Annotated in this window: 42 protein-coding genes; 23 read left to right on the top strand and 19 right to left on the bottom strand. The window is 42.6% G+C overall.

The window, feature by feature from the left end; all coding sequences use genetic code 11:
- The coding region (locus R8N46_RS21630) for a VWA domain-containing protein (protein ID WP_318189667.1) at positions 1 to 3,357 on the top strand (3,357 nt) is incomplete at its 5' end.
- A 52-nt stretch (positions 3,358 to 3,409) separates the two neighbouring features.
- Here the strand turns inward: R8N46_RS21630 and R8N46_RS21625 are convergent.
- Together R8N46_RS21625 and R8N46_RS21620 are read right to left on the bottom strand one after the other, a co-directional pair.
- Positions 3,410 to 4,603, bottom strand: a complete 1,194-nt coding sequence (locus R8N46_RS21625) for a class I SAM-dependent methyltransferase (protein ID WP_054579311.1) — start codon at positions 4,601 to 4,603, stop codon at positions 3,410 to 3,412.
- Positions 4,604 to 4,763: 160 nt separating this feature from the next.
- Complete coding sequence (locus R8N46_RS21620; protein ID WP_064353947.1) at positions 4,764 to 6,167, bottom strand: methyl-accepting chemotaxis protein; 1,404 nt, start codon at positions 6,165 to 6,167, stop codon at positions 4,764 to 4,766.
- A gap of 90 nt (positions 6,168 to 6,257) precedes the next feature.
- On the opposite strand from R8N46_RS21620, the gene yccX reads away from it, so the two are divergent.
- Entirely contained in the window at positions 6,258 to 6,530 is a 273-nt protein-coding gene (gene yccX / locus R8N46_RS21615) for an acylphosphatase (RefSeq protein ID WP_213972553.1), read from the top strand.
- A 2-nt stretch (positions 6,531 to 6,532) separates the two neighbouring features.
- Here the strand turns inward: yccX and R8N46_RS21610 are convergent, their stop codons facing one another.
- On the bottom strand, positions 6,533 to 6,862 hold the full coding sequence (locus R8N46_RS21610) for a TusE/DsrC/DsvC family sulfur relay protein (RefSeq protein WP_005377396.1): 330 nt from the start codon (positions 6,860 to 6,862) through the stop codon (positions 6,533 to 6,535).
- Between the two features lie 908 nt (positions 6,863 to 7,770).
- Between R8N46_RS21610 and R8N46_RS21605 the strand changes: the two genes are divergently transcribed.
- Complete coding sequence (locus R8N46_RS21605) at positions 7,771 to 8,145, top strand: chromosome partitioning protein ParB (protein WP_047102337.1); 375 nt, start codon at positions 7,771 to 7,773, stop codon at positions 8,143 to 8,145.
- Positions 8,146 to 8,221: 76 nt separating this feature from the next.
- On the opposite strand, the gene R8N46_RS21600 is transcribed toward R8N46_RS21605, so the two are convergent.
- The 5 genes from R8N46_RS21600 to R8N46_RS21580 all read right to left on the bottom strand — a co-directional run bounded on the left by R8N46_RS21600 (position 8,222) and on the right by R8N46_RS21580 (position 13,458).
- Complete coding sequence (locus tag R8N46_RS21600; protein ID WP_025766607.1) at positions 8,222 to 8,884, bottom strand: Bax inhibitor-1/YccA family protein; 663 nt, start codon at positions 8,882 to 8,884, stop codon at positions 8,222 to 8,224.
- A 249-nt stretch (positions 8,885 to 9,133) separates the two neighbouring features.
- Positions 9,134 to 9,883, bottom strand: a complete 750-nt coding sequence (locus tag R8N46_RS21595; RefSeq protein WP_005377400.1) for an amino acid ABC transporter ATP-binding protein — start codon at positions 9,881 to 9,883, stop codon at positions 9,134 to 9,136.
- 23 nt (positions 9,884 to 9,906) lie between these two features.
- Entirely contained in the window at positions 9,907 to 11,004 is a 1,098-nt protein-coding gene (locus R8N46_RS21590) for an amino acid ABC transporter permease (protein ID WP_005389988.1), read from the bottom strand.
- Between the two features lies 1 nt (position 11,005).
- Positions 11,006 to 12,211 carry an amino acid ABC transporter permease gene (locus tag R8N46_RS21585; protein WP_005377402.1) on the bottom strand — a complete coding sequence of 402 codons (1,206 nt, stop codon included), beginning with the start codon at positions 12,209 to 12,211 and terminating at the stop codon, positions 11,006 to 11,008.
- 218 nt (positions 12,212 to 12,429) lie between these two features.
- Complete coding sequence (locus R8N46_RS21580) at positions 12,430 to 13,458, bottom strand: amino acid ABC transporter substrate-binding protein (protein WP_005377403.1); 1,029 nt, start codon at positions 13,456 to 13,458, stop codon at positions 12,430 to 12,432.
- A 460-nt stretch (positions 13,459 to 13,918) separates the two neighbouring features.
- Between R8N46_RS21580 and R8N46_RS21575 the strand changes: the two genes are divergently transcribed.
- Entirely contained in the window at positions 13,919 to 14,839 is a 921-nt protein-coding gene (locus tag R8N46_RS21575) for a bifunctional precorrin-2 dehydrogenase/sirohydrochlorin ferrochelatase (RefSeq protein ID WP_005390199.1), read from the top strand.
- 102 nt (positions 14,840 to 14,941) lie between these two features.
- Here R8N46_RS21575 and R8N46_RS21570 read toward each other — a convergent pair whose 3' ends face one another.
- Both R8N46_RS21570 and R8N46_RS21565 read right to left on the bottom strand, forming a co-directional pair.
- Positions 14,942 to 15,424: a YajQ family cyclic di-GMP-binding protein gene (locus R8N46_RS21570; protein ID WP_005377415.1), complete on the bottom strand. Its 483-nt coding sequence runs from the start codon at positions 15,422 to 15,424 to the stop codon at positions 14,942 to 14,944.
- Positions 15,425 to 15,445: 21 nt separating this feature from the next.
- The gene (locus R8N46_RS21565; RefSeq protein ID WP_064368433.1) at positions 15,446 to 16,504 is read right to left on the bottom strand and encodes a 3-deoxy-7-phosphoheptulonate synthase; all 1,059 of its coding nucleotides are present in this window, start codon (positions 16,502 to 16,504) and stop codon (positions 15,446 to 15,448) included.
- Positions 16,505 to 16,876: 372 nt separating this feature from the next.
- Here R8N46_RS21565 and R8N46_RS21560 point away from each other — a divergent pair, with 372 nt between their 5' ends.
- The gene (locus R8N46_RS21560) at positions 16,877 to 17,374 is read left to right on the top strand and encodes a DUF4442 domain-containing protein (RefSeq protein ID WP_005377418.1); all 498 of its coding nucleotides are present in this window, start codon (positions 16,877 to 16,879) and stop codon (positions 17,372 to 17,374) included.
- Positions 17,375 to 17,407: 33 nt separating this feature from the next.
- Here the strand turns inward: R8N46_RS21560 and R8N46_RS21555 are convergent, their stop codons facing one another.
- Positions 17,408 to 18,760: a hypothetical protein gene (locus tag R8N46_RS21555; RefSeq protein ID WP_005377421.1), complete on the bottom strand. Its 1,353-nt coding sequence runs from the start codon at positions 18,758 to 18,760 to the stop codon at positions 17,408 to 17,410.
- A 192-nt stretch (positions 18,761 to 18,952) separates the two neighbouring features.
- Between R8N46_RS21555 and R8N46_RS21550 the strand changes: the two genes are divergently transcribed.
- A complete protein-coding gene (locus R8N46_RS21550) occupies positions 18,953 to 19,786 on the top strand; it encodes a S1 RNA-binding domain-containing protein (protein ID WP_054576876.1) in 834 nt (277 codons plus the stop codon).
- Between the two features lie 283 nt (positions 19,787 to 20,069).
- Here R8N46_RS21550 and rsmF read toward each other — a convergent pair whose 3' ends face one another.
- The 4 genes from rsmF to R8N46_RS21530 all read right to left on the bottom strand — a co-directional run bounded on the left by rsmF (position 20,070) and on the right by R8N46_RS21530 (position 27,369).
- On the bottom strand, positions 20,070 to 21,506 hold the full coding sequence (gene rsmF / locus R8N46_RS21545) for a 16S rRNA (cytosine(1407)-C(5))-methyltransferase RsmF (protein ID WP_115386004.1): 1,437 nt from the start codon (positions 21,504 to 21,506) through the stop codon (positions 20,070 to 20,072).
- A 150-nt stretch (positions 21,507 to 21,656) separates the two neighbouring features.
- Positions 21,657 to 24,305, bottom strand: coding sequence for an MlaD family protein (locus tag R8N46_RS21540; RefSeq protein ID WP_318098542.1), 2,649 nt, complete (start codon positions 24,303 to 24,305; stop codon positions 21,657 to 21,659).
- Positions 24,298 to 25,548, bottom strand: coding sequence for a paraquat-inducible protein A (locus R8N46_RS21535; RefSeq protein WP_005377429.1), 1,251 nt, complete (start codon positions 25,546 to 25,548; stop codon positions 24,298 to 24,300). Before R8N46_RS21535 ends, R8N46_RS21540 begins: the two co-directional genes overlap by 8 nt.
- Positions 25,549 to 25,572: 24 nt before the next feature.
- Complete coding sequence (locus R8N46_RS21530; protein ID WP_033905326.1) at positions 25,573 to 27,369, bottom strand: ABC transporter ATP-binding protein; 1,797 nt, start codon at positions 27,367 to 27,369, stop codon at positions 25,573 to 25,575.
- 92 nt (positions 27,370 to 27,461) lie between these two features.
- Here R8N46_RS21530 and R8N46_RS21525 point away from each other — a divergent pair, with 92 nt between their 5' ends.
- From R8N46_RS21525 to rmf, 14 genes are all read left to right on the top strand, one after another.
- The gene (locus R8N46_RS21525; RefSeq protein WP_005377433.1) at positions 27,462 to 27,935 is read left to right on the top strand and encodes a GAF domain-containing protein; all 474 of its coding nucleotides are present in this window, start codon (positions 27,462 to 27,464) and stop codon (positions 27,933 to 27,935) included.
- A 97-nt stretch (positions 27,936 to 28,032) separates the two neighbouring features.
- Positions 28,033 to 28,659 carry an RNA chaperone ProQ gene (proQ, locus tag R8N46_RS21520; RefSeq protein WP_005377435.1) on the top strand — a complete coding sequence of 209 codons (627 nt, stop codon included), beginning with the start codon at positions 28,033 to 28,035 and terminating at the stop codon, positions 28,657 to 28,659.
- Positions 28,660 to 28,676: 17 nt separating this feature from the next.
- The gene (gene prc, locus R8N46_RS21515; RefSeq protein WP_017634279.1) at positions 28,677 to 30,683 is read left to right on the top strand and encodes a carboxy terminal-processing peptidase; all 2,007 of its coding nucleotides are present in this window, start codon (positions 28,677 to 28,679) and stop codon (positions 30,681 to 30,683) included.
- Between the two features lie 194 nt (positions 30,684 to 30,877).
- Positions 30,878 to 31,543, top strand: a complete 666-nt coding sequence (locus R8N46_RS21510; RefSeq protein WP_005377438.1) for a hypothetical protein — start codon at positions 30,878 to 30,880, stop codon at positions 31,541 to 31,543.
- A 226-nt stretch (positions 31,544 to 31,769) separates the two neighbouring features.
- The gene (gene pepN, locus R8N46_RS21505; protein ID WP_318098541.1) at positions 31,770 to 34,376 is read left to right on the top strand and encodes an aminopeptidase N; all 2,607 of its coding nucleotides are present in this window, start codon (positions 31,770 to 31,772) and stop codon (positions 34,374 to 34,376) included.
- A gap of 65 nt (positions 34,377 to 34,441) precedes the next feature.
- On the top strand, positions 34,442 to 34,660 hold the full coding sequence (locus tag R8N46_RS21500) for a DUF2835 domain-containing protein (protein WP_005377440.1): 219 nt from the start codon (positions 34,442 to 34,444) through the stop codon (positions 34,658 to 34,660).
- Positions 34,661 to 34,861: 201 nt separating this feature from the next.
- Positions 34,862 to 39,703, top strand: coding sequence for an NAD-glutamate dehydrogenase (locus R8N46_RS21495; protein ID WP_115386001.1), 4,842 nt, complete (start codon positions 34,862 to 34,864; stop codon positions 39,701 to 39,703).
- Positions 39,704 to 40,014: 311 nt separating this feature from the next.
- The gene (gene pyrD / locus R8N46_RS21490) at positions 40,015 to 41,025 is read left to right on the top strand and encodes a quinone-dependent dihydroorotate dehydrogenase (RefSeq protein WP_017634281.1); all 1,011 of its coding nucleotides are present in this window, start codon (positions 40,015 to 40,017) and stop codon (positions 41,023 to 41,025) included.
- Between the two features lie 168 nt (positions 41,026 to 41,193).
- The gene (locus tag R8N46_RS21485; protein ID WP_005377444.1) at positions 41,194 to 41,736 is read left to right on the top strand and encodes a cell division protein ZapC; all 543 of its coding nucleotides are present in this window, start codon (positions 41,194 to 41,196) and stop codon (positions 41,734 to 41,736) included.
- Positions 41,737 to 42,222: 486 nt separating this feature from the next.
- Entirely contained in the window at positions 42,223 to 44,343 is a 2,121-nt protein-coding gene (gene rlmKL, locus R8N46_RS21480; RefSeq protein ID WP_053350765.1) for a bifunctional 23S rRNA (guanine(2069)-N(7))-methyltransferase RlmK/23S rRNA (guanine(2445)-N(2))-methyltransferase RlmL, read from the top strand.
- A 21-nt stretch (positions 44,344 to 44,364) separates the two neighbouring features.
- Positions 44,365 to 44,607 (top strand): glutaredoxin family protein, encoded by a 243-nt coding sequence (locus R8N46_RS21475; protein ID WP_017821808.1) that lies wholly within the window; start codon positions 44,365 to 44,367, stop codon positions 44,605 to 44,607.
- Positions 44,585 to 46,504 (top strand): ABC transporter ATP-binding protein, encoded by a 1,920-nt coding sequence (locus R8N46_RS21470; RefSeq protein WP_213972554.1) that lies wholly within the window; start codon positions 44,585 to 44,587, stop codon positions 46,502 to 46,504. Before R8N46_RS21475 ends, R8N46_RS21470 begins: the two co-directional genes overlap by 23 nt.
- A 7-nt stretch (positions 46,505 to 46,511) precedes the next feature.
- Positions 46,512 to 48,245, top strand: a complete 1,734-nt coding sequence (locus tag R8N46_RS21465) for a DUF3466 family protein (protein ID WP_104975327.1) — start codon at positions 46,512 to 46,514, stop codon at positions 48,243 to 48,245.
- A 181-nt stretch (positions 48,246 to 48,426) separates the two neighbouring features.
- Positions 48,427 to 48,600, top strand: coding sequence for a ribosome modulation factor (gene rmf, locus R8N46_RS21460; RefSeq protein ID WP_005377453.1), 174 nt, complete (start codon positions 48,427 to 48,429; stop codon positions 48,598 to 48,600).
- Between the two features lie 140 nt (positions 48,601 to 48,740).
- On the opposite strand, the gene fabA is transcribed toward rmf, so the two are convergent.
- Both fabA and R8N46_RS21450 read right to left on the bottom strand, forming a co-directional pair.
- A complete protein-coding gene (gene fabA, locus R8N46_RS21455; RefSeq protein WP_005390081.1) occupies positions 48,741 to 49,259 on the bottom strand; it encodes a bifunctional 3-hydroxydecanoyl-ACP dehydratase/trans-2-decenoyl-ACP isomerase in 519 nt (172 codons plus the stop codon).
- 70 nt (positions 49,260 to 49,329) lie between these two features.
- Positions 49,330 to 50,970 (bottom strand): AAA family ATPase, encoded by a 1,641-nt coding sequence (locus tag R8N46_RS21450; protein ID WP_213972555.1) that lies wholly within the window; start codon positions 50,968 to 50,970, stop codon positions 49,330 to 49,332.
- Positions 50,971 to 51,180: 210 nt separating this feature from the next.
- Between R8N46_RS21450 and matP the strand changes: the two genes are divergently transcribed.
- The 3 genes from matP to R8N46_RS21435 all read left to right on the top strand — a co-directional run bounded on the left by matP (position 51,181) and on the right by R8N46_RS21435 (position 52,395).
- Positions 51,181 to 51,630, top strand: a complete 450-nt coding sequence (gene matP, locus R8N46_RS21445; protein WP_005396497.1) for a macrodomain Ter protein MatP — start codon at positions 51,181 to 51,183, stop codon at positions 51,628 to 51,630.
- A gap of 15 nt (positions 51,631 to 51,645) precedes the next feature.
- Positions 51,646 to 51,957, top strand: a complete 312-nt coding sequence (locus R8N46_RS21440; RefSeq protein ID WP_213972556.1) for a DUF3634 family protein — start codon at positions 51,646 to 51,648, stop codon at positions 51,955 to 51,957.
- Between the two features lie 114 nt (positions 51,958 to 52,071).
- On the top strand, positions 52,072 to 52,395 hold the full coding sequence (locus R8N46_RS21435; protein ID WP_250156749.1) for a hypothetical protein: 324 nt from the start codon (positions 52,072 to 52,074) through the stop codon (positions 52,393 to 52,395).
- Between the two features lie 420 nt (positions 52,396 to 52,815).
- Here R8N46_RS21435 and R8N46_RS21430 read toward each other — a convergent pair whose 3' ends face one another.
- Positions 52,816 to 53,391, bottom strand: a complete 576-nt coding sequence (locus tag R8N46_RS21430; RefSeq protein ID WP_064353938.1) for a hypothetical protein — start codon at positions 53,389 to 53,391, stop codon at positions 52,816 to 52,818.
- Between the two features lie 97 nt (positions 53,392 to 53,488).
- Positions 53,489 to 53,911 carry an AHH domain-containing protein gene (locus R8N46_RS21425; protein WP_115385998.1) on the bottom strand — a complete coding sequence of 141 codons (423 nt, stop codon included), beginning with the start codon at positions 53,909 to 53,911 and terminating at the stop codon, positions 53,489 to 53,491.
- Positions 53,912 to 54,267: the final 356 nt, after the last annotated feature.

Genomic DNA, 54,267 nt, shown 5'->3' with positions numbered 1-54,267 from the left:
GCGGGGCAAACCGAATTTGATGTGCGCATTGCTTCCATTGATGACGCCGTTTATGAAGGCCCAGAAGATTTCAGTGTCACGGTGACCGGCATTGGCGCAGTACAAGGCAGCGATACCGGTACGGCAACGATTATTGATAATGATGCTCCTCCTTCTATTTCAAATGTTGTGAATGCAGTTGTTTCGGAAGAAGGTTTAGCTAATGGTATCCCTGATAATACAGGATCACCTTCAGACACCACTAACTCCGCAAGTTTCTCAGGAACATTCACAGTTGCCGATCCAGACACGGCGAATGTTTCAGTGGTATTGGCAGGCCCTAACAACCTAACATCAGGAGGGGAGCCTATATCGTGGACGTGGGACAACAGTACTCAAACGCTGACTGCGAAAACTGCTCACCTGAGCGTTGTTGCTACTGTTGTGCTGAGCGAGCCTTCAGCTTCAGGTCAAGGCTCTTGGGACTATACTATTACTCTGTTTGAGCCACTTGATCATCCTGTTAATGATGTGGAAGACATCATCAACTTTGATTTACAGATTTCTGTAAGTGATGGACAAACAACAACATCTCAAAGCTTAAATGTGGCCGTTGAAGATGATTGCCCATACGTGCCTGTTGTTGTTCAACCCGTCGATGTGTCGCTTACTGGTGCACCTAACGTTCTGACAGGGCGCATAGATTTTGCAGGAAGTGAGGCAGACGCAACCAGTCGAACATTTGGGGATGTTGTTGTGACTGCAAACGGTTTTGTGTCTGACGAATCTGTGATGCTGGGAACTGCTGAAATCAATCAATCATCAGAAGGGATTGGCGTTAAAAGTTCTGGTAACAACGGCTTCCAATTAGAAAACGAAGTCGATTATCGATTCGCGGGTAATGAGGGTGTATCAGAGCAGTTAATCATAGACTTAGGCAATAAAGTTGCTTACGGAGCAGAAATAGAATTTGAGAAAATGTTTGGTGGTGAACTTGAGAAAGGAATCGCATCTTTTTATAGAGATGGTGTATTAATTGCTCAGCAATCGTTCAGCTCTGACGCAAGCAGTGGTGATTACGCGGCAAATTTCAATGTTCAACAGGGAGGCTTTGATAAAATCATCCTCGAGGCGACCAGTAATGGCAATGGCCCGGATACTGAAGACAACAGTGACTTTACCGTTAAATCAATAACCTTTACAGGTGCGTACTCTGGCGTGCCAATTGCTAGTGCGGATGGGAACCTCGGTGCTGTATATGGAGCTGATGGCCCTGGTTCTATAGTCTTAAATGGAGGTGAGGCTGGTTTAGAGACTCTAGATGGTAAAGACGTGTTGATATACGTCGATCCACAAAACTCTAATAGACTGATTGCAGAGGCTGATGGAGAGCTTGCATTCGAAGTTCAACTTACACCTAGCACTGGAAAATGGGAGTTCTTCCAATACTTACCTTTGACCTCACCTTATGGCGATGGGGATATCGATTTTAACTACACGATTACTGATAATGATGGAGACAGTAAAACGGGGTACTTTTCTGTCAACCCTTACGCCCCACCAATCGTAGAAGGTGTAACTCTAAACGTTTCTGAGGAAGGCTTAAGCAACGCCATTGCTGATGACTCTGCTCTAAACGGCTTTGATGACACAACTGACTCGAGTACTGATGTAGAACAATTGACGCTGGGTCAAACCGTTGATTCTGTTACGCTCAGTGAACCATCTACAGCTCTTACTAGTAACGGTATCTCTGTAACGTGGACGTTATCAAATAACGACCAAATGCTTATCGGTTCAGCGAACGGTGAAGAGGTTATCAAAATATCAGTCAATGATACTGGAGTGGTATCTACGGAGCTTCTTGGTCCGATTGATCACTCCAACCCATCTGGAGAAGACACCTTAAATATTGAGGTGCCTGTGCTTGTCTCGAATGCTCGTGGTCTTACTAACTCCACAACGGTCAACGTTATTGTGGAAGATGACTCACCAGATTCTGCATCTATTATTCACGATGTAGTTGCAGAAACTAAAGAAAGTGCCAACGTTCAGCTCATAATGGATGTCTCGGGTTCTATGCGAACGGATAATCGCTTGCAGATAATGAAAGATTCGGCAACTCAGTTATTGAATCAATATGAGTCTATCGGTCAAACGCGAGTTCAAATTATTACTTATAGCAGTACAGCATCCACTTACGCTATAGGTGCTGCGACGTGGCTGACGGTCGAGGAGGCCAAAGCGTATATTGAGACGCTAACTGCGGGTGGCGCGACTAACTATAACAACGCGCTAAATGAAGCAAAACAGTCATGGGATGATGTAGGTAAGTTAACCAGTGCGTCGAATGTTAGTTACTTCTTGTCAGATGGTCAGCCAAACCCTGCGTCATCATTTATAAACGACGCTCGCGAGCAGAGTTGGATTGATCACCTAACCGATCCTGATAATCAGATAACAGCCCTAGCGTATGGTATGGGCGTTAATCTTATGCCGGAGCAATTAGATCGCGTAGCATATGATGGCTTTTTGAATCAAGACCTTGATGGTGTTGTGGTTCCTGACGTAACTCAATTACCTCCGGTTATGTTGCAGTCAGTGATTCAACCTGTTGGGGGGAACTTGATGTATACCACTTCTCCAGATACAGGTATTGGTGCAGATGGTGGTTATATTAGCGAAATAGAACATGACGGTGTCACTTATTCGTTTGATGGTACAGACCTAATAGTAACTGACAATAACGATGGTATTTCGCATGCATTTGACGACACAACGATGCAGCTTACTATCTATATCGACAGCAAACATACTCTGGAAATCGACCTAAACGATGGTGCGTATGCATTTTATGGTGCGGTGGGTGATACAGTTGAAACGTTAGACTTCGATTATGTATTGACGGATAACGATGGCGATCAAAGTGAGAATACCCTGCAATTCGTTATTGATGAAAACGGAGGAGTAAATGCTTCAAGTAATGGCTCTGCAAATATTATTGAAGCTGAAGTAGACGTAAGTCATGACATCTTGATCGGTAATGATAACGAGGCAGATGTCTTTAAATGGGTCAACGACTCCTTGGATACAGGAACAGATCTAATTAGAGGTTTTGAGAGAGATTTGGACACCTTAGATCTGAGTGAAGTCGTTGAAGATGCAGGGCACAATACGATAGAAGAACTTCTTAATAGTATTGACTTGAACATTGATGGCGATGACTTATCTCTAGAAATAACCCATAACGATGGAAACTCAATTCAAACTATCGTAATAGAAAACGGGGCGACAGAGTTTAGTGATTTAATCGTGGGAAATGCGGACTTTGAGAGAGATGTGTTATCCGCACTAACTAAGGTTAACTTAGAGCCATAATGAAAAGGGCCAGTAGGCCCTTTTCTTCTGCTTTGTCTTACTTATTCGTAGCCTAAAGCACTTTACATGCAAAACCTTTTAAGTAGAAGCCTTCTGGATATGCTGTATCGGTTGGGTGGTCAGCGGCTTGCTCAAAACGCTCCACAAACTTTACTTGGCGGTTAGCGTCTACGGCTGCATCAGCGATGATTTTCTGGAACAGAACTTGATCCATCAAGCCAGAGCACGAGTAGGTCAGTAGAGTGCCGCCCGGTTTTAGAATTTGCATTGCTAGCATGTTGATGTCTTTGTAACCACGACATGCACCGTTTAGTTGTGCTTTGCTCTCTGCGAACTTCGGTGGGTCCATAATAACCACATCGAACTGAGTTCCTTGATCACGATACTCACGAAGCAGCTTAAACACGTCTGCATTTAGGAACACGGCACGCTTCTTCGAAATATCAAAATCGTTTAGCTCTGCGTTGAATTTTGCGGTATCTAAAGCAGGTTGCGACACGTCAGCGTTAATCACACGCTTTGCATCACCTTTTAGAGCGTAAAGTCCGAAGCCACCTGTGTAAGAGAAGCAGTTAAGAACTTCTTTGCCTTTCATATATTTCATCGCTTGCTGGCGACTATCACGTTGATCTAGGTAGAAACCTGTTTTGTGTCCGCCAACGATATCTACACTAATCTTTACGCCATTTTCTTCGATGACGACCGATTTAGGTGGCTCTTCGCCGTGCAAAACGCCCGTGCTCTCTTTTAAACCTTCTTTTTTACGAACGGCCACGTCAGAGCGCTCGTACACATTACAATCAGGGAAGCACTCAACCAGAGCGTCAACAATAGCCTGCTTATTGTGTTCTGCGCCAGCACTGAGAAGTTGGCACACAAAGAAATTTTGGTAACGGTCGATCGTAACGCCAGGTAAGCCGTCAGACTCTGCTGCGATAAGGCGATAACCCGTAAGGCCATCACGTTTGATAATGTCTTCACGAAGAAGTTGTGCGTCTTTAAGTCGTTTAACGAAAAACGCGGTGTCGATTTCTTCTTTATCAAAACTCCAAATACGAGCACGAATTTGTGAAGCTGGCGAATATGCCGCCTTAGCTAGCCATTTACCGTCGTGAGTGAATACATCAACCGTTTCGCCAAGAGCAGGTTCGCCCTCAACTTTGTTGATGCCTCGAGAGAAGATCCAAGGGTGCTTGCGCTTGACCGATTTCTCACGACCTTTAACCAAATAGATAGCAGCTGTCATTTCATTAGCTCTTGTTGAATTTTGAAAGGGGCGTATTGTCCGGGATGTAAATGGTAAAAGCAATATCCCTCGGCAATCCAGTACATTGTAGTGACTTTTAAATACAAAAAAGGTCACTAAAGTGACCCTTTTATTGAATTTGCTGTAATAGATTCCGTTGCTATGCTTTAAGTCCAGTAAGTAGTGCTTCCATTGTGTCGCTTTGCTTACGCAGTTGATCAACGTTTTGTGAAGTCGTGCTTATCATATTGCACACGTTATCTGCTTGAACTCGAATTTCTTCAACGCTTGAGGCGATATTGTCCGCGACTACACCTTGCTCTTCAGCTGCTGTTGCAATTTGAATGCTACTGTCGGAGATAGTTTGATTTTTATCTGCCAAAGAGCCGATTTCGTGATTCACTTCCGTCATGAGGTTTTGTCCCTCATTTGCGTTATTAACTGTCACTTCCATCAGCTTAGTAAGCGACTGACTGTTACGCTGTAACGATTCAATCATCGTTTGGATTTCCACTGTCGCTTGCTGAGTGCGTCCCGCAAGAGCGCGAACCTCATCCGCAACGACCGCAAATCCACGACCTTGTTCTCCAGCACGTGCAGCTTCAATAGCCGCGTTCAGAGCAAGTAGGTTGGTTTGCTCGGAGATCCCATTGATGGTTGTCACGACTTCATCAATTTGTGCTGCATTGGCATCTAACTCGGCAACGGCTTGAGACGCAGATTGAATCTCATTAGAAAGGTTCGAAATCGAGTGAAGCGTATTCTCAACTTTCACTTGTCCAGACTGAGCCACGTTACGTGCATCATCGGTTTGCGTGCTTGAATCGTGAGCTAGTGTCGCGACTTCTCGAATCGTTGATGCCATCTGTTCAGTTGCACTCGCAAGAGAGTTGAGGTGTTCCTGCTGAGTCGCTGAAATATCTGAACTGTGATGAATCGATTGATTCAGATCTGAGCTAATTTGTTGCATTAAAGCCACAGACTCTTGAATCGACAGCACCATTTGTTGCTCTCGTTCTGCAACTTTGTCTATCGTAATAGCAATTTCACTAAACTCGTCGCGAACAGGGAAGAAGTTCATTCTCGCAGTTAAGTCGCCACCCGCAAGAGTGTTTAATGCTTTGTTCATCGTGAACATCGCGCCGCCAATAAACGTCATGATGTAGTAAACGCCAAGAGCGAGAATAAACAAGCTCACACAGATAATGCTCACTTGAGTCGTTGATAGGGCAGCCCATAAAGAAAGTTCATGGTTCGCAACCAAACTGTACGTACCATTTAAAACAGACACGGATTGCGGACCAGAGCCAATAGAAACGGTTTCTGAACCCGCTATGAGGCTTGCTACTTGAGATTGAGAAAGGTTGCCTGCCTCTATCAGGCCTTTCATAAGCATGAGCTCTTCTTGGTACATACTTGAGATCAGTGTATTAGCCGCGCTATTAAGGACGAGAGTGAGAATAACTAAAGCAAGAAGAGGGAGAACGAAGAGCAAATAGAACTTTTCTTGAATCTTTAAGTGAATGAGATACTTATCAATCCAGCGGAATGGAATTTCTTTCATAATTATAATAACCGTGCAAAAACCCACTATCCTTAGTGGGGTGAATAGACGAAAAGAATATATCACTCAGAAAAAAGAAGCGGTACAAAGATGAACGTAAAGTGTGAGAGATTTATAGTAAAAGGTCACGTTCAAGGCGTCGGCTTTCGTTACCATACTTCCCATCAAGGATTGAAGCTAGGGTTAACAGGTTATGCGAAGAACCTAAACAATGGCGATGTTGAAGTGATGGCGTGTGGAACAGACGCGCAAATAGTTGCGTTTTCGGAATGGTTACAAGAAGGACCGCGAACTGCAAGAGTAGAGCATGTGATGCAGGAGCCTGCGTCGTATAAGCCGTTACGCGGTTTTAAAATTTTATGAATCTACAAGCATTTAGCTGGCTTTGGTAGGCCGGCTAATTTGGTTGCTTGTTTGGCTGGTCCCTTTTTAAACAGCTTGAATAGATACTTACTGTTACCTTTTTCTGGGCCGTGCGCTTTTTCCATCGCTTTCACAAGCATACGCACTGCAGGGGAGGTATTAAACTCTTCATAAAAGTCTCGCACAAAATGCACAACTTCCAAATGAGCATCCGTAAGCTCGATGTCTTCTTCTTTTGCTAAAAGCTCAATCATACCTTCTTCCCATTGAGTATGATCCAATAAGTAGCCTTGAGCATCCGTTTCAATTTCTTTGCCGTTGTAAACGAACATAACGTTTTATCCGTTAAGTAAACATGGATGTTTATAGATTAGCGACAGCCGAGAATGTTCTCAACAAAAGAATCTCGAAGTCGTATCGAGCGAAGCAAAAGCGTACAAAGTAGTGGCCTATAACTGAATACTCTTAAATTATATTTTAAGCATAAATTTGTTTTTTTATTCGTGTTGTTAGAAAATTTTCGGGGTTGATATCGGTGGTTTTGCATTGTTATGCAATTCGCTTGGTGTGATTGATTTGTCAGTTATATTTATTGTTTTAGATAACTCGATCACAACGAATATAAACTAGTTTTAAATCAAAAGAATAAATTGAAAAAAATCGTTATGTTCACCCATGCTTAACAACAACACGGAGCAATTCAGGAGTGTATGGAGTGGTCGAATCTTTTCGTTTCCATTGGATGGGCGGTACTGCAAGCATGCTTTAGCATTTTCTCTTTTCTATGTCTGACGGGATTTGTAAAACATAATCCTATAAAACCGAAGTATGCTTGGTTGCAGTATATCTATGGGCCGTTACTTTTTTTGACTTGGGGAGTCATGTTAGTGACACCGATGATGTCGGCCTACATATTTTTTAGCGTAGCTGGTAAATCAGTAGTCTGGTTGCCCGCGCTCAAGATGTTCGGTTATTGGTGGGTTGCGTTTGGAGTATTTTGCTTCTTGTCATCAGTCGATGAGCGATTGCGAAGTCGCGGTTTGAATTAAGACAAGTTATACCCTGAAATCAGTTTACAAACTGAGAGAGGTGATTATAAAGCGCTCATACAAGCGATATAGCGATTGTTTGAGAATTAATAGCTTAAACGTCGTGTTTGTTTTCATAGACCGATATTCTCATTGGATTAATGAAAGCCTGTATTCAGGTTAGAAACAACAATGATGACAAGGAGTTAGTCATGTCGAAACAACGTTACATTGAGATTAATGACAATGTAAAATCCACTTGGTCCATCGAGCGAATTTGGCAACTTGCAGAATCCTTACCTGTAGAAGAAATTGCGATTGATGATATAAAAGGCCCAAATGAAGTGACTTGGTTTAGTCATGAAGGGCCACGGCCAACCTGCCGTGAAATTGCAAAACATTGCCAACGAATCAACAATGCTGATTTGTCGTATCCGGTAATCTTAACCAGTGACTATCGTGTTTTTGACGGTATGCACCGAATCGCCAAGCAAATCATGTTAGGAGAGGAAACGATCAAAGTGAGACGCTTTAGAGAAAATCCAGAAGCTGACGAAGTTATCGAGTTGTCAGTAGAGCAGGCGTAATACACTGAATTGCACACAAAGAAAAAGCCCGAAGGAATTACCTTCGGGCTTTTTTATTCTACTTAACGAGAAACGATTAATCGTCGTTCATAATACCTAGAATGCTTAGTAGGCTGATGAAGATGTTGTAGATTGATACATACAAAGTTACTGTCGCAGAGATGTAGTTTGTTTCACCGCCACGAATAATGCTTTGTGTTGTCATCAGGATCGCCATAGTAGAGAAAATGATAAACAAGCTGCTCAACGCCAAGTGTAAGAGGGTTGATTGAATAAAGAAGCTTGCAATCATGCCCACAACCAGCACAACAAATAGTGATAGCATTAAGCCACCCATCATCGATAGGTCACGTTTCGTTGTTAGTGCGTATGCCGATGCTGCCATGAAAGATAGTGCCGTACCACCGAGTGCGGTTAATACGATATCGCCCATGCCTGCACCAATGTACATGTTTAGAATAGGGCCAACGGTGTAACCTAAGAAGCCAGTAAATAGGAACGTAAACACAAGGCCAAGACTGTTGTTACGGTTTTTCTCTGTTAAGAATAATAGGCCGTAAAAACCAACCAGCATTAGGATGATACCTGGATGTGGAAGGTTAAATGCCATTGCAACGCCAGCAACGACTGCCGACCATAAAAGTGTCATTGAAAGTAGAGCGTAAGTATTACGCAATACTTTGTTCGTTTGTAGAGCACTTTCTTGAGTTGAAGTGCGGGTAAACATTGGACTGTTCATAATCTTCCTCGATAAGAGACTTTCTTTTAAGTACATTTATGGGATTGAAAGTTCAAAAAATCAAGCCCTAACCATACGTAACTTAGATAAAATAATAATAGAAATAAGATGTTATGTATTTGGCAACTTGTAACACAATATTACTGACTAGCATAGCTATATTGATTCTTACACAGATTTTTGAATTTAGTAACAAAAAGCACTGGCTTCATAGAAACCAGTGCTTTTTTATGTCGATTCGGCTAAATCTTAGTGGTGTAAGATTTGCGCTAGGAAATTTTGGGTCCTATCCGATTGAGGATTTTCGAAGAAATCAACAGGGTTGTTTTCTTCGATGATCTCTCCTGCGTCCATGAATATCACGCGATCGGCAACTTCTTTAGCAAAGCCCATTTCATGTGTCACACATAGCATAGTCATGCCTTCCTCGGCGAGTTCGACCATTACATCCAGTACTTCGCGAACCATTTCCGGGTCGAGTGCAGATGTTGGCTCATCAAAAAGCATGACTTTAGGGTTCATACACAAAGAGCGAGCAATCGCCACACGTTGTTGCTGGCCACCAGACAGCTGACCGGGATACTTCTCCGCTTGGTCTGGAATTTTTACACGTTCCAGATATTTCATCGCAACCGCTTCTGCCTCATCTTTTGGCATCTTCTTCACCCAGATAGGCGCGAGCGTACAGTTTTCCAGTACGGTTAAATGAGGGAAGAGATTAAAGTGTTGAAAGCACATGCCCACTTCTCGGCGTACTGCTTCAATGTTCTTTAAGTCTTCAGTTAATTCCGTACCAGAGACGTAAATGCTGCCTGCTTGGTGCTCTTCAAGGCGGTTAATACAGCGAATCATCGTTGATTTTCCCGACCCAGATGGGCCACAGATAACGATTTTCTCGCCGCGCTTAACGTCGAGGTTAATATTTTTTAGTACGTGAAACTCACCATACCATTTATTCATGTCCTTCAATTGGATCATGTAATCTTGTTGTTGCGTCATAATACGTCCTTGATCTTGATGAGTTATCGTTTGTGACCGGTATGAAGTTTGTTTTCAAGCCATATCGAATAGCGTGACATGCCAAAACAAAATACCCAAAACACTAACGCGACAAATACATAACTTTCTGTAGCAAAGCCTAACCATTCAGGGTCGGTGTTTGCTGCTTGCCCTATACCGAGTACGTCAAACATACCAATGATGAGTACCAAACTGGTGTCTTTAAACAAACCGATGAAGGTGTTCACGATAGAAGGAATAGTAATCTTTAGCGCCTGTGGCAAGATAATCAGCCCAGTCTTTTTCCAGTAACTTAACCCAAGCGCATCAGCGGCTTCATATTGACCTTTCGGAATGGCTTGTAGACCACCGCGTACCACTTCTGCCATGTAAGCGGAGGCAAACATAACCACACCTATAAGGGCGCGAATCAGTTTATCTGTCTCTGAACCTTCAGACATAAACAATGGAAGCATAACCGAAGCCATGAACAAAACCGTAATCAGCGGAACGCCACGCCAAACTTCAATGTAGACGGTACAAATGCTGCGAATGATCGGCATCTCTGAACGTCTACCAAGCGCAAGCACCACACCAATTGGCAATGAAACTACGATACCAACTAGCGCAATAATGAGTGTAACGAGTAGTCCACCCCACTTGTGTGTATCGACCACTTCTAGTCCAAAGACACCACCGTATAACAGCCCAGCGATGATGAATGGGTAGATGTTTACGAAGAAAAGCCAAATCCACATCCGTTTCGGTGTCTTCTCATACGCGAGTAAAACAGTAAATATGGCCAATGTGATATAGAAAAGGCGAGGGCGCCATAGTTCGGACTCTGGATAAAAACCATACATGAACTGCTCCCAGCGCACGCTGATAAATACCCAGCAAGCACCATCTCGGCTACAGTCGTCACGCGTTGAGCCAATCCAGTCTGCGTTAATAAACGCCCAATCCACGATATACCATATTGCAGTTACGACAATATACGCAAGAATGACAGTAACAATGGAATTGATAGGGCCATTAAATAGATTTTTCCGCATCCAACCAACGAAGCCTACAGTATTGGCGGGTGGTGGGAGATCCGGTTGAAATTGATGAGTACTCATATTATCTCTCCACCAGCGCGACTTTACGGTTATACAAGTTCATTAATGCAGACGTAATCAGACTTAATGTCAAGTACACGCCCATCGTCATCGCAATGATCTCAATCGCTTGTCCCGTTTGGTTCAGGGTAGTACCAGCAAACACAGAGACAAGATCTGGGTAACCAATCGCCATCGCTAACGATGAGTTTTTGGTGAGGTTGAGATATTGACTGGTTAAAGGTGGAATAATAATTCGTAACGCTTGAGGAATGACAACAAGCTTTAAAGTTTTCGAGCGTGGTAAGCCTAGCGACATCGCTGCTTCGGTTTGACCATGGCTAACCGCATTAATACCAGAGCGCACAATCTCAGCAATGAAAGAAGCTGTATAAACACTCAATGCCAAAAGTAGCGCAGCCAATTCAGGAATAATGCTAATACCACCTCGGAAGTTAAACCCTTTTAGTTCAGGATAATTCAGTGAAATTGGCATACCAGCAAGGAAGTACACAACCAATGGAAGGCCAACAACTAAACCCAAAACTATTCTTCCCATTGGGGTTTGTTGCCCGGTGAGACGTTGCTTATTATTCGCCCATACATTAATTAATAAGCTTGCGATTACCCCGAAGATTAACGCGGCAATAACGTAGCTACTGCCAGGTTCCATAGTCGGTGCAGGGAAATATAAGCCACGAACGTTCAGGAAAATAGCTTCACCAAGACTTAAGCTTTGGCGTGGTGAGGGTAATGCTTGAAGAACAGCGAAATACCAGAAGAATATTTGCAGAAGAAGGGGGATATTTCGGAAAGTTTCGATATAAACTGCCGCTAAACGACTAACTAACCAGTTAGAAGAAAGGCGGGCAACCCCCATGGTAAAGCCAATCACAGTAGCCAGAATAATACCTAATACGGAGACTAACGCCGTATTAAGAAGGCCGATGATAAATGTTCTACCGTAAGAGTACGTTTCATCGTATTCAATTAATGTTAACCCAATACCAAACCCGGCTTCTTGATTCAGAAAACCGAAGCCCGTTGCAATACCACGAGCATCTAAGTTATTGAGAGCGTTGTTTACAATCGTGTAAAAGAAAAATACCAGTGCAGCAATGGCAATGATCTGGAAAATAGCAGAACGAAAGGCAGGATTATAAATCAGGCTCTTGCTTCCGCTTGGTTTGGACATCGTACTTGGCGATGCATCTTGTGTCGGTTTCATACAGCGATAACCTCAAACCTTAGTTATAGATATCGGCCTGTATAAAGAAGTTTCGTCCTTGCTGGCTAAAGAATAACGCTCTCATGTCTGGTGACATACGAACCTTTAAAGCCGTTCCACCAAGCGAGCGCTTTTCGCCATCCAATGAGCGATCCTTACTCATACAGTGAGATATAATCAAGAAAAAGGGCGGCATGAACCGCCCTGATTAACTCTTTCTATCGGATTGGTGGCGCGTACATAAAGCCGCCTGCATTCCATAGCGCATTAACGCCACGAGAGATTTCTAACGGCGAACCAGTACCGACTGTACGTTCGAAGCTTTCACCATAGTTACCAACTTGTTTGATAACCTGGTAGCCCCAATCGTCGCGGATACCCAACCCTTTGCCTTTAGGGCCATCAACACCAAGGATACGTTTGATGTTTGGATCTGTTGACTTCAGCATTTCATCCGCATTCTTCGAACTAATACCGTATTCTTCAGCGTTAATCATCGCAGACAATGTCCACTTAGCGATGTTAAACCATTGATCATCGCCTTGACGAACGACTGGACCTAGTGGCTCTTTAGAGATGATTTCTGGAAGAACGGCCGCAGAGGACGGATCTTTCAAATTCAAACGCAGTGCATAAAGGCCAGATTGGTCAGTTGTTAATACGTCACAGCGTCCCGCATCAAAACCTTTCGAAGTTTGCGCCGCTGTGTCGAATACCACAGGTTTGTACGCCATGCCTTGGTTGCGGAAATAATCTGCAAGGTTTAGCTCGGTTGTTGTACCTGATTGAACACATACCGACGCACCATCAAGCTCTTTAGCACTTGATATACCAAGTTCCTTCTTCACCATAAAACCTTGACCGTCGTAGTAGTTCACACCTACGAAGTTTAGGCCCAGTGCAGTGTCACGGTGGAGAGTCCAGGTCGTGTTACGGGAAAGCACATCAATCTCACCAGATTGAAGCGCAGTGAAACGTTCTTTTGCGGTTAGGGGTACATATTTAACTTTCGTTTTATCCCCAAGAACGGCTGCAGCCAGTGCTTGGCAATATTCTACGTCGATACCTTCCCATTCGCCTTTTGAGTTAGGGTTAGAGAAACCAGGTAGACCGGTACTTACGCCACAAGTAAGAAAGCCTTGTTTTGTGACTTTGTCCAGAGTAGTGTCTGCTGCTTGAGCTGATGTTGCCATCATCGCAGTAGAAGCCGCTACGACGGAAGCAAGAACTGTGAGTTTATTTGCCATTTGTATCCTTCCTGTATGATCCATGTTTAATCAGGAGTGACCTGAAATAACGTGTCCAATTCGTTAGAGTTATCGTCCTACGTGATTGATTTTCGAAGAAACGGCATTCGATAGATCAACCAGTTATAAGCGTAGGAAAGGATCTGTTAATTCTCAAATATATAATTTAAATGAAGTTTTGAGAGAACTTACAAAGTGCCTTGAGATTTAGAATGACGAAATGTTAATTGTTTGTAAATAGTGCAATTCATGGACAATTTGGTGCATCAGAACAATCAATAGAAGAGTGAACAATACAAAAGAATAAAAAGTTGTTATTAAAACTGTCATTAGCTGAGCAAGGTGAAGTTCAGTAAAAATTCAAACAAAAATTATTTGTGATACCGAAACAGGGTGATGAGCTTGCCCTATTTTTGGTAGCATGGTCTACAACAGCTAATTAGAGTAATCATGGATTGAAATGCGATATTTTCCTCTGTTCTTAGATTTAATTAATAAACCCGTTCTCGTCGTGGGTGGCGGTGAGGTGGCAAGCCGAAAGGTGGAAGCGTTGCTAAAGGCTGGGGCGGATGTGACTATCGTTTCTCCGACGTTGGTTGATTTTCTGTCTAAGCTTGCTTCTGAGCATCAACTGCGCTGGGTACAACGTTTCTATTCGAGTGACATTGTCACTAAAAGCTTTGTTCAAGTGTGGGCGACGACAGACAATCCTGAGCTAAATCACCAAGTGTACAAAGATGCCAAAGAGCTAGGCATCTTGGTTAACGTTGTGGATGATAAGCCTTATTGTGATTTCATCACGCCGTCTATGATTAATCGTGGCCGCATCCAAATCGCTATCTCTAGTGGTGGAGCTTCGCCAGTTTTAATTCGAAACATCCGTGAAAAACTTGAATCGATACTGCCACAAAACATGGGGTTGATGGCGGATTTTGCTAACTCAAAGCGAAACTCAATTAAAGAGGCGCTGCCTAGTGTCGATTTACGCCGCAAGTTTTGGGAGCAATTCTTCTCGAATCCCGAAGTGGAAAACGCGCGAGATAATCGTGAGTTAGAAGCAATTTACCAAGCGACCATGGCAACACCCTTAGATGAAAAGGGAAGTTGTACTTGGGTTCATGTTGGGAAAGATGTTGAGATGTTGCCAATAAAAGCCGTACGCTATATGCAACAAGCGGAGCTGGCTCTGTACTCAACTCGATGTGAAGCGAATGTGTTAGAACTAATACGAAGAGATGCAGAAAGAGAAGCTTTCTCGAGCGCTGCTGAGCTTTCGGATATGCTGGCCAAGGCTAAAGCTGAAAAGCTTCGAATTTGCGTGTTCATACCACAAGGAACGAGCGAATTCGTATTGCTGCAAGGGCAGGACTTAGTTATCTAGCAATGCCAAATGCTAAAAGTAGATACGTAGTTCGTTACACTAAAGCCAATAAAAAACGCCAGCGGATTATGCGCTGGCGTTTTTATTTACTTCTCAGATTGATTAATCACGGAAGTTGTTAAACTGGAATGGGATACCCATCTCTGCTTCACGAATCGCTGCCATTGTCGCTTGCAGGTCGTCGCGTTTCTTACCGGTAACACGTACTTTGTCGCCTTGAATAGAAGCTTGTACTTTTAACTTTGCGTCTTTGATAAGTTTCACTACTTTTTTCGCCGTTGGAGTATCAATACCTTGGCGGAAAAGCAGAGTTTGGTGCCAGTTTTTACCAGTAACGTCTGGGTCTTGTGCATCCATTGCGTTCGCGTCAATGTTACGCTTCGCTAAGTGGCCGCGTAAAATGTCGCGCATTTGCTTAAGTTGGAAGTCACCTTCCGCAGACATTTTTACGTTTTCTTCTACTAGCTCAAAGCTCGCATTTACGTTGCGGAAATCGAAACGAGTAGACAATTCACGGTTAGCGTTATCAACGGCGTTACGTAGTTCAACCGTATCGATTTCAGAAACAATATCAAACGATGGCATGAAGATTCCTTGATTATTTTGTTATAGGGACTTTCGGGACTTAACAGCGCTTGCCAGCATATCTAGCATTGTAGCAGTGTCTTCCCAACCTAGGCATGGATCTGTAATAGACTGACCATACGTTAGGTTATTGATGTCAGTCATTGGCTGATTGCCTTCAAGAATAAAGCTTTCTGCCATGATACCCGCAATACGAGTGCTGCCTGACTTAATTTGGTTACAAATGTCCTGAGCTACGTCGATTTGTTTTCTGTGTTGCTTCTGACAGTTTGCATGGCTGAAATCCACAACCAAACGTTGTGGCAATCCAAACTCAGCTAAAGCATTACATGCTTGTTTGACTGATGCTTCATCAAAGTTAGGGCCTTTTTCTCCACCGCGCAGAATAATATGACCGTAAGGGTTACCACTTGTACGGTAAACCGTCATTCGACCGTTCTTATCTGGCGAGTAGAAGTAATGCGATGCTTTCGATGCGCGAATTGCATCAATTGCAATTTTTACGTTGCCATTTGTGCCATTTTTGAAACCAACTGGGCAAGATAGTGCCGACGCCATTTCACGGTGAATTTGTGATTCCGTTGTGCGAGCACCAATCGCGCCCCAAGTGATCAAATCCGCGATGTATTGGCCGGTGATCATATCAAGAAACTCAGTAGCAGTCGCAAGACCGAGCTTGTTGATATCCAGTAGTAGTTTACGAGCTTTATGAAGACCAGCTTCAAGTGCGTAAGAACCATCTAGGTTAGGGTCCGTAATCAAACCTTTCCAACCAACTACTGTACGAGGCTTTTCAAAGTAAGTACGCATCACGATAAACAGTTCGTCTTTGTACTTGTCTTGGATTTCACTCAGGCGAGTGGCGTAATCAATGGCAGCTTCAGTGTCGTGAACAGAACACGGACCTACAATCGCAAGAAGGCGATCGTCTTCACCCGATAAAATGTTTTCAATCTGACGACGAGATTGAGCGATACGGTCTGCAACGTCATCCGTAATAGGATGTACACTACCTAGCTCTGCTGGGGTAGGCATTGGACCCAAAGGTTGGGTTCTCAATTCATCTGTTTTTATAGGCATGTTATAGCTTTATTCTCTATTGCGAAGGGGTAAAGATAACGGAATTACAGGCAGGAATAAACCGTTTCACGGGAATCTTCGCCAGGAAATACCGAATTGTATACAAAGGTGTAGGTATTCATTTAAATGACTTATGTATAAATGACAAAACTTGATCATTAAATCAATATATATACATTTGAATTTATAACCATTTTATCTATCTCGTTGTAAGGTAATCTAAGTAACTGCGATAAACTTCATACCTTACGGGTGACGCCGTCACTTTATGAGGGTTAAATAACTCGTGAGATCGAGCTTTTGTTAACATTTCTTTGACATCTATTTCTTTCGTTGATTAACTGGTCTGACTAGATTGGTAAGGAGACCAAAATGTTATCAGCTCTACGTCGTGCGAATTTGTATCTAAATCTGTTTGGCTTTTCGAAAGTGCCGCTGATTTGGCTTTGCCACCCTAAAATCATTGCGATAGATAGCAAGCATGTTGAGGTTCGTATCCCATTGCGCAGAAGAACGAAGAACCACCTGAATAGCATGTATTTCGGCGCTTTAGCCGTTGGCGCTGATGTTGCTGGTGGTTTTCTTGCTATGAGTAAAGCGCAAGAAAAGGGAGAAGCGATCTCGCTAGCATTTAAAGGTGTGAAAGCCGAGTTTTTAAAGCGCCCGGAAGCCGATGTGCACTTTGTTTGTAACGATGGTCATGTCATTGATGAGATGCTCGAGCACACCTTGGCAACGGGTGAACGAGTAAATCGTGACGTAAAAATTGTCGCGCTGTGTCCTAACTTACATGGTGACGAGCCAATGGCTGAATTCTCGCTTACTCTTTCGATAAAAAAAGCAGCCCAACAAAGAAAAGAGGCTGCTTAGTGGTTTGTGGCTCGTTTGTTTAAAGGCGTTGGCTTAATTGAGTTCAATCTTCTCGATAGAGACGATTTTGGAGCGATTTAAGACCACTTTCCAGCGGTAATAAACAGGCTCATCGGTGTGGTTGTCCTCTTTGACAATCACATTGAGCAAATGACGTTTCTCTACTGACTCTTTGGTTACTTGACCTTCATTTAAACGATAAACTCGGTTTGAGCTTTTATCCATCAAGCGGATGATAGGGCGTAAACTGATGTTCAATGTTTCTCTCGTTTGTTCGTAACCACTCAAGAAAAGAGAGGTCGCCATTTCGGTTTTCTCGTGATAATGAAGAATCTGCTCTTCACGTTGCACGACGCGTTTTTTACGTATTCTTTGAATCTTATCCGGCAAGCTACTTAAGGTACGATAATCGAGCCACTCCAATTTTTTGCCAACCACTTTTTTCGTCGTTGGATCAACATACTTCTTACGCCATTTTGGCTTGCCTTTACGGATCCATCGCCACATGGCATCGCGTAAATCATCTTTAAAGATTTCTCGTAAAGCGTAAATAAAAGACATCGCAATAATGAATGAGGCAGAAATTTCCCCCAGATAATCGCGAGCGAGAATCACGGTCGAGGTCACGACAACCATAACTAAACCGGTTGCAATGCCTTTGATTGCACGCTTGATGTTGTTACCCATCGATATGGTTTCTTCACGAAGCACGATAGGGTGTTCAATCAATCGCCTTAGCAAGCGCATTTTGTTAGATAGGCGAGTAACGTCTTCAACGACTCTTGATGAGTTGTATTTGTTGAGTTTACGATGGGCTTGCTCTTTCTCACATAGCGTGATCAGACGCTTTTTGATCGTGCCATAGTCGCCTTCACGTGGTAGATGGGCCACCAGTGACAGGAACTTTTGCTCGGTATACCAAGACAGATAGTTATCGATGTTAACGTAGTAGCGTTTTAAGTTCTCTTCATAAGGAATAGAACGCCGCAAGCGCTTTAAGATCTCAAGCGTGAGCTCGATAACTTCGTCCACTTCATCTTCCGTTACGGAGTTGTTCTCATGCTTGTTTAAACTTGCTACCGCTTTGTCTAGCGCGATAACGTATTGGTAAGCGAACAAACTCAAACTTACTCGGTATTGCTGATTCGACAGGCGTCCACGTTTGGCAAGTCGACTGTGTACTAGCGGAAGAAGGATTTCAGTACTGTAATAAGATCGTTGCTGTGTGATTGAGGTGTAATAAAATTCGGATTCACTGATGATATCGGCGTTTAAACCAAGCTCACCAGGTATAAAAAAGTAAATATCTAGGTCGACACTTTTGCTCTTTGCGAGTGCATGACTGATTTTTAATGTTATTGAGTCTTGTTTATCGACGGTGACCAAAGAAAGCTCCTGACTTTGCTAAAGCATTCTTAACTTATGCGTTCCGTTGAGCAGGTAAGTATAAGAGTGCTAAAAGAGTGACTGGGGCATATAGCTGAACGACAACAGCATAACAGAGCACTATGCTTTTCTCTCTGATTTTCTTGTTAGTTTAGGTATAATTCCACGTAAATTTAAAAAGAGACAAAATCAATGATTAAAATTGGTCAAATTAACAGCTTAGAAGTCATTAAAAAGGCTGATTTTGGCGTATTTCTGGATGGCGATGATTACGGTTCTGTTCTACTACCTAGTAAGTATGTACCAGAGGGTACTGAAATTGGTGAGTATGTAGACGTATTTCTGTACTTCGATTCAGAAAGCCAACTTGCTGCGACCATTGAAAGACCAATTGCCCAAGTGGGTGAGTGGGGTTTAATGAAGATTGAGGGTGTGAATGCGACAGGTGCTTTTGTAAATTGGGGCATCAAAGAAAAGGACTTACTGATTCCTTTTAGTGAGCAACGCACTCGCTTCTCTGCCGGACAAACCATTTTAGTGTATGTTTATACCGACAAAGCGTCAGGTCGCATTGTTGGTACGACTAAGTTCAATAAATGGTTAGATAAAACTCCAGCGAATTATGAAGTTAACGAACAAGTTGATTTGATCATCGCAGAGCGTAGTCAACTTGGTTATAAAGCTATCGTTAACGGTAAGCATTGGGGCATGATTTTCCCATCGGATGTTTTTGGTAAGCTTTACATCGGTAAAAAGCTGAAAGGCTTTATTAAGCACATTCGTGAAGATGGTAAAATCGACCTTGCTCTACAAAAAGTAGGTGTGGCGAAAATGGACGATCTTTCTAGTAAGATCCTTGACCTGCTAGAGAAGAAAGGCGGATTTTTGCCTTTGAATGACAAGTCGTCTCCTGAAGCGATTTTTGATGCTTTCCGCACAAGTAAAGGGACTTATAAAAAGACCATCGGTGGCTTATACAAGCAGGGTAAAATTGTCATTGAGAAAGACGGTATTCGTCTAGCGTAGTCCAAACTCACGTATAGCGGATCTACAGCCAAAAAAACGGCCCAAACTTTTCCTTTTTTTGGGCCTAGGGGAAACGGCTCCGCAGAGCCTGCGCTAAACTTGTCCAACAATAATTTTGTTGGTGAACATAGAGAGAAATGCCACATCAAAGCATTACTTTGATACAACTAGTTTAGTACAGCGTGTCCGGATCGCTAGCGAGCCCACTTGCTTTCATACTTACGAATTAAAAAGCCATCGCAAATACGATGGCTTTTCATTTATTTATGGTTCGTTACGTCTTTTAAAATAAGTTCTTATCTCGTACTAATTCGCGAGGAAGACCATTCTTTATTCGGTTGCTTACCCACTTGCCAAGGCCAATAACTGCGCCTTGATAGGTGACAAGCACTTCGCCTTTACCTGTTTTCATTCCCTCAGGAATGGTTTGTGGGCGAACATCACGCCCCATGTACCATTCGCGCGCTTCTTCAATACTGAGTTCAATGGCGTTGCTTTCAGAACCTGTCGCCAGGGCAGTCGCGACTTGGTGTTGCCAACGGTAGCCATTTTTATGGGCTTCCGCGATCTTTATACCCATACGGGAGAAGCGTAATTCGCCGATCATCGCTTCTAAAGCATTAGGGAATAACCAGACATCTTTATCGCGAAGCCATACAGAACTGTCATTTGGAAGTTTAATACCTAACGCGCTTTGGAGTTGTTGAGCAATTTCTGTCGATTCTTTTTTTGAAGTTTTAACAAAGGGGAATTTCCCCATGCGCTTTTTGACTTCTGGCGCCTCAACAGCAGCCAGTTTGCGAATTCTTGCAACAAAGAACCCTTCACAGTCGTAGACCTGTGGGAAAATATGCAAAAAGCCTTCTTCAGTTAGAGCTGCCTCTGCGTTTTCAAACAAGTTCTCAAGGCTTTCAAACTCTACAGCATCCCCAAAGGTTTCTTTCAAGTGTTGACAAACTTGTTGGTTTTCTTCTGTACTGAGCGTACATGTTGAGTAAACCATCACACCACCGGGCTTTAATGCATGGAAGGCGCTTTCAATAAGATCTTTCTGTGTGTCAGCGATGTCGAGTACGGAAGCTTGCGTCCAGTTTTTCATCGCATCTTCGTCTTTGCGAACGGTGCCTTCTCCAGAGCAAGGCGCGTCGAGCAAAACCGCATCAAATTGTTCTGGTAGCCAACCGCCAAAAACGCGTCCATCGAAGTTACTTAGTGCGGCGTTACGTACCCCACAACGTTCCACATTAGCGTGCAGTACTTTTACACGACTTGCGGCGTATTCATTGGCCACAAGTACACCTTCGTTGTTCATTAAAGCTGCAATTTGAGTGGTTTTTGAGCCTGGAGCGGCTGCGGTATCTAACACGGCATCGTAAGATTCATCATTCATAAACAGAGCAGATACCGGCATCATCGAACTGGCTTCTTGAATGTAGAATAAGCCAGACATGTGTTCTGCTGTGTTGCCTAATGGTACAACTGACTCATCCGCTTCAATCCAAAACCCCGTGTCACACCAAGGCACAGGAGAAAGCTTCCAGCCTTTTGCTTCTGCTCGTTCTAGAAACGCTTCAACACTGATCTTCAACGTATTAACTCGAATACTTTTGCGCAGTGGCTTTTGGCACGACGCGATAAAGTCTTCCATGTTGAGGTGAGCAGGAAGGATAGTTTGGATTTTTTCCAGAAACGCGTCTGGGATGTAAACATTAGGATGCAATGTGGGATCTCGTTTGCAGAATTTGTGGCAAATAATATACGAAAGCGAAGCAGAAACGAATAGTGACAAGGGCCGAGCGATAAAAAAGAGCAGCGATTGCTGCTCTTTTAAAGTGATCAAACTTCAATTTTACGTGAATTGAGCTTTATTCTACGGCTTCGGAATTGCTGTACGCCATTGAGTCCAACCTTCTTCAGCTTGTGGATACAAAAAGAAAGATTGCCCACTCTTTGCCGCTGGTGGAATAGTCGATTGCTCTGGCGTTGAAAACGCAATTCCTCCGCGAACTAAACTATCAAAGGTTCCCGCTTTGATGTTAGCGCCGGTAAGCCCGATGGAAACATCTACTCCTGAAACATTCCAGAACACACTGTTTTGACGAACGAGGTAAGCATATTCAGGCTGTATTTTGATAGTCGTGACGATGCGATCAGCAAATTCTCCTAGGCTTACGTCGGTCACTTGGCCAACTTCCATCTGGCGGTAAAGAATAGGGGTACCGACTTGTACTGAGCCTCTTTGTTCACTTTGTAACGTAAACATGATTCCATGCACGCGTTCTGAACTATTTTCTAATTGAAAATCAAATTTAGCTTTACCTTTACCTGGTTCAACACTGATGGATTTCGACACCAACGCCCCGAGGTTTTTAACGCCACCTAAACCAATTTCTGGTTCAGTTAGCCCAAAATGTGAGCCTTCAACCGCAATGTTTTCTACGTATTCAGGTAGGATTCTTGCAGTGACTTCAACCATGTTACGACGAAAATTCGGTACAACCAGAGTGATTTCACCAACTTTAACACCTTGATATTCAATCGGCATTCCTTTAGCAATCTCTTGCGAACCGTCGGTTTCTAAAGCAATGACGCGCCCAAACTTGCGAGCGGTTTTTTGATCAGAATACAGCTTCCAGTTTTCTCCGATTTTGTTTTCAACGCCTGGCACGGAGTCAAAAGCGATGCCACCTTCGATTAACGACTTCAAAGGGTGTGCTTTCACACTGACGCCAGCTAATGATGCATCTATCTCAATCCCTGAACGATTCCAAAAAACGGTTTGTGGCGTTACAAGATAAGCGAAGCGGTTTTCGATAGTAGCCTTAATTAGTACTCCGCCATCAACTAGTTGGAAATCGGAGACGTTACCAACTGGAAGATTACGATAGAGTAGAGGACTGCCTTTGGAAATCGGCGGCAATTCAGAAGCAAATAGTGTTAGCGCCCTAGAGCCATTTTGATTGTACTGCGCCAATTCAGCCAATGATTCATTTTGGAACAGTTGATACTCTTTTTGAATATCCTGCTTGCCTTCGCTCACAAAACTAATTGACCCGGTTAACAACTGCTTTGCTGGAGGAACGGTAACGCTGAGCCCCGATTCAGTTAACTCTGCTGATGCACTGCCGGTTACATAAAAACGATTGTTTGATTTGATCAGATGTTTGTATTCATGGTCAATCAATACATCCATAAATACTTCGTGTTGTGATTTTTTATCTTCCTTAACTAGGCCCACTTTGATGATTGAACCAACAACGATGCCTTTATAAAGTACATTGGCACCGCTATCTAGGCCAAACGAATTGTCGGACACCAACCGAATCGCGATGGACTTTTCTTGCTGTTGGTTAAACACGTTTTTACGAATGGCAGTAAAGCGGCGAGAGCGTTCACCCGCGCCCGGCACGATCGTTAAGAAGTTTCCTCGCACTAAATTAGCAATGTTTTCAACACCAGAAAGGGACACTTTTGCTTCTTCTAAAACAAATCGAGTACCTGTCGTCAGCATGTCACTAAAAGCGGGTTGAATTGCCGCTGACGCCAATATCACTTCTCGACCTTCGGAAAGGCTCAAGTCCGTAACTTGGCCAATTTCGATTCCGCGATACATAATTGGAGCGCCTTCTCCGCTTATCTTGCTGTCATCAGGTAGGACGATTTTAACCGCGATGCCTCGACCAGCAGTTTTCAAATCTTTATACAAACGGAACTCGGTGTTCTCTTCTACAGGCTCACCATCATCCGGAGAGTCGACGGCGATGGCGCCACCTAGGAGGGCACTCATGCTTTCTAGTCTTACATCGACACCTTCAAAACCGATGCTGGCACCAATTCCACTGACGTTCCAGAATCGACTGCGGTTGTTAATGATATGTCGGTATTGATCCTGAATGTTGGCTTGAATAGTGATAGATTTTGCATCTTCATCTAGCTGGTAACTGTACACTTCACCGATTGGGATTTTCTTATAAACAATTTGAGAGCCAACCGATACACCACCTAAATCACGGCTTTTGAGCTTAATATTCAAACCTTGAGAAACACGTAAATCTGTTGGGGCAGAGTCTAACGCATGGAATGTTGTCTCAAACTCTTGACCATCTCCGGGTTGAATCGAGATGTAGTTACCTGAGACGAGCGCATCCAGTCCGGAAACTCCCGTTAGGCTAGCTGTTGGTTTTACTAACCAAAAGCGTGTTTTATCGTTCAGTAACTTTGCAGCTTCAGGATAGATATCAGCATCGACATAAATACTGCCGAGATCTTCGGTGAGGTTAATGTCTCTTACCATGCCGACTTCTAATCCTTGGTAACGGATAGTGGTTCGGCCGGCGACAAGACCAGCGGCATCAGAAAAATAGATTTGCACTCGTTGTCCTGCATCGTGTATCGACTTCACTACAAGCCAGCCAGCTAAGACCATGGTCAAAATTGGCAACAGCCAAAGAGGAGATATGCCTTTACTCCGCTTTACATCTGGTACGTATGACGTTTGAGAACTGTTCTGATCACTCATTCATTGACTCTTTTTCTGATTGTTTTGGGCTTGTTTGGTCCCAGATTAGCCTTGGATCAATACTTTCTGCTGCAAGCATGGTCAACACTACGACAACACCAAATGCTACCGCGCCATATCCTGGTGTGAAATCCAGTATCTGACCACGATCGACTAACGTCATCATGATAGAAATAACAAACAAATCCATCACAGACCATTTACCGATCCATTTAACAACAAAGTAAACCATCATTCGTTGTCTCTTAAACACCGAACGTTTGAATTGGATGCAAAGCATGATGTAGGCGAGCCCAAGTATTTTAATCACCGGGACAACAATACTGGCAACAAAAATGATCGCAGCGATTCCATACATGCCGCTTTTTACCAAACCAGCCACGCCTGAAAAAATAGTGTCCTCCAAACGCTTACCATTGGTAAGCAAGATGGAAATAGGGATCAGGTTAGCGGGGAAGATGGCGACCGTTGCTGCGATGAGGTAAGCCCATGTTTTCTGAATGGAGTTTGGCTTGCGATGATATAACTCGTGATGACAACGCTGGCAATGGTCACCTTCAGGCTGGGACAAGTGGCATTCATGGCAATGCACATCTTTATGCTCAAAAGCATATAAACTTTCTGGTTTCCAAGCTTCCCAATAACGACGCACGCTGATTCTTGAAACTAACAAAACGGTAAATATCTGCAAAAGAACCAGACCAATTAACCCTGGGCCGACGAAAATGTCGGAATAATCTTGGAGTTTAAAACAGGAAATGGCGATGCTAACTAAGAACACATCCAACATAACCCAATGCTTCAAATGTTGAATTAGCCACAGTGAGATACGAAGCCCACGGAACCATCGTTGATGTAAAGAAATATGCGCCGTTACCACTGAAACACAAACCGTCAGTGGCGCTAGAGAGCTACAAAATAGAATGAGCAATGAAAGAAGAACAAATCCTTCTTCCATCAATGTGATCATCCCTGAAGGCAGGGTTGCCGGAATCATCACACCAAAGAGTCGGATGCTAATAAAGTTAAAAAAGTGCGATGGAATAAATAGTAGGATGCAGGTTATCGCGACGGCTAGATTACCAGAGAGGCTAGGGCTACCTCCGCGATATAATTGTGTACCACAACGAGGGCAGTGTGCATTTTTGCCATGGGGTAAGTCGACGATGTCGACAGGCAATTCACAACCTTGGCACAGACGTACGTTATTGGGTTGCATGGCGTGCTTAGACAGAGAGGTCATAACGACCTCTCTAGCTTGAACGATTTAAGCGTGGGACTGTATGCCCCCATATAAGGTTTGATATAAGCCTTCTTGCTCAACTAACTCACCATGAGTACCTGTTTGCGTCACTTTCCCATCTTCAAGCACGTAGATCAAATCGGCTTGTTTCACAGCGGATAGTCGGTGCGCAACGATTAATGTTGTTCTACCACGTAAGAACTCGGTCAGTGCTTTGTGTAAAGCCGCTTCAGTAGCGGTATCTAACGCAGACGTGGCTTCGTCTAAAATAACAAATTGAGGATTACTCAGCACCATTCTAGCAATGGCAAGCCGTTGTCGTTGACCTCCTGACAAACGAATGCCATTACGACCAACTTGAGTATCCAAGCCGTGGTTCAGTTGAGAAATAACATCTTGCAGCTGAGCCACTTCAAGCGCACGCCAAAGTGACATTTCGTCAAAATCCCCACCAAGCGTTAGATTATGCCTCAAGGTGTCGTTAAATAGTATAGGTTGCTGTAATACCACGGCAATTTTGTCGCGAATTACTTCAAAACCAATATCTTCTGTTAATTCATCATTAAAGCGAATGCTACCGGAGTTTTGACGGTAAACCCCAATAAGTAATTGTATCAAGGTTGACTTACCACCGCCGCTTGCACCAACTAACGCCACTTTCTTTCCTGCCGGCATATGTAAAGAAAGATTATCTAGGACTTTGTTTTCATTATTGTAAGAGAAATTAATGTTTTCTACTTTAACATCAACTTCTCTACCTTCTTTGAAAGGATTTACCTTAGAAACCGGTCTCTGCTCTTCTTCTAACTCTAATAAGTCGTTGATGCGTTTTAATGCCGCTTTAGCGCTATACCAAGAAAACTGAATCCCAAGCAACTCTTGAACAGGAGACAGCATGAACCATAGGTAACCAAAAACGGCAAATATTTGGCCAATAGTAAGGTCACTGAACATGACCATTAACATTGCTACAGCTCTGAATAATTCAAAGCCGATCAAAAAGAGAAGGAAAGATACGCGACCAGCAGCTTCAGATTGCCAAGCATACTTGTCTGCATCAACGCGAACTTGGTTCGCACTGTCTTTGAGTTGCTGGAGAAATTCTCGCTCTTTATTGGCCGCGCGTAGTTGGTAGATTCCATCTAATGTTTCAACTAAACGGTTTTGGAAAATTTCAAAAGAATGATTTTCCTTCCGTTTCAGATGTTTAACCATACTGCCTAGTTTACGTGAGAAGTAAATGACAATAGGGTTAACTAACAGGATAAACAGACCAAGTCGCCAATCGAGCCAAAGTAGAACGATAGCAGTACCAATAACAGTCAGAAAACTGATAACGAATTTTGCTAACGTAGAACCAATAAATTTATCAATGGTCTCAATGTCAGTGATAAGGTGTGCGTTGATTCCTCCGCTACCTTTGGTTTCGTATTGTCGGATGCTGATACGGCCGAGTTTGTCGATCATTTTACTGCGCATCTCAAACGTGATGGTTTTTGAAACAAGCGTAAATTGTCGGCTTTGAAGGATATTTAATCCTTGGCTCGCAGCTCGCATAAGAACAACCAAGAACAGGGTGAAGAAAATATAGCCTGTCGGAGTGTGCCACGCTTCAGGGAGAATGGCATTCATGGCATCTAAACCTTTTGCAGGTTGGTCCAATAAGACCTCATCAACCATCAAAGGCATGAGGAGGGGAATTGGAACACTAATCAAGGTTGCAAGCACCGCTATCAAGTTCGCTATGATCAGCTTGGACTTGTGCTTTTTTACTTGTGTTATCAACCAAGAACGGCTAATAGTGTCATTTTTCAGAAGCATTGTAATTGAGAATAAGTCCTATTATAAAGTAGGGCTGCATTTTAGCGCCATACATTGAGAATGGAAGCTTTTATAGTAAGTAGGAAGTTAATATGAACTTAGAACAATACCAAAGACTAACCAAACAAGCTGTTGCTCTAATTGAGTCTGAACCAGACTTTATTGCGAACCTAGCAAACTTGAGCTCATTGCTTTTCATGGAACTTGACGATCTTAACTGGGCAGGCTTTTACCTAACAAAAGGTGAAGAGCTTGTTCTTGGTCCGTTCCAAGGAAAACCAGCTTGTGTTCGTATCCCAATGGGTCGAGGCGTCTGCGGTACTGCTGCACAAACTAATACTATACAAAGAGTATACGACGTTCACGAATTTGAGGGGCATATTGCGTGCGATGCAGCGAGCAATTCAGAAATTGTGATTCCATTTTCTATTAATGGAAAGGTGGTTGGTGTACTTGATATTGATAGTCCAAGTATTGGCCGATTTAATGAAACAGACGAAGAAGGTCTCACTCATTTCATGGTTGAAGTAGAAAAGCTGCTTAATTCACACGCGAACGACGCATAAATTAGCCTTCGAGTGTGGTTTTTCCTTGGCATGTCACTATAATACGAGAATATTTTTTCTTAATGCTCGCGGAAATCCGCTCAAATCAGGACCCCTCATGACTGAAAAGTTAAAAAACAGCAAAGAAGTTATTGCATATATTGCTGAATGTTTCCCTAAGTGCTTTACTTTAGAAGGTGAAGCAAAACCTCTGAAAATTGGTATTTTTCAAGATCTTGCGGAACGTCTAAATGAAGACGAAAAAGTAAGCAAAACACAGCTTCGTGCAGCGTTAAGACAGTACACTTCATCATGGCGTTACCTACACGGTGTAAAACCAGGTGCAGTACGTGTAGACCTAGATGGCAACCCTTGTGGTGAGCTAGAAGAAGAGCACGTTGAACACGCGAAAGCGACACTTGCAGAAAGCAAGGCGAAAGTTCAGGCTCGTCGTAAAGAACAAGCACAAAAAGCTCGTGAAGAGGGTAAGGCGAAAGCGAAACCTGCGGCTAAAAAGCCTCAACAGCCTCGTCGTACTAATAAACCAAAAGTACAAAAACCAACTAAGCCTGTAGAAACGCGCGCTCTAAATGCTGATGAAATCACAGTAGGTAACGCAGTTAACGTGAACATGGGCAAAGGAAACATGGCAGCGACCATTGTTGAAATCAATAAGGATGATGTACGTGTTCAACTTGCTAACGGCCTACAAATGGTTGTGAAAGCGGAGCACTTGCGCGCATAAAGGAGATACTCCTACGCATGAATTGCCGTTCAAAAGTGACCCTGATTGCTGCTAGCTTATGGCTAGCAGCATCAGCTCAGGCTCTTGAAGCCAAACTACATAAAGATGACCTGCCGGTTCTTTCTCCTGAAGTTCAGCATGAAACAGCTAGCAAACGAGTCACCTCGCGATTTACCCGCTCTCATTATAAGCACTTCAGCCTCAATGATGATTTCTCTAAAGCGATCTTTGAACGCTATGTAGAGTTGCTTGATTACAATAGAAATATTTTCACTCAAGCAGACATCGATTCATTTAAAAATTGGTCAGTCGAGCTTGATGATCAGCTTAAATCGGGCAACAACCAAATTGCTTTTGATGTTTACAACCTCTCAATGCAGAAGCGTTTCGATCGTTTTGCTTATGCGTTAACTCTACTCGATGAAGAGATCAAGTTTGATACCGATGACGAGATAGAGTTAGACCGCTCTGAGGCCGCATGGCCAAAAGACGAAGCAGAGCTCAACGAGTTGTGGCGCAAGCGTGTGAAATATGACGCGTTAAATCTGAAACTGACTGGCAAAGAGTGGCCAGAGATTAAAGAAGTTTTAGAGAAGCGTTATAACAACGCGATGAAGCGCATCACACAGACCAACAATGAAGACGCATTTCAGTTGTATATGAATGCCTTCGCGCGACAGGTTGACCCTCATACAAGCTACCTTTCTCCACGTAATGCCGAGCAATTCCAATCGGAAATGAACCTTTCTCTAGAAGGTATCGGCGCCGTTTTGCAAATGACAGACGATTACACAGTAATTCGTTCACTTGTTGTTGGCGGTCCGGCCTCAAAGAGTAAGCAACTTGGTGAAGGGGACCGAATCACTGGTGTTGGACAAGACGGTGAAGAAATTGTCGACGTGATCGGTTGGCGTCTGGATGATGTTGTTCAGTTAATCAAAGGCCCTAAAGGCACAAAGGTTAATCTACAGATCTTGCCAGAAGGTAACGATGCGAAGAGTTACATTGTCACAATTGTTCGTGACAAAGTTCGCTTAGAAGATCGTGCAGTTAAGTCAGAAATCATCGAAAAAGACGGTAAGAAGATTGGTATTTTAGAAGTACCAAGTTTCTACGTCGGCTTATCGAAAGACACCGATAAATTACTAGCTGAGTTGAAAACCAAAAACGTTGACGGCGTAATCGTTGATCTACGCAACAATGGCGGTGGTGCGCTAACAGAAGCAACGGCATTGACAGGTTTATTCATTAAAGAAGGTCCTGTAGTTCAAGTTCGTGACAGCTATGGCCGCATCAAGGTGAATGCCGATACCGATGGAAAAGTGAGTTATGATGGCCCATTGACGGTATTGATTAACCGCTACAGTGCTTCAGCATCTGAAATTTTTGCAGCGGCAATGCAAGATTATAATCGTGCAATCATCTTAGGTGAAAACTCTTTCGGTAAAGGTACAGTTCAGCAACATCGTTCACTGAATCATATTTATGATCTGTTCGATAAAGAGCTAGGTTATGTTCAGTACACGATTCAGAAATTTTATCGTATTGACGGTGGAAGTACGCAAAATCGTGGTGTTGCACCAGATATTTCGTACCCAACGCCAATAGAGGCTTCTGAAACAGGTGAAAGTGTTGAAGACAATGCTTTACCTTGGGATCAGATTGATAAAGCACAATATCAAACGTTTCCAAGTAACGACGCCTTAGTTGAAAAACTTACTGCTCTTCATAACAAGCGTATTTCTGATGAAATGGAGTTCCGCTTTATCAATGAAGACATCGAGAAATATCGTAAAGAAAAAGACGATAATACTTTGTCTTTGAACGAAAAAGTTCGTAAAGCTGAATCGGATAAAGCGGAAGCCCTTCGATTACAACGCATAAATGAACGTCAAGTTGCTTTGGGTAAAAAAGCATTCAAAACATTGGATGACATACCAAAAGACTACGAGGCTCCTGATGTTTATTTAGATGAGTCTGTCGCGATTATGGTCGATCTACTTAAGCAGGAAAATCAGTCATAATAACTGGCAATTTAGAATAAAAAGAGTGAGTCTTTCAGATTCACTCTTTTTTTATGCCTTTTTGTCTTCCGCTGTCTCGATATCGAGCAAGATATTCGCTTATTTTCCCCCAATAATTTACGTGATCTACATCTAAAATTTCGCGAAAGTGAGGACTACTGGCTAAGCTAAAAGAAAACGATAAGGATGCCGATATGAAGTGGTTCTTTATTTTACTTAGCTTTTGCTGCTTTAGTGTGTTTGGTGGAGAAAACACCAGAGAAGATGAATTAAGTCACTTTGACACGCCGTTTCTCATCGGAGACTGGTATTTGATGAACCCAAACCCCGAAGAGTCGGCTGAAAACTTTCGTGCGATCAAACTCTCATTAGGTTCTGACTACAGCTTTTCTATTGATATTCAAAAGAAAGACTATTCCGTTGACCATTGGGAAGGGCTGTATAACGCAAATGAAGACACCATCGTTCTTGGTTTAAACACCGACGAGCCTCAAATTTATGCCTATCGCAACAACCATAATACGCTTGATCTTAATGGTGTAACGTTCACTAAAGGATTATCTAATTCACTTGCAGGTATTTGGTCTAGCTCTCACGTATCTGGCGACGGTCTTGTGGCCAACAACATTAATCAGATGGATTTGATACTTCAACCTGATTTCGTGTTCATGTTTAGGGTTTCGAACGAAGAAGGGGATGAGTCCATCAAACAAGGTGTGTTTTACACAGAAGATGAGTTTTTGGTTCTGCTGTATGAAAATGGCGAGCATGGAACCACGTATAAGCTCAACAAGAATGAGCTAACGATCGAAGATTCCAATGGTGATATGTACGCCGTACTCAATAGAGTTACGCCATGATGCCTTTAACATGCGCCAAATTACGCGTGCGTACGGTAAGTCATTAATGTTGTTTAAATGTTAATCAAAAAACGGAGCTAGAGCACTAAAAGCTCCGTTTTTTGATGGAAAGACTTGTATTCTGATACCACAACCCCTACAAATAGCTTATATAGTGATACCAGAACTGCATTTTTGATCATGCAGTCTGGTATTTTTGTTGTTCGACATACAAGGATTTATGCTCATGTCTCAAGCTCCCCAGGCCAAATATCGTAAAGATTATAAAGAGCCATCTCATGCGATTACTGATATCGATCTTACTTTTGATCTATATGACAATGACACAATCGTTACGGCGGTATCAAAAGTTGCTCAAAAAGGCGATACAACAACGCTAGAACTCGATGGCGAAGGGCTTGAGCTACGCGCTGTAAAAGTAAATGGTGAGGATTGGGCTCATCACGAGGTGAAGGAGTCGTCGCTGGTACTGACCGATCTTCCATCCGAGTTTGAACTTGAAATCGTCACCAAAATTGATCCTGAAGCGAATACAGCACTCGAAGGTTTGTACAAATCAGGCGGCGCATTTTGTACTCAGTGTGAGGCTGAGGGCTTCCGCCGTATCACGTACTATCTAGACCGTCCGGATGTTCTAGCAAAATACACAACAAAAGTGATCGCAGATAAAGCGGTTTATCCATATTTGCTGAGCAATGGTAACCGAATTGCAGAAGGCGATGCAGAGAACGGTCGTCACTGGGTTCAATGGCAGGATCCGCATCCAAAACCAGCTTACTTGTTCGCCCTTGTTGCAGGCGACTTTGATGTATTGCGTGACAAATATACAACGATGTCAGGTCGCAGTGTTGATTTAGAAATCTTTGTTGATAAAGGTAACTTAGATCGTGCAGGTCATGCGATGACATCGCTGATCAACTCGATGAAGTGGGATGAGGAACGCTTTGGCCTGGAATACGATCTGGATATTTACATGATCGTTGCTGTTGATTTCTTCAACATGGGTGCAATGGAAAACAAAGGCTTGAACATTTTTAACTCAAAATATGTTCTGGCGAACGATCAAACTGCGACAGATCGTGACTATTTAGGTATCGAAGCTGTGATCGGTCATGAGTACTTCCACAACTGGACTGGCAACCGTGTCACTTGTCGTGACTGGTTCCAACTAAGTCTAAAAGAAGGCTTAACCGTATTCCGTGACCAAGAATTCTCTTCTGACTTAGGTTCTCGTGCTGATAACCGTATTGATAACGTACGTATTATTCGTGGTCCTCAATTTGCGGAAGATGCAAGCCCAATGTCTCACCCGATTCGTCCTGACAAAGTCATTGAGATGAATAACTTCTACACGCTAACGGTGTATGAAAAGGGCAGCGAAGTTATTCGCATGTACCATACACTCCTTGGCGAAGAGGGCTTCCAAAAAGGAATGAAACTTTATTTTGAACGTCACGATGGTACCGCCGCGACGTGTGAAGACTTTGTTTCTGCAATGGAAGATGCCGCCGGTGTTGATTTAAAACAGTTCCGTTTGTGGTACAGCCAATCGGGTACACCAACGATACGCGTAAATAGCGAATACAACGCTGATGCAAAAACTTACGCACTAACGGTAGAGCAATTTACGGAGCCGACGCAAGACCAAGCAGAAAAACAAGCGCTGCATATTCCGTTCGATATCGAGTTGTATGATTCGAAAGGTCGAGTTATCCCACTGGTGATTAACGGTGAATCTGTTCATAACGTGCTGGATATTAAACAAGATAAGCAAACGTTCGTATTTGAAAATGTCGAAGAACAGCCAGTGCCATCTTTGTTGCGTGAATTCTCGGCACCAGTCAAATTAGAATACGATTACAGCGATGACGAGTTAGTCTTCTTGATGAAGCACGCAACGAACGATTTTTCTCGATGGGACGCTAGCCAAATGCTATTGGCTAAATACATTCGTCAGAATGTGAAAAATGTTCAAGCGGGACAAGAAGTATCGCTTTCTGAAGGTGTGATAGATGCTTTCCGCGGTGTGCTGTTGGATGAAACGCTTGAGCCAGCTTTCATTGCTCAAGTTTTCTCTATGCCTTCAATCAATGAGATTACTGGTTGGTACCAGCAAATTGATATCGATGCCGTAGACAAAGTGCTAAACAGCATTACAGTGTCACTTTCTAAGGAATTAGAAGATGAGCTAAGTGCAACTTATCACACGCTTAAGCAAACAGAGTATACGATCGACCATGCTGCTATTGGCAAGCGTGCTTTACGTAACCGTTGCCTTCAGTACCTAGCATATACGGAAAAAGGTAATGATTTAGTCAACGCGCAGTACGCATCTGCAAATAACATGACAGATACGATTGCTGCGATGAGTGCCGCAAATAACGCTCAGCTCGAGTGTCGTGAAGCACTTATGGCTGATTATAGCGATAAATGGAAGCACGATGGTTTGGTTATGGATAAGTGGTTTGCACTTCAAGGTAGCAATCCTGCAGAGGATGCTCTTGAAAAAGTAAAAGCAACCATGAACCACGAAGCATTTAGTTTGAAAAATCCGAACCGTACGCGCAGCTTAATTGGCTCGTTCTTAAGTGCGAACCCTGTACGTTTCCATGATAAATCCGGTGTAGGTTACCAGTTTGCCGGTGAAATTCTTCGCCAACTAAATGATTCGAACCCACAAGTAGCTTCTCGAATGATTGATCCTTTGCTTAAGTTCCGTAAATACGATGAAGCTCGCCAAGCAATGATTCGTGCAGAACTTGAAAAGCTCAAAGCAATGGATAATCTTGCTAAAGATCTATTCGAAAAAGTGACTAAAGCACTAGACGAATAGTAAACAACACAATAGGGTGGTCATTAAGACCACCTTATTTGTTTATGTCACTTAGTTTTCACTTCATGAACTATTACTACTTCAATCTCAACATTTCATATCAAACGTTTTTATCTCATTATTCTGGTGCGGCAAGTGTTGTTCAAGTTGTCACACACAACGGTTTGCGTTTGCAGTTACCCGCCGCGAGATTTAGACCATTTCTTAGTCAATTGGGCGTTAGAGGCCAGTTTAGACTAACAACTGACCAAAATAATAAGTTTCTTAAGTTAGAAACTCTGTGATGTATTGTATTTGCAGAGAGTTAAATAGGAATCTTAGTCACAGAATCGGACATTTCACCTCTTACCACTACGATTAGTTGTTAAACATTTGTAATTATGCTTTTACAATGGGCACATGCATTACCTATGCTTAGTTTCTAAGGTAACAGCCTAGCTACTAAGTCCCCCTACAAAACAACAATTCTAATGTGGAGTGTGAATATGACCGCGCGTGAAAATGTAGTGCCGGTTCTGCTTGAAAAGGTTTACCAACTGATTCAAGACAAACTCGAGCTTTCTCACCAAACGCTTGTAACTAAACTTGCTCAACACTTATTCAGTAACATTGCTGATGATGATCTAATTCAGCGAAACGAATCCGACCTTTATGGTGCTGTCGTTAGCCTTTGGCACCATATCAATGAAAAAAAACCAGAAGAGATTTCGGTTCGAGTATTTAACCCGACCGTAAGTCGTCAAGGCTGGCAATCCACACACACAATCGTAGAAATTGTTGTTCCAGATAGTCCATTCTTAGTGGACTCAGTCAAAATGGCTTTAGCACGTTTGGATCTTGTTTGTCACCTAATGTTGAATAACCCAACACAGATTCAGCGTGATAAAAAAGGCCAAGTTACAGACGTAAACGGTGAGGGTGGTGTTCTTCAATCACTTTTCCACATAGAGGTAGACCGCCTTACTAGTAAAGACGAGATGCAAGCGCTTAAAGAAGAGCTGTTAAGAATTCTATCTGATACTCGCTTAGTCGTTGATGACTGGAAGCAGATGGTTGATAAGCTTAAGTTTGTTACTGATGAACTTGAGAAAAATAAAGATCGTGTTTCTATCCAAACGGATCGTATGGATGAAACGATCGCATTTCTTCGTTGGCTAGAAGATCATAACTTTACCTTTATGGGTTATAAAGATTATGACTTAAAAGAGGTCAATGGTGATACCGAACTTGTTCCTGCTAAAGAAAAAGGACTAGGTCTGTTTGCTGATGACAAGCGCGTTCGTAGCGTCAAGCTCTCTGAATTATCAGATTCAGCGCGATTAGAAGCGAAAAAACCATACGCTCTGATCATCACCAAAGGTAACAAAGCATCTCGTATCCACCGTCCAGCTTATACTGATTACATCGGTATTAAAAAGTTTGATAAAAACGGTAAAGTAATAGGTGAGCATCGCTTTACTGGTTTATATACCTCCGCTGTTTACAACCAAGCGGTACAAAGTATTCCTCTGATCCGTGAAAAAGTTGACCGTATCCTTGAAGCAAGTGGATACCGTCACGGATCATACTCATACAAAGCATTGCACAATATCTTAGAAAACTACCCACGCGACGAGTTGCTTCAAGCTAATGAAGAAGAGCTGCTTGAGGTGGGAATGGGTGTTGTACAAATGCAAGATCGTGACTTGCTGCGTTTGTTTGTTCGTAAAGACCCATTTGGTCGTTTCTTCAGTTGCATGGTTTATGTCACTAAAGATCGTTACAACACAGAATTGCGTCGTCAAACTCAACGCATTCTTAAGCAGTACTTTGGTTGCGAGCAAGAGGTTGAATTTACAACGTACTTCTCAGAAAGCCCACTAGCGAGAACACATTACATTGTTCGTGTAGACAATAACAACATTGACGTAGACGTGAAAAAGATCGAGCAAAATCTAATGGAAGTTTCTACCTCTTGGGATGACAGACTAAAAGAATCCATCATTGCTAACTTTGGTGAAAGTAAAGGCCTTCCTCTTTCAAAAGAATATATGAGTGCGTTCCCTCGCTCATACAAAGAGGACATGATGCCAGGTTCTGCGGTTGCAGATATCGAGCGCTTAGAAGCATTAAGTGATGATAATAAACTTGGCATGTTGTTCTACCGACCTCAAGAAGAGGGTGCAGATTCCAAAGCTGTCCGCTTAAAGTTATACCATCGCGATGAACCAATTCACCTTTCTGACGTAATGCCGATGTTGGAAAACCTTGGTTTGCGTGTGATTGGCGAATCGCCATATGAGATCGAGAAAAACAACGGGCAGACTTTCTGGATCCTTGACTTCTCTATGCTGCATAAGAGCGAGAAAACCGTTGACCTTCGTGAAGCTCGTGATCGTTTCCAACAAGCATTTGCTGCCATTTGGGCGGGTAATCTTGAAAGTGATGGTTTCAACCGATTGTTATTAGGTGCGTCGTTATCTGGCCGTGAGATTTCCATTCTTCGTGCTTACGCACGATACATGCGCCAAGTAGGCTTCCCATTCAGTCAGCAGTACATCGAAGACACGCTAAGCCACTACCCAGACTTAGCGACAGGTCTAGTCAAGCTGTTCACCAAGCGATTTGATCCGAAACACAAAGGCAGCGAGAAAGGCCAAAACGATCTAATTAAAAAGCTAACAGAGCAGTTGGATCGTGTAGAGAGCTTGGATGATGATCGTATTATTCGTCGTTATATTGAAATGATCATGGCGACGCTTCGTACCAACTACTACCAAGTAGACGAGAATAAGCAGCCTAAGCCTTGGTTATCTTTGAAAATGAAGCCAAGCGATATTCCTGAGATTCCGCAGCCTGTACCTGCATTCGAGATCTTTGTTTACGCACCAGATATTGAAGGTGTTCACCTTCGTGGTGGAAAAGTGGCTCGTGGTGGTTTGCGTTGGTCAGATCGTCAAGAAGACTTCCGTACGGAGATTCTTGGCTTAGTAAAAGCGCAACAGGTTAAGAACACTGTAATTGTACCAGTGGGTGCAAAAGGCGGCTTCGTTTGTAAACGCCAGCCATCTCTCACCACTCGTGATGAAATTTTTGCGGAAGGTCAGCGTTGTTACAAACGCTTTATCCGTGCACTGCTAGATGTGTCAGATAACATCATTGAAGGAGAGGTGGTACCACCACAAAACGTTGTTCGTCACGATGAAGATGACCCATATCTAGTAGTGGCTGCCGATAAAGGCACAGCAACCTTCTCAGATTTGGCAAACTCTGTTTCTGCAGAATACAACTTCTGGCTAGGTGACGCATTCGCTTCAGGTGGTTCAAACGGTTACGATCACAAAGCAATGGGAATCACCGCAAAAGGTGGTTGGGAATCTGTTAAACGTCACTTCCGTGAAATGGGCATCAACTGTCAGACCACTGATTTTACTGCAATCGGTGTAGGTGATATGGCAGGTGACGTGTTCGGTAACGGTATGCTGTTATCGAAGCATATTCGATTGCAAGCTGCGTTTAACCACATGCACATCTTTATTGATCCAAATCCAGATTCAGCCAGCAGCTGGGAAGAGCGTAACCGCTTGTTTAATTTGCCAAGATCAAGCTGGGAAGATTACAACAAAGACTTGATCTCTCAAGGTGGTGGCATCTTCTCTCGTCGATCAAAATCGATCCAGTTGACGCCAGAAATTCAGAAAATGTTAGGTACGAAGAAAGCATCTTTAGCGCCTAACGATCTGATAAAGATGATCTTGAAAATGAAAGTCGATCTTCTTTGGAACGGTGGTATCGGCACTTACGTTAAATCATCGACAGAAACTCATACAGATGTTGGTGACCGTGCTAACGACATGCTGCGCATTGACGGCCGTGACTTAAGAGCCAAAGTGGTTGGCGAAGGTGGTAACTTGGGTATGACTCAGCTTGGTCGTATCGAATACGCACTAACTGGCGGTCGAGTGAACACGGACTTCGTTGATAACGTAGGTGGCGTTGACTGTTCGGATAATGAAGTCAACATCAAGATCTTCCTCAATGGACTGGTTTCAAATGGCGATCTTACGGTTAAGCAACGTAACCAAATTCTAGAGTCTATGGAAGACGAAGTGGGTGAAATTGTCTTGGATGATGCTTACCGTCAGTCGGAGTCGATCTCTGTTACTGAACAGCAAGGTGTTGGCATTGTTAAGGAGCAAATTCGATTCATCCACACTATGGAGAAAGCAGGGTACTTGGATCGTGCTCTCGAATACATTCCTGATGATGAAACGCTAATCGAGCGTGAAAAACAGGGACTAGGTCTGACTCGCCCTGAGCTATCAGTGTTAGTTGCCTACGGTAAAATGGTACTTAAACAGCAACTTGTTACGGATGAAATCGCAAATGATGAATTCCATGCAAAACAACTTGTTGAATATTTCCCAAGTGCGTTACGACGTAACTATAAAGATCAAATGGTTAATCACCCACTGCGAGCTGAAATTATCGCTACAGCATTGGCTAACCAGATGGTTAATGAAATGGGCTGTAACTTCGTTACTCGTTTGCAAGAAGAAACTGGTGCAAGTGTTGTCGATATTGCCAATGCTTACAGTGCGGCTAGAGAAATCTTTGATTTAGAAGCAATCCTCAAGCAAACTCGCAAACTTGATAACGTTGCGACAGCGCAAGCTCAATACGAAATTATGTTTTACGTGCGCCGAGCACTGCGTCGAATTGCACGCTGGTTGCTTCGTAACCGTAGCGGCAAATGCACGGTCGGTGAGTTGATTGCTATCTACAAGCAAGATGTCAATGTTATCACTGAAACCCTAGACACTATGTTAGTTGAGTCTGAAGTTGAAGAACACAATGAGTTGGCTCAAGGTTGGATAGAGAAAGGGGTTGAAGAGAAACTCGCTCACCAAGTTGCCCGCTTATCAAGCTTACAATCTGCACTGGATATTTCATCAGTAGCAAGTGAAACAGGTAAAACGGTTGAGCAAGCATCGAAACTCTACTTTAACTTGGGTGACCGTTTATCGTTGCATTGGTTCTTGAAGCAAATTAATAGCCAAGCCGTTGATAACAACTGGCAAGCACTTGCAAGAGCGGCATTCCGTGAAGATCTGGACTGGCAACAACGTCAACTTACCGCTCAGGTACTGACTTGTGGCTGCTCAACCGAAGAGCTTGACGTGATGGCTGCGTTAGAAGATTGGATTGAAACTAACGAGCAATCGTTGCACCGCTGGGAGAGTATCTTAAACGAGTTCAAAGTTGGCTCAGTACACGAATTTGCTAAGTTCTCTGTAGCACTTCGAGAGCTAGTACTTTTAAACCTCAACTGCTCATCGAAAGAGTAGTGGAATAATCAAGTCATAAGTAAAAGCCTCGTTATTTAACGGGGCTTTTTATTATCTATTATTCACATTTGGAACGAAAATAGTTACATTGTCACATTGAGTTGAAATTAAAACAGAGTGAAATCGATTGCTTTTAAGCGGTTAGTTACGATTTTTATCGCAGAAACTTGATTGTAATTGTTTGTTTTATATTTGAAAATCTTATAAAGATATAGGTTTTTACTTATTACGTTCATTTTCATTGAATTACGATGAAAAACGGTAAATAATATTGTCCCGTTTATACGGGGCTTTTTTCTTTCGGAGGCACAATGCTTTACCGTCTAGCCAGAACTGGCTTTTTCCAACTCGATGCCGAGAAGGCACATGATCTTGCAATCAAGAACTTCCAACGCTTTAACGGCACACCACTTGATCTCTTTTACCGCCAACAGTTACCAACTCGTCCAGTTGAGTGTATGGGTCTAACATTCCGTAACCCTGTTGGTCTTGCGGCTGGTTTAGATAAAAACGGCGAATGTATTGAAGCATTTGATGCCATGGGCTTTGGCTTTGTCGAAGTCGGCACTGTAACGCCACGACCACAACCAGGTAATGATAAACCACGCCTATTCCGTTTAGTGGAAGCAGAAGGGATCATCAACCGCATGGGCTTTAATAACCTAGGCGTTGATAATTTGATCGAGAATGTTAAACGAGCAAAATTCAATTGTGTTCTCGGAATTAATATCGGTAAAAATAAAGATACGCCAATTGAGAAAGGGGCAGAGGACTACCTGATTTGTATGGAAAAAGTGTATGAGTATGCTGGCTATATTGCAGTAAACATCTCATCGCCAAACACTCCAGGCCTTCGTTCACTTCAATATGGTGAAGCCCTTGATGAACTGCTTTCCGAATTAAAGGCGAAACAAGCGGAGTTATCAGAGAAGTACAACAAGTACGTCCCGTTAGCATTAAAGATTGCGCCAGATTTAAGTGACGATGAAATCTGCCAAATTTGCGATTCTTTATTGAAAAACAATATAGATGGTGTGATCGCGACTAACACAACTTTGGATCGCACGATCGTAGAAGGGATGAAACACGCCAATGAGGCAGGTGGCTTGAGTGGTCGCCCTGTGCAATCACGCTCTACGGAGGTCGTACGTAAGCTTCATGAAGAGCTTGGAGACAAACTTCCAATTATCGGTGTTGGTGGTGTAGATTCCTATGTTGCAGCCAAAGAAAAGATCATGGCAGGCGCTAAACTTGTTCAAGTCTACACTGGCTTTATTTACCACGGCCCAGGTCTCGTACGTGATATTGTTAAGAATCTTTAACATATACATCAAAAACTACTGAAAAATCAGTACCTGTTACATAAAAAAGAGGACTTTGTTTCCTCTTTTTTTTTATCCGTTCGTTTGTAGAATTTAAAAATCACGAGTAGGTAATTAAGCGTCTTACCTCTTTACCACTGATTTAACTAGTCAAGAGAGAACGGAATAATGCTTAAACCCAGCGACAAATGGAATTGGTATTTTGACGAGCAAAAAGCTTGCTTAATGCTGGATCTGGGGGAGGAAATGATTTTCCAAACCAATCTATCCCGAAAATTGTTGGTTAACTGTGCCTTCTCAAACAGTGAATTTACCGTTGATGACGCCAGCGCATTTCAAACGTTTAATGAGCGCATTCGCTGTCTCGATATCAGTGAATATCGCCAAGCTGAATTAACACTGTATTGTGTTGCTGCAAAGCGTTTTCATAAACCTGTACAGCCTAAGAGCTGGTTCTTCGATGCACAGTCCTCTGATTATGAACCTCAAGAAGGGGACATGGTCTTTCTCACAAATCAATATTCTGATGGTATGTTCATCGTTCTAGAACCAGGCGAAACATCGAGCTTATGTGCTTATGTTAACCAAGAAGCCTTTGTTCTTGATGGCAATAAGGCGCTTCAATTTGGGCAGCCGATTAAAGTAATGCATGATCGCATGGCTTGTGCAAACCACCTCTTTGCAATGACCCCTATGGCAATGGTGGGTTAAAGCGGTTTAATTTTTCTTTATTTCGTTCCTTTGTTTGCCTTAATCGACCTTATTGGGTCGATTTTTTTTGTCCTTTCCTCAGACACTCCAATCCGAAAGACCATGAAACTGTTTGTTTTCTATGCATGCAAACATGAAGCTGGTCACTTTTATTTTACTTATTTCAATTTGATTACTCCTTTAATTAGGCAACCTAGCGCCTAAAACAACCCTATTTATTCCCCTATAAAGGGTATTTGTAAGTAACTTACATCAACCAACCCCAACTGGTATATACCAAAATGCATATAAATAAGTATTCACTTCTTCTAAAGGAAACAAAATACGTTCATGAATGAAAAACATTCAAACTAAAGATGTTGAAAGTTTTAGATCATTTGAGTGGTGATGATTTGAACTAACGGGTGGGAAAATACCTTTAAAAACGAGGCATTGATCGTAAAGTCAGGTATAATTGAAGCCATTTTTTATCAGCGAAAGAACACTATGAATCAATATCTCGCGGTAACTTCAAATGGCATGGAAAATTTGCTTGTTGAAGAACTGACTAAACTAGGCATTGAAAATGCGAAACCAGTACAGGCAGGCGTAAAATTTAAAGCGACAAACGAACAGGTTTATCGCTGTTGTTTGTGGAGCCGTTTAGCGTCTCGATTTGTACGTGTTTTATCTGAGTTCACGTGTAACAACGACATGGACTTGTATCTATCCACTTCCACTATTAACTGGGTTAACCAATTTCATAGCTCTAAACGCTTTGTTGTGGACTTTAACGGCACAAACCGTGAGATTAGAAATAGCCAATACGGAGCTATGAAGGTCAAAGATGGCATCGTAGATTGCTTTGAGAATAAAGGCTTGCCACGTCCTAATATCAGCAAAGAACGCCCAGATATTCGTATTCACGTTCGTTTGCATAAAGATAAAGCGTTGCTTGGGGTAGACATGGTAGGTAGTGGTCTTCATCAGCGTGGTTATCGACCAGAATCGGGTCGTGCGCCATTACGTGAAACGCTTGCTTCTGCGATTATCATGCGTTGTGGCTGGGATGGGCATCAACCATTACTCGATCCAATGTGTGGTTCTGGTACTTTGCTTATTGAAGCGGCGATGATGGCAGCCAACATGGCACCTGGCGTTAAGCGCAAACAATGGGGCTTCGAAGTTTTGGAAGATTTTGAACCGGAGACCTGGGCTGAGATTAAATCAGAGGCTAATGTTCAAGCTAGACGAGGTGTCAAGAAAGTTGACGCTAAGTTTTTTGGATTCGATAACGACCCCAAAGTATTAAAAGTCGCTCAAGAAAACGCCCGCAGAGCAGGTGTTGAAGAGTTGATTGAGTTTGCGCAAGGTGATGCTGCAACTATTACTCGTCCCGCAGGATTTGAACACGGTGTTATCGTTTCAAACCCACCTTACGGTGAGCGTCTAGGAACTGAGCCGGGGCTGATTGCGCTCTATACCGCATTCGGTGGACAGCTAAAATCTGAGTTTGGCGGATGTAAAGCATCTATCTTCTCTAGCTCAGACGAGCTCTTGAGTTGCCTTCGTATGCGCGCTGATAAACAGTTTAAATTGAACAATGGTGCGTTACCGTGTCACCAAAAGAACTACAGCATTGCCGAGCGCAGCGCTGATGAAGTGAAAGGTGCAGATACTAACGTTCAAATCGCACCAGACTTCTCAAACCGTTTGAAGAAAAACATTGGCAAGATTGGCAAGTGGGCGCGTAAAGAGAAACTAGACTGCTATCGTATCTACGATGCAGACCTTCCAGAATATAACGTAGCGATCGACGTGTACGGCGATCAAATTGTGATTCAAGAGTACGCAGCACCTAAGAACATCCCTGAAGAAAAAGCCAAGCGTCGTCTAACGGACATTATCCGTGCGACGATTCAGGTGACAGGTGTCGAAGCGAACAAAGTTGTACTGAAAGTTCGTGAGAAGCAGAAAGGTCGAAGCCAGTACCAAAAATTAGGTCAGGTATCAGAGACGCTCGAAGTAAACGAGTACGGTGTGAAGCTGATCGTGAACCTTCATGACTACCTAGACACAGGCCTGTTCTTGGATCATAAGATCACTCGTCGTCGTCTTGGCGAAATGGCACAGGGTAAAGATTTCCTTAACTTGTTTGCTTACACTGGTAGTGCAACAGTGCACGCTGCAGTTGGTGGTGCGCGTTCCACTACAACTGTCGATATGTCAAACACCTACTTGAACTGGGCGAAAGACAATATGCAGCTTAATGGCTGTGTAGGGCGCCAACATAAATATGAACAAGCGGACTGTTTGCAATGGCTAGAAAACGCAAAAGGTGAGTACGACTTGATCTTTATTGACCCACCTACGTTCTCTAACTCTAAGCGTATGGAAACATCATTCGATGTACAACGTGACCACATTAAGCTAATGAAGAACCTCAAACGTTTACTGAGAAGTGAAGGCACAATCGTATTTTCAAATAACAAACGTCACTTCAAGATGGATGAAGAATCACTCGCTGAATTGGGTTTGAAGGCTCAGAATATTTCTTCTCAAACGTTACCATTAGATTTTGCGCGTAATAAACAGATTCATAACTGTTGGCTAGTAACGCACGCGTAGTATAAACAAAAGGATTAATACGTGTTGATATTGTATAGCACGGAGGGATGCCATCTTTGTGAGATGGCATTTGCTCTAGTAGACCAAGTCGGTTTGGCCGAGCAAACAGATATCATTGATATTGCGTTCGATGATGTACTATTTTCTCGTTACGGCGTCACAATACCCGTATTAAAATATCAAGATTCTGAGTTGAACTGGCCGTTTGACTTAGAACAACTCACACATTGGTTGGATAATAATGGCATTACTTACCATTCATAACGCACAACTTGCATTTGGTGACCACCCATTGCTAGACAAAGCGGAGTTCGCTCTTCAAGAAAACGAACGCGTTTGTTTAGTTGGTCGTAACGGAGCAGGTAAGTCCACGTTAATGAAAGTGCTTGCCGGCGACATTTTGTTGGATGATGGCAAGATTCAAATAACTCAAGACGTAGTAGTTTCTCGGCTTGAACAAGATCCACCGCGCAATCAAGAGGGTACGGTTTACGAATACGTATCTGGCGGTTTGGCTGAAATCGGCGAACAATTGAAGATCTATCACGATCTTCTCGAACTTGTTGCTCAAGACCCAAGTGAGAAGAACATTAACCGTTTGGCGAAAGTTCAAGAGCAACTTGATCATTCTAACGCTTGGCGCTTTGATGACCGTGTTAAGAACGTACTTGGCGCTTTAAAACTAAGCCCAGAAACCAAACTGACCGATCTATCCGGTGGCTGGCAACGTAAAGCTGCTTTAGCTCGTGCTCTGGTTTGTGATCCTGATGTATTGCTTCTTGATGAACCAACAAACCATCTCGATGTGACAACGATCGAATGGTTAGAGAACTTCTTAAAAGACTTCAAAGGCTCGATCATCTTTATTTCTCACGACCGTGCATTCATCAAGTCGATGGCGACACGCATCGTTGACTTAGATCGCGGTCAATTAGCTTCTTTCCCTGGTAATTACGAACAGTATTTGAATGACAAAGAAGAAATGCTTCGCGTCGAAGAAATGCAAAATGCTGAGTTCGATAAGAAACTAGCTCAGGAAGAAGTGTGGATTCGTCAAGGTATTAAAGCACGTCGTACTCGTAATGAAGGCCGTGTTCGAGCCCTTAAAAAACTTCGTGAAGAGCGTCGTGACCGTCGTGAAGTTCAAGGTAAAGTTAACCTAAACATCGATGATGCTTCTCGTTCAGGTAAGATTGTATTTGAAGCAGAAAATGTATCTTTTGCTTACGAAGGCAAGACAATTGTCGACGACTTTAGCTTTAACATCATGCGTGGTGACCGTATTGCACTTATCGGACCAAATGGCTGCGGTAAGAGTACGGTACTTAAATTGCTACTAGGGCAATTGGAAGCGCAGTCTGGTCGTTTACACTGCGGAACAAAATTAGAAGTCGCGTACTTTGATCAGTACCGAGAGATTTTGGATCCAGAAAAGACAGTGATCGATAACTTAGCGGATGGGAAACAAGAAGTAATGGTTGGGGGACGTCAGCGTCATGCGCTGAGTTACCTTCAAGACTTCTTATTTGCACCTAAGCGCGCCAGAACCCCGGTTAAGGCACTTTCTGGTGGTGAGAAAAACCGATTATTGCTAGCCCGTATCTTGTTGAAACCAAACAACTTACTTATTCTTGATGAACCAACTAACGATTTGGATATCGAAACGTTGGAACTTTTAGAAGAAATGCTTGCCAATTATCAGGGTACATTATTGTTAGTGAGTCACGACCGTGAGTTCGTAGACAACACAGTAACAACCAGCTGGATTTTTGAGGGTAACGGTATAATCGAAGAGTTCGTTGGTGGTTATCATGATGCTAAACAGCAGCGTGACCAAGTTCTTGCTTCGCGCAGTCAGGTTGAAAAACCAACGAAGAAAGAGAAAGTGGTTGAGGAAACTCCCAAAACTACGCAACCTAAGAACAATTCGAAGAAGTTATCGTATAAGCTGCAAAGAGAATTAGAGGCTCTACCAGCTAAACTTGAACAATTAGAGTCGGATATCGAGAGCCTTCAGGAGCAAGTGAACGATCCAGAGTTCTTTGCTAAACCTGTAGAGCAAACTCAGCCGGTATTGGAACAGCTTGCTGCACTAGAGCAGGAGTTGGAAATCGCATTCGAGAGATGGGAAGAACTCGAAGCAATGCAACAGGATAGTTAAGAATTCAATGAATTGTAGTAATAAATTCAAATTGACCGCCATTGCAATGATGGTTGGTACCACAATGAACGCACAGGCGGCATTGTATCAAGTTGTTGAGGTTTCACCTCAGGATCATGGTTCAAACGGTGACTACCAAACGGCTTACGGGGTTGCAATTCAACAGGGCGATGCAGGTACAGATCCTTCAACAGGTTCACCTTTCGCTTTAGGCTGCTTTGATGCAGCAGCAAACTGCACGCCAGAGCAGTTTAAACTTGCAATGGAAACTCGCACTACACCGATTTCAGCGACACAAGCCGTGGATGGGAACAGTTATCGTGAAGAAATCCCATTCGGATTAGACGCTGGCTTTTATTACATCCAAGAACTCAAAGACTTTGAGCGTTACTGTTACAACCAGCTTCGCTATTCCACCTGTGACTCTTGGGCTTCAGTAAACTGGACGCCGTGGAATAAAGAACGTAGTAAAGACTTTACTTCTAATGCGTTAGCGTTCATAGAAGAAGATTCTGCTGCTTATAAAAATGAATATAACAACGTTATCAACCAGCTTACCGAGGGTGGTGCAGCTGTCGGTAATCAGAGTAAAGTTAGCACAGAAAATACTTCTACATTAGAAACACGAAATACCGTAGTTGCACCAGTAGAGCCAAATATTCTTACTGGCGATAGTGACGCAAGTGTTGTGCAAAGCCATGCTTGGAGCACAGACGGCATTTTTACTGTTGGCAGTGTTTCTCGAACAGCAAGCAATACCAATGGATCTCACCACACATCAAAAGCAGCGATTTGGGATCAAAGCGGAACCGTCAGTGAATTGGCTTGGCCAAGTGGCACATCTAAAGATGGAGAAAGGTTAGCTCAAGGGAGCATGCGTGACCTTGTCACTGATGGAACTACGGTCTATGGCGTAGGTTACAACACTTACAGTGATGATAACTACCTGAATGCGACTGTTTTTGTCGGAACTCTAGAAGCCGAAGGTAGCGTTGAAAACGCAACTTGGAAAAACAAAGTTGTTGTAGGAGCTAGACAGCGCGAAGGTGATGATACGGTTCATACAAACTCACGATTAACCGACGTTAACTCTAATTTTGTTGCTATTGGTGAAGCAAAACGTTCGGGCGGATACTTAATGCCAACGGGCTCTGCTCCGAATCGTCTCTTTATCGTAGATGATGTTCGTAAGGATTCTATTAGCGCTTTTTACCCAACTACTGGCATTTTCTTTAGCGGTGCGGGCGGTAAGATGGGCGGTATCAACTCTTACAATGAAATCGTCGGGCAACTTGATGCGGAAACGACTCGTGAAGACGATGGCAAGCCACGTCGTAAGCGCGGTTTTATCTATCCATATAGCGTAGGTGGCGAGACTAGTGAACGTGCTGCAACATTATTCAATGGAAAAGCTTGGTTCCTAGACAGTTTGACTAATGGCGGTGATTACTCTGAACAAAACAATCAGTTCCGTATTATCGACGCAACTGATATCAATGATGCAGGTGTGATCTCTGGTACTGCTATGAAATGTGCAGGTGGTTATAGCACAACAGCAAACAATGCGACATGTAGCTCTGAAGAGCAAATTGTAGCAGTCAAACTAGTACCTATTGCTGACGCAACTAAGGACGACATCGTATCTCGAAGCATTGACTCAACGACGACAGAGCGTCAAGGTGCAGGCCTTGGTTGGTTAGCTTTGACCATGCTTGGATTGTTTGGGTTCCGTAGAAAATAGTTAAAAATCGTCAGTAATTTTTAAATCAAGCAGAGGCTCACACATTTGAGTCTCTGCTTTTTTTATGCCTTGAGAAATTGCCTACTTTGATCGATTCTTATAAGTGGAGTCATAAAAACTCCATCAAAGTTTCACAATAACAGCTGTACGTTAGTAAATGGACCTGTATGAGGAATTAACTATGAAGAGACAAAAGCGTGATCGCCTAGAACGAGCTCAATCTCAAGGCTACAAAGCTGGGTTGAATGGAAGGTCTCAAGAGGCTTGCCCATATCAACAAGTTGATGCTCGGTCGTATTGGTTAGGTGGTTGGCGTGATGCCAGAGATGAAAGACAATCTGGTCTCTACAAATAAACTCTTCACATACAAAAAGAAGGATTCGAAAGGGCTCTACGGAGCCTTTTCTACATTATAGGGACATAGGGAAGTAGGTTAACACTCGACAACAAAAAGGCTCCTAAATAGGAGCCTTAATAAATCGATTAAAATCGTGATTAGAAGCTTGAAGTGTCTTGGAACAAGCCAACTTTCAAATCTTTTGCTACGTAGATTTCTTTGCCGTCCACACATACACGACCGTCGGCCAAACCCATCACAAGTTTACGGTTTACAACGCGTTTCATGTGGATTTCGTACGTCACTTTTTTCGCTGTTGGCAGGATCTGACCTGTAAACTTCACTTCGCCAACACCCAGAGCACGACCTTTTCCTTTGCCACCAACCCAGCCAAGGAAGAAACCAACAAGTTGCCACATCGCATCAAGGCCAAGACAACCCGGCATTACTGGGTCGCCAGGGAAGTGGCAGTCAAAGAACCACAAATCTGGAGTAATATCCAATTCCGCCAAGATCAAACCTTTACCAAAATCGCCTTCAGTCTCAGACATTTTAGTAACACGATCCATCATTAGCATGTTTGGCGCAGGAAGCTGAGGGTAACCAGGCCCAAACAGTTCGCCTTGGCTAGAAGCAAGTAGATCGTCACGGTTATAAGAATCACGTTTGTTTTGCATTATCAATTACTCCAATTTTTGATAGCTGCATCTTAGTGAACACGTGTACGCTAAACAACTCCGATCAGTACTAGACAAACCAGTTTTTGATGCGCTGCACAATTCCTTCTGGATGCTCATGTCTTTCAAAGTTTTCAATACGTTCCGCTATTTTGCCAATAATACTATCGTCTTCACCTCTAAAAGGTTTATTCATTACAATCGGAATAGCTTCATCTACGGTAGAAACGGACCAAATATGGAACTCACCATTTTTAATGCTTTCTATTACATCTTTATGTAATGCAAGGTGTTTAAGGTTTGATTTTGGCATCACAACACCTTGATTTCCTGTAAAACCTTGATGTTTACAAACCTGATAAAAACCTTCAATTTTTTCGTTCAAGCCACCAACGGCTTGCACTCGACCAAACTGATCAACAGCCCCTGTAACCGCAACTTGTTGATTAATTGGAGATTCAGATAAAGCACTTACCAAGCAACAAAGTTCTGCAAGAGATGCGCTGTCACCATCAACTTCACTATAAGACTGTTCAAATACGATGGAGGCTGAGTAAGGCAGTGGTTCATCCAGTTTCAGAGCAGAGCTCAAGAAAGCTTGCATAATCATCATGCCTTTTGCATGTAGATTGCCTCCAAGCTCAGCTTTGCGCTCAACATCGGAAACATCGCCATCACCAAAATGAATTACACAAGATATTCGTGCAGGCTCACCATAGCTGACAGGGTGCCCAGCCATATCAATAACGGTTAGGCCATTGATTTGACCAACTTGTTCCCCAGTTGTCTCAATGATGACTTGTCCATCTAAAATATCGTACACGGCACGCTGAGGAAGGTAAGATTCTCGGTAATACTTGTCGTCAATCGCTTTATCTAACGCCTTGTAATCTAATGCGTGGCCATCACTGAACTGGCTGGCAAGCGTTAGAAGTTGAGAGTGCCACATTACTCCTAAAGGCAGATAATGTTGATCTTCAGTAAATCTCATACCGGCTAGCAACAATCTTCTAAAACCACATTCAGTTAAGTGAGGCAGCTGATATTGAGAACATATCCAGTTCACTAAACCAAAGTAATCTGTCAAATTCTGCTCTGACAGATGAATATCTTCTTCAACTTCCGTATACATGGCAAAGCCAGAACAGAAGTCTTCATCGATGTATTCTAGCTCTGCTAACTGACTTCTTTCTCCTGTTACAATCAGTTTTACATCATAAGCTTTAGCTTGCGGTACTGAAGTAGGTAAACGAGTAGGGCTTAGGTTCAGTGGCTCGATAAGGTTTTGTTGAATTGCAGACTTTATATTTGGCCAAAGTCCTGGGTTAGCCAAAATTAGATTAGCCGGTACAATTAAGTAACCGCTATCTGCCTGTGAAATTAAACCAGGTTGGAAGGCAATATCACCACTTAAATCGACACTGTAACGGTCAAATAAGCGTTTGGCATCAAGTGATTCCGACAAAACAATCGCAGCGTTAGACTGGCTCTGAAGAGCTTTACTGATGAACTCTCTATATACAGAATTATCTACGCAGTTAATGAGTAGTACTCGCGTCAATCCGGAAATTTTTGAAAAACGAGATATCGTTGCCGACATTCTCGGTTGGAGATCAGTAAAAGACTTCTTTGGTAACGAAGGTGCAGACTTTAAAAGTGCTTCGTACTGCTCAAGTGAAGGTGTTACGTCTTGCCAATTAAGTTGGTTCATTAAAATTCATCGTAATTCAATCTTGCCGACATTATAACGAAACGGACTATAACACCCTAGCACCAATTTGGTTTGCTCACGGCATTCAACTCTCAATGAACAATACTTAGACAAATGAGTGATCAACATCGATACTTCTAAGAGTTTTATTTGCCCAAGTAAACCATCTGGGTTACGCTGTCACTAGGTTATGTTTATGGGTCGGAACAAATGAAATATCAGCAGCTTGAGAATCTAGAATGTGGGTGGAAATGGAAGTATCTCATCAAAAAATGGAAAGATGGTGAAGCGATTACCCGACATATTGATACAAGCGAAGCAGATGCAGCGGTCGCAGAACTAAAACGCCTTGAACACGAGCCTACACTTGTCTTGGCTTGGATAGAAAACCACATGTCAGAAGAGTTAGATAATAAACTCAAGCAGGCTATCCGAGCGAAACGGAAACGTCACTTCAATGCAGAGCAAGTCCATACAAAGAAGAAATCCATTGATTTAGATTACCGAGTTTGGGAAAAGCTTTCTAGTAGAGCGAATGAACTTGGTTGTACGTTATCTGACGCAATTGAATATTTGCTTTCCGAAGCGTCGAGAAGTGAAAAAGCGAGTCAAAAAGTTACCTCAATTAAAGAGGATTTGAGTAAATTGCTATCTAGCTAGGATAGGGAGTGCCAAATGTTATATGTAATCTTAATTGCAGCCATCGTGATCTTTTGGTTGATCGCAGTCGATAGGCCGGTGTTAAAAGTAAAGTTCGATAATGGCAATATTAGTAACGTAAAAGGGCATCTACCTCCTTCTTTCAAACACAACTTACAGGATATTAGTGAGCATAACCCGTTTACTGGTGAAATGAAGGTGTATAGCCAACGAACAGGAATGCGCTTAAGCTTTTCCAAAAACATTCCCAAAAAAGTTCAACAGAGGATTCGTAACGTTTTTCCGCACCAGGGCTTCAAAGCAAACAAAGGCAAGAAGCGCGCTTAATTACATATCAGTTACTTCATCATGTTAAATGGGACGCAATGTGGCGTCCCATTTTCGTATCTACAGAAAAATTACTTATCATCGAACAATCAACAACATAAACGGACCAAAACGATGAGATACGTTGTAACTTTAATGATATTGATCTTTGCAAGTACTTCAGTTTTTGCTGACGATTCAGAAACGAACCTGTTGGCTAAAAAAATTAAGACTAAGCTTCAAAAGAAAGTAGACAATAAGTTTGATGGCTATCAAGGTTATTGTGACGTCATGATAGAAATGGAGCACAAAAGTAAAAACGCAGTAATAAAAAGAGTAACCAATAGTGGTGACCAAAAAGTGTGTAGGTACGTTAAGTCCAACTTGAAGAAAGGAAAACGCTATCGTTACAAATTCCCCGAAAAGTACATTCGTCTCCATATAACTACAGACTTATAAATGTTTCAGAACACCTTGATTAAGAACGAATGAACTGAGCTCGTGATTTTTGGCAGATTTCGTTGCGGAGCGATTAGAGCGTTTAGCTGATTTTTGCTGTTGTACGAGGCGAGTATGAAAGGCTTTTTTGTTTGGTAGTGCTTAAGTTAGTAATCGTGATGCCATTGAATGGCAAATTCAGTGAGTTGGCCATCATCACCATACATAGATTGATTCAGGTACTTACGGAAGAACACGCCAGTAAGTCGAGGACTAAGCGCGCATCAATTTTCAATAAGAGATTTGATTTGCTTCGTAAGCATAACCACAAATTATTGTCTTTGATTAGTGATTAAGCACCTTTAATCAAAGTGGGTAACTCTCTTCTTTTCAAATTGGAGTCTCAGATCTAGTCTGAACTAATACAAAAATTCTGATGAATTAATCTTCAAATACATCGAGTAGATTTGTATCGAACGAAAGTCCCTTTAAATTGTGCTCTTCACATAACGATATGAGTTTGTCATCACAATAAATTGACGTACAACCTTCACCTTTTGATTTAAAGACATATTTATTTGAAAGATCGCTTTCTATAAATGCCAGTTTCTCTAATAATCCTTGTTCTCCGTCAATGTCTTCAAATTTGATTTTCTGCTTGTCTTCTTCTCCAAAGGACATCACGTTGAACACGGTAAAACTTTCATCATCGATTGTAATCGGTAAGAACTCACCGTCAGAATCAATTACATCTCGTACTACCTGATATGCATTTTCTCTCAAGACAAGAAATGTTCTCCATTTAGATATGTCTGGGATTGCTTCAGCAGATTTAAAGTGTTGAGTAAATGTTGCATATTCATTTACCCAAACATCTCTCAAGCTGGTTGAATCAACAGGGGCTCTTCGAAGTCGTCTTAACAACTTAAAGTCATCTGAATCGAGAGCTCGCTTATAAGGGTCATGCTCTAAGACCTTAAATTCTCGAGGTTTACTTTTTAATTTGTATACAGTCATACAGTAGGTTTCCAGTTAGCATCTTTCTTCTCCAGAATTTTCTCAGGATGAGAACTATCTTGTATTTGCTTTTTCAGCAGTTAAGCAGTTCAGCAGTTCAGCAGTTCAGCAGTGTGGACTTAAATACATTCTCACTATGCCTAATTCTTCCAAGCGTGCCAATCCAGTTCTGATAATTTGTACCATGTATTCGTGAATGAGGTGGAGCTTTTGGAGTAGTGTAGTGATCTTTATAAGCACTGGATCTAGGTAACCAAACACCATTAATTGCATCATTAATCCCTATACCAAATTCTAACATTTGTAATTTTGCATCAATCATCGCAGTTACCTTACCGTTTCTCATCACAATCTGATGTGCTGCGTGATTTGGGCTAGGATGAGGTTCTGCTACGGCATAAAGTATGCGAGACAAGTGCCGGTAGCTTATTCCAAGAATGGATGTGGCTTCTCGGCACTTTAACTTATTGTTTAACACACCTTGGATACTGGAGAAACGTTGCAATTCATGGTAGTTCATCGTAACTAACTTCCTAGATACCTCCAAGCAAACATAGGACAGATTCACTTGGAAATACTAGGACATTATCGCTTTGGGCTTACACTATTAGTGCGCATTATGTATATTATGTTAAATAGTATGGGTTTATGGTTAGGTTCATGACTATGCTTAAATCAACCACTTACCAACCAGATCACGTACTTGCCAATTTATTATGATGAGTCTACGATAACTTCATAAGTAAAAATTATGTGGTTTTCGTTAGGTTCATAAATAAGTTTATTTAACAGTATTCTGATTTACCATAAAATACTTAATATAGATCTTAATAATCTATCGATTGTTAAGATCTATATTAACGCCTTTTTGCTTAT

The sequence above is a fragment of the Vibrio sp. 1874 genome (genome assembly GCF_033344395.1).
Classification (GTDB): domain Bacteria; phylum Pseudomonadota; class Gammaproteobacteria; order Enterobacterales; family Vibrionaceae; genus Vibrio; species Vibrio alginolyticus.
This window is presented reverse-complemented; position numbering and strand designations above follow the sequence as displayed.

Bases quoted from the DNA above. Each gene is read 5' to 3' on its own strand.
- R8N46_RS21625 (WP_054579311.1), bottom strand. From the start codon at position 4,603: ATGACAGCTGCTATCTATTTGGTTAAAGGTCGTGAGAAATCGGTCAAG.
- R8N46_RS21620 (WP_064353947.1), bottom strand. From the start codon at position 6,167: ATGAAAGAAATTCCATTCCGCTGGATTGATAAGTATCTCATTCACTTA.
- yccX (WP_213972553.1), top strand. From the start codon at position 6,258: ATGAACGTAAAGTGTGAGAGATTTATAGTAAAAGGTCACGTTCAAGGC.
- R8N46_RS21610 (WP_005377396.1), bottom strand. From the start codon at position 6,862: ATGTTCGTTTACAACGGCAAAGAAATTGAAACGGATGCTCAAGGCTAC.
- R8N46_RS21605 (WP_047102337.1), top strand. From the start codon at position 7,771: ATGTCGAAACAACGTTACATTGAGATTAATGACAATGTAAAATCCACT.
- R8N46_RS21600 (WP_025766607.1), bottom strand. From the start codon at position 8,884: ATGAACAGTCCAATGTTTACCCGCACTTCAACTCAAGAAAGTGCTCTA.
- R8N46_RS21595 (WP_005377400.1), bottom strand. From the start codon at position 9,883: ATGACGCAACAACAAGATTACATGATCCAATTGAAGGACATGAATAAA.
- R8N46_RS21590 (WP_005389988.1), bottom strand. From the start codon at position 11,004: ATGAGTACTCATCAATTTCAACCGGATCTCCCACCACCCGCCAATACT.
- R8N46_RS21585 (WP_005377402.1), bottom strand. From the start codon at position 12,211: ATGAAACCGACACAAGATGCATCGCCAAGTACGATGTCCAAACCAAGC.
- R8N46_RS21580 (WP_005377403.1), bottom strand. From the start codon at position 13,458: ATGGCAAATAAACTCACAGTTCTTGCTTCCGTCGTAGCGGCTTCTACT.
- R8N46_RS21575 (WP_005390199.1), top strand. From the start codon at position 13,919: ATGCGATATTTTCCTCTGTTCTTAGATTTAATTAATAAACCCGTTCTC.
- R8N46_RS21570 (WP_005377415.1), bottom strand. From the start codon at position 15,424: ATGCCATCGTTTGATATTGTTTCTGAAATCGATACGGTTGAACTACGT.
- R8N46_RS21565 (WP_064368433.1), bottom strand. From the start codon at position 16,504: ATGCCTATAAAAACAGATGAATTGAGAACCCAACCTTTGGGTCCAATG.
- R8N46_RS21560 (WP_005377418.1), top strand. From the start codon at position 16,877: ATGTTATCAGCTCTACGTCGTGCGAATTTGTATCTAAATCTGTTTGGC.
- R8N46_RS21550 (WP_054576876.1), top strand. From the start codon at position 18,953: ATGATTAAAATTGGTCAAATTAACAGCTTAGAAGTCATTAAAAAGGCT.
- R8N46_RS21540 (WP_318098542.1), bottom strand. From the start codon at position 24,305: ATGAGTGATCAGAACAGTTCTCAAACGTCATACGTACCAGATGTAAAG.
- R8N46_RS21535 (WP_005377429.1), bottom strand. From the start codon at position 25,548: ATGACCTCTCTGTCTAAGCACGCCATGCAACCCAATAACGTACGTCTG.
- R8N46_RS21530 (WP_033905326.1), bottom strand. From the start codon at position 27,369: ATGCTTCTGAAAAATGACACTATTAGCCGTTCTTGGTTGATAACACAA.
- R8N46_RS21525 (WP_005377433.1), top strand. From the start codon at position 27,462: ATGAACTTAGAACAATACCAAAGACTAACCAAACAAGCTGTTGCTCTA.
- proQ (WP_005377435.1), top strand. From the start codon at position 28,033: ATGACTGAAAAGTTAAAAAACAGCAAAGAAGTTATTGCATATATTGCT.
- prc (WP_017634279.1), top strand. From the start codon at position 28,677: ATGAATTGCCGTTCAAAAGTGACCCTGATTGCTGCTAGCTTATGGCTA.
- R8N46_RS21510 (WP_005377438.1), top strand. From the start codon at position 30,878: ATGAAGTGGTTCTTTATTTTACTTAGCTTTTGCTGCTTTAGTGTGTTT.
- pepN (WP_318098541.1), top strand. From the start codon at position 31,770: ATGTCTCAAGCTCCCCAGGCCAAATATCGTAAAGATTATAAAGAGCCA.
- R8N46_RS21500 (WP_005377440.1), top strand. From the start codon at position 34,442: ATGAACTATTACTACTTCAATCTCAACATTTCATATCAAACGTTTTTA.
- R8N46_RS21495 (WP_115386001.1), top strand. From the start codon at position 34,862: ATGACCGCGCGTGAAAATGTAGTGCCGGTTCTGCTTGAAAAGGTTTAC.
- pyrD (WP_017634281.1), top strand. From the start codon at position 40,015: ATGCTTTACCGTCTAGCCAGAACTGGCTTTTTCCAACTCGATGCCGAG.
- R8N46_RS21485 (WP_005377444.1), top strand. From the start codon at position 41,194: ATGCTTAAACCCAGCGACAAATGGAATTGGTATTTTGACGAGCAAAAA.
- rlmKL (WP_053350765.1), top strand. From the start codon at position 42,223: ATGAATCAATATCTCGCGGTAACTTCAAATGGCATGGAAAATTTGCTT.
- R8N46_RS21470 (WP_213972554.1), top strand. From the start codon at position 44,585: ATGGCATTACTTACCATTCATAACGCACAACTTGCATTTGGTGACCAC.
- R8N46_RS21465 (WP_104975327.1), top strand. From the start codon at position 46,512: ATGAATTGTAGTAATAAATTCAAATTGACCGCCATTGCAATGATGGTT.
- rmf (WP_005377453.1), top strand. From the start codon at position 48,427: ATGAAGAGACAAAAGCGTGATCGCCTAGAACGAGCTCAATCTCAAGGC.
- fabA (WP_005390081.1), bottom strand. From the start codon at position 49,259: ATGCAAAACAAACGTGATTCTTATAACCGTGACGATCTACTTGCTTCT.
- R8N46_RS21450 (WP_213972555.1), bottom strand. From the start codon at position 50,970: ATGAACCAACTTAATTGGCAAGACGTAACACCTTCACTTGAGCAGTAC.
- matP (WP_005396497.1), top strand. From the start codon at position 51,181: ATGAAATATCAGCAGCTTGAGAATCTAGAATGTGGGTGGAAATGGAAG.
- R8N46_RS21440 (WP_213972556.1), top strand. From the start codon at position 51,646: ATGTTATATGTAATCTTAATTGCAGCCATCGTGATCTTTTGGTTGATC.
- R8N46_RS21435 (WP_250156749.1), top strand. From the start codon at position 52,072: ATGAGATACGTTGTAACTTTAATGATATTGATCTTTGCAAGTACTTCA.
- R8N46_RS21430 (WP_064353938.1), bottom strand. From the start codon at position 53,391: ATGACTGTATACAAATTAAAAAGTAAACCTCGAGAATTTAAGGTCTTA.
- R8N46_RS21425 (WP_115385998.1), bottom strand. From the start codon at position 53,911: ATGAACTACCATGAATTGCAACGTTTCTCCAGTATCCAAGGTGTGTTA.